The organism is Acinetobacter sp. AR2-3 (genome assembly GCF_001878775.1).
GTDB lineage: Bacteria > Pseudomonadota > Gammaproteobacteria > Pseudomonadales > Moraxellaceae > Acinetobacter > Acinetobacter lwoffii_D.
The window spans coordinates 1-57,671 of the sequence record NZ_MJIQ01000037.1 but is presented as its reverse complement, the minus strand read 5'-3'; the positions used below and the strand labels follow the sequence as shown (position 1 = coordinate 57,671).

58 protein-coding genes, 6 tRNA genes, 1 other RNA gene and 1 pseudogene (1 of these 66 running past the window's edge) are annotated in these 57,671 nt (G+C 43.4%); 28 read left to right on the top strand and 38 right to left on the bottom strand.

The features are described from left to right. The 4 genes from BFN00_RS05905 to rpoD form a co-directional block, all read right to left on the bottom strand. Positions 1-518: the 5' portion of a hypothetical protein gene (locus BFN00_RS05905; protein WP_005097759.1), read on the bottom strand. The gene continues 16 nt to the left of window position 1, outside the view; 518 of the gene's 534 nt are visible here — the first part of the coding sequence; its start codon is at positions 516-518; the stop codon falls past the left edge of the window. Between the two features lie 74 nt (positions 519-592). Next, the gene (gene lipB / locus BFN00_RS05900; RefSeq protein WP_005252587.1) at positions 593-1,252 is read right to left on the bottom strand and encodes a lipoyl(octanoyl) transferase LipB; all 660 of its coding nucleotides are present in this window, start codon (positions 1,250-1,252) and stop codon (positions 593-595) included. A gap of 151 nt (positions 1,253-1,403) precedes the next feature. Next, positions 1,404-1,691, bottom strand: a complete 288-nt coding sequence (locus tag BFN00_RS05895; protein ID WP_004280625.1) for a YbeD family protein — start codon at positions 1,689-1,691, stop codon at positions 1,404-1,406. Between the two features lie 113 nt (positions 1,692-1,804). Continuing rightward, positions 1,805-3,739 (bottom strand): RNA polymerase sigma factor RpoD, encoded by a 1,935-nt coding sequence (rpoD, locus tag BFN00_RS05890; RefSeq protein WP_224215688.1) that lies wholly within the window; start codon positions 3,737-3,739, stop codon positions 1,805-1,807. Between the two features lie 350 nt (positions 3,740-4,089). On the opposite strand from rpoD, the gene BFN00_RS05885 reads away from it, so the two are divergent. Next, positions 4,090-4,296, top strand: coding sequence for a PA3496 family putative envelope integrity protein (locus BFN00_RS05885; RefSeq protein WP_004280622.1), 207 nt, complete (start codon positions 4,090-4,092; stop codon positions 4,294-4,296). Positions 4,297-4,367: 71 nt separating this feature from the next. Further along, entirely contained in the window at positions 4,368-4,892 is a 525-nt protein-coding gene (locus tag BFN00_RS05880; protein ID WP_004280621.1) for a YecA/YgfB family protein, read from the top strand. 70 nt (positions 4,893-4,962) lie between these two features. Here BFN00_RS05880 and BFN00_RS05875 read toward each other — a convergent pair whose 3' ends face one another. The 4 genes from BFN00_RS05875 to trhO all read right to left on the bottom strand — a co-directional run bounded on the left by BFN00_RS05875 (position 4,963) and on the right by trhO (position 7,539). Then, positions 4,963-5,388, bottom strand: coding sequence for an ABZJ_00895 family protein (locus BFN00_RS05875; RefSeq protein WP_071850747.1), 426 nt, complete (start codon positions 5,386-5,388; stop codon positions 4,963-4,965). Between the two features lie 28 nt (positions 5,389-5,416). Continuing rightward, the gene (locus BFN00_RS05870) at positions 5,417-6,034 is read right to left on the bottom strand and encodes a DedA family protein (protein WP_004731893.1); all 618 of its coding nucleotides are present in this window, start codon (positions 6,032-6,034) and stop codon (positions 5,417-5,419) included. Positions 6,035-6,121: 87 nt separating this feature from the next. After that, positions 6,122-6,400 carry a hypothetical protein gene (locus BFN00_RS05865; RefSeq protein WP_005103989.1) on the bottom strand — a complete coding sequence of 93 codons (279 nt, stop codon included), beginning with the start codon at positions 6,398-6,400 and terminating at the stop codon, positions 6,122-6,124. A gap of 206 nt (positions 6,401-6,606) precedes the next feature. After that, entirely contained in the window at positions 6,607-7,539 is a 933-nt protein-coding gene (gene trhO / locus BFN00_RS05860) for an oxygen-dependent tRNA uridine(34) hydroxylase TrhO (protein ID WP_071850746.1), read from the bottom strand. 189 nt (positions 7,540-7,728) lie between these two features. Between trhO and BFN00_RS05855 the strand changes: the two genes are divergently transcribed. The 4 genes from BFN00_RS05855 to BFN00_RS05840 all read left to right on the top strand — a co-directional run bounded on the left by BFN00_RS05855 (position 7,729) and on the right by BFN00_RS05840 (position 11,339). Next, entirely contained in the window at positions 7,729-8,214 is a 486-nt protein-coding gene (locus BFN00_RS05855) for a DUF1289 domain-containing protein (protein ID WP_005252584.1), read from the top strand. A 45-nt stretch (positions 8,215-8,259) separates the two neighbouring features. After that, the gene (locus BFN00_RS05850; RefSeq protein ID WP_071850745.1) at positions 8,260-8,871 is read left to right on the top strand and encodes a LysE family translocator; all 612 of its coding nucleotides are present in this window, start codon (positions 8,260-8,262) and stop codon (positions 8,869-8,871) included. 90 nt (positions 8,872-8,961) lie between these two features. After that, on the top strand, positions 8,962-10,767 hold the full coding sequence (locus BFN00_RS05845; RefSeq protein WP_071850744.1) for a DUF2157 domain-containing protein: 1,806 nt from the start codon (positions 8,962-8,964) through the stop codon (positions 10,765-10,767). Then, positions 10,767-11,339 (top strand): GDYXXLXY domain-containing protein, encoded by a 573-nt coding sequence (locus BFN00_RS05840; protein ID WP_071850818.1) that lies wholly within the window; start codon positions 10,767-10,769, stop codon positions 11,337-11,339. Before BFN00_RS05845 ends, BFN00_RS05840 begins: the two co-directional genes overlap by 1 nt. 69 nt (positions 11,340-11,408) lie before the next feature. On the opposite strand, the gene panD is transcribed toward BFN00_RS05840, so the two are convergent. The 11 genes from panD to BFN00_RS05785 form a co-directional block, all read right to left on the bottom strand. Further along, on the bottom strand, positions 11,409-11,789 hold the full coding sequence (gene panD / locus BFN00_RS05835; RefSeq protein ID WP_005097743.1) for an aspartate 1-decarboxylase: 381 nt from the start codon (positions 11,787-11,789) through the stop codon (positions 11,409-11,411). A 144-nt stretch (positions 11,790-11,933) separates the two neighbouring features. After that, positions 11,934-12,515 carry an aminoacyl-tRNA hydrolase gene (pth, locus tag BFN00_RS05830; protein ID WP_071850743.1) on the bottom strand — a complete coding sequence of 194 codons (582 nt, stop codon included), beginning with the start codon at positions 12,513-12,515 and terminating at the stop codon, positions 11,934-11,936. Positions 12,516-12,533: 18 nt separating this feature from the next. Next, complete coding sequence (gene rplY / locus BFN00_RS05825; protein WP_004645781.1) at positions 12,534-12,830, bottom strand: 50S ribosomal protein L25; 297 nt, start codon at positions 12,828-12,830, stop codon at positions 12,534-12,536. A 98-nt stretch (positions 12,831-12,928) separates the two neighbouring features. Beyond that, on the bottom strand, positions 12,929-13,882 hold the full coding sequence (locus BFN00_RS05820; protein ID WP_004280601.1) for a ribose-phosphate pyrophosphokinase: 954 nt from the start codon (positions 13,880-13,882) through the stop codon (positions 12,929-12,931). Positions 13,883-13,918: 36 nt separating this feature from the next. After that, positions 13,919-13,993, bottom strand: a tRNA-Gln gene (locus tag BFN00_RS05815). A 92-nt stretch (positions 13,994-14,085) separates the two neighbouring features. Next, positions 14,086-14,160, bottom strand: a tRNA-Gln gene (locus BFN00_RS05810). Between the two features lie 18 nt (positions 14,161-14,178). Continuing rightward, positions 14,179-14,253 (bottom strand) — tRNA-Gln (locus BFN00_RS05805). 26 nt (positions 14,254-14,279) lie between these two features. Beyond that, positions 14,280-14,354, bottom strand: a tRNA-Gln gene (locus BFN00_RS05800). Between the two features lie 2 nt (positions 14,355-14,356). After that, complete coding sequence (ispE, locus tag BFN00_RS05795; RefSeq protein WP_071850817.1) at positions 14,357-15,184, bottom strand: 4-(cytidine 5'-diphospho)-2-C-methyl-D-erythritol kinase; 828 nt, start codon at positions 15,182-15,184, stop codon at positions 14,357-14,359. Positions 15,185-15,205: 21 nt separating this feature from the next. After that, positions 15,206-15,784, bottom strand: a complete 579-nt coding sequence (gene lolB / locus BFN00_RS05790; RefSeq protein WP_004645779.1) for a lipoprotein insertase outer membrane protein LolB — start codon at positions 15,782-15,784, stop codon at positions 15,206-15,208. A gap of 7 nt (positions 15,785-15,791) precedes the next feature. Continuing rightward, positions 15,792-17,504, bottom strand: coding sequence for a tetratricopeptide repeat protein (locus BFN00_RS05785; protein WP_071850815.1), 1,713 nt, complete (start codon positions 17,502-17,504; stop codon positions 15,792-15,794). Positions 17,505-17,583: 79 nt separating this feature from the next. On the opposite strand from BFN00_RS05785, the gene hemA reads away from it, so the two are divergent. Further along, on the top strand, positions 17,584-18,873 hold the full coding sequence (gene hemA / locus BFN00_RS05780) for a glutamyl-tRNA reductase (protein ID WP_071850742.1): 1,290 nt from the start codon (positions 17,584-17,586) through the stop codon (positions 18,871-18,873). Between the two features lie 139 nt (positions 18,874-19,012). Here the strand turns inward: hemA and BFN00_RS05775 are convergent, their stop codons facing one another. Both BFN00_RS05775 and BFN00_RS05770 read right to left on the bottom strand, forming a co-directional pair. Continuing rightward, the gene (locus BFN00_RS05775; RefSeq protein ID WP_005252568.1) at positions 19,013-20,935 is read right to left on the bottom strand and encodes a DNA primase; all 1,923 of its coding nucleotides are present in this window, start codon (positions 20,933-20,935) and stop codon (positions 19,013-19,015) included. A gap of 225 nt (positions 20,936-21,160) precedes the next feature. Continuing rightward, the gene (locus BFN00_RS05770) at positions 21,161-22,126 is read right to left on the bottom strand and encodes an outer membrane protein assembly factor BamD (protein ID WP_071850741.1); all 966 of its coding nucleotides are present in this window, start codon (positions 22,124-22,126) and stop codon (positions 21,161-21,163) included. 71 nt (positions 22,127-22,197) lie between these two features. On the opposite strand from BFN00_RS05770, the gene rluD reads away from it, so the two are divergent. From rluD to BFN00_RS05755, 3 genes are read left to right on the top strand one after another with little or no spacing between them, the layout of a single operon-like run. After that, a complete protein-coding gene (rluD, locus tag BFN00_RS05765; RefSeq protein ID WP_071850740.1) occupies positions 22,198-23,250 on the top strand; it encodes a 23S rRNA pseudouridine(1911/1915/1917) synthase RluD in 1,053 nt (350 codons plus the stop codon). Between the two features lie 37 nt (positions 23,251-23,287). Then, entirely contained in the window at positions 23,288-24,028 is a 741-nt protein-coding gene (pgeF, locus tag BFN00_RS05760) for a peptidoglycan editing factor PgeF (RefSeq protein WP_071850739.1), read from the top strand. A gap of 40 nt (positions 24,029-24,068) precedes the next feature. Then, positions 24,069-24,629 carry a flavodoxin family protein gene (locus BFN00_RS05755; protein ID WP_071850738.1) on the top strand — a complete coding sequence of 187 codons (561 nt, stop codon included), beginning with the start codon at positions 24,069-24,071 and terminating at the stop codon, positions 24,627-24,629. 54 nt (positions 24,630-24,683) lie between these two features. On the opposite strand, the gene smpB is transcribed toward BFN00_RS05755, so the two are convergent. Beyond that, positions 24,684-25,163, bottom strand: coding sequence for an SsrA-binding protein SmpB (gene smpB / locus BFN00_RS05750; RefSeq protein WP_004280586.1), 480 nt, complete (start codon positions 25,161-25,163; stop codon positions 24,684-24,686). 139 nt (positions 25,164-25,302) lie between these two features. On the opposite strand from smpB, the gene coaD reads away from it, so the two are divergent. From coaD to BFN00_RS05730, 4 genes are all read left to right on the top strand, one after another. Further along, complete coding sequence (coaD, locus tag BFN00_RS05745; RefSeq protein WP_004280585.1) at positions 25,303-25,794, top strand: pantetheine-phosphate adenylyltransferase; 492 nt, start codon at positions 25,303-25,305, stop codon at positions 25,792-25,794. 1 nt (position 25,795) lies between these two features. Next, complete coding sequence (locus tag BFN00_RS05740; RefSeq protein ID WP_004280584.1) at positions 25,796-26,059, top strand: YfhL family 4Fe-4S dicluster ferredoxin; 264 nt, start codon at positions 25,796-25,798, stop codon at positions 26,057-26,059. A gap of 26 nt (positions 26,060-26,085) precedes the next feature. Beyond that, positions 26,086-26,463, top strand: an RNA gene (gene rnpB, locus BFN00_RS05735) — RNase P RNA component class A. 72 nt (positions 26,464-26,535) lie between these two features. Next, positions 26,536-26,612: transfer RNA gene (locus tag BFN00_RS05730), tRNA-Met, on the top strand. Between the two features lie 53 nt (positions 26,613-26,665). On the opposite strand, the gene BFN00_RS05725 is transcribed toward BFN00_RS05730, so the two are convergent. The 3 genes from BFN00_RS05725 to BFN00_RS05715 form a co-directional block, all read right to left on the bottom strand. After that, entirely contained in the window at positions 26,666-27,364 is a 699-nt protein-coding gene (locus BFN00_RS05725) for a hypothetical protein (RefSeq protein WP_071850737.1), read from the bottom strand. Between the two features lie 38 nt (positions 27,365-27,402). Beyond that, positions 27,403-28,023, bottom strand: a complete 621-nt coding sequence (locus tag BFN00_RS05720) for a CatB-related O-acetyltransferase (protein ID WP_071850736.1) — start codon at positions 28,021-28,023, stop codon at positions 27,403-27,405. A 106-nt stretch (positions 28,024-28,129) separates the two neighbouring features. After that, a complete protein-coding gene (locus tag BFN00_RS05715; protein ID WP_071850735.1) occupies positions 28,130-28,534 on the bottom strand; it encodes a RidA family protein in 405 nt (134 codons plus the stop codon). Between the two features lie 137 nt (positions 28,535-28,671). On the opposite strand from BFN00_RS05715, the gene BFN00_RS05710 reads away from it, so the two are divergent. Beyond that, positions 28,672-29,265 carry a TetR/AcrR family transcriptional regulator gene (locus tag BFN00_RS05710; RefSeq protein WP_071850734.1) on the top strand — a complete coding sequence of 198 codons (594 nt, stop codon included), beginning with the start codon at positions 28,672-28,674 and terminating at the stop codon, positions 29,263-29,265. 72 nt (positions 29,266-29,337) lie between these two features. On the opposite strand, the gene greA is transcribed toward BFN00_RS05710, so the two are convergent. The 3 genes from greA to carA form a co-directional block, all read right to left on the bottom strand. Further along, positions 29,338-29,814, bottom strand: a complete 477-nt coding sequence (greA, locus tag BFN00_RS05705) for a transcription elongation factor GreA (protein WP_071850733.1) — start codon at positions 29,812-29,814, stop codon at positions 29,338-29,340. A gap of 91 nt (positions 29,815-29,905) precedes the next feature. Then, positions 29,906-33,136 (bottom strand): carbamoyl-phosphate synthase large subunit, encoded by a 3,231-nt coding sequence (gene carB, locus BFN00_RS05700; RefSeq protein WP_071850732.1) that lies wholly within the window; start codon positions 33,134-33,136, stop codon positions 29,906-29,908. Positions 33,137-33,149: 13 nt separating this feature from the next. Further along, a complete protein-coding gene (carA, locus tag BFN00_RS05695) occupies positions 33,150-34,289 on the bottom strand; it encodes a glutamine-hydrolyzing carbamoyl-phosphate synthase small subunit (RefSeq protein WP_004280574.1) in 1,140 nt (379 codons plus the stop codon). Between the two features lie 308 nt (positions 34,290-34,597). Between carA and BFN00_RS05690 the strand changes: the two genes are divergently transcribed. Continuing rightward, the gene (locus tag BFN00_RS05690) at positions 34,598-35,086 is read left to right on the top strand and encodes a hypothetical protein (protein ID WP_071850731.1); all 489 of its coding nucleotides are present in this window, start codon (positions 34,598-34,600) and stop codon (positions 35,084-35,086) included. A 101-nt stretch (positions 35,087-35,187) separates the two neighbouring features. Further along, positions 35,188-35,409 carry a hypothetical protein gene (locus tag BFN00_RS05685; protein WP_004280572.1) on the top strand — a complete coding sequence of 74 codons (222 nt, stop codon included), beginning with the start codon at positions 35,188-35,190 and terminating at the stop codon, positions 35,407-35,409. A gap of 148 nt (positions 35,410-35,557) precedes the next feature. On the opposite strand, the gene BFN00_RS05680 is transcribed toward BFN00_RS05685, so the two are convergent. After that, positions 35,558-36,097: a DOMON-like domain-containing protein gene (locus tag BFN00_RS05680; protein WP_004645758.1), complete on the bottom strand. Its 540-nt coding sequence runs from the start codon at positions 36,095-36,097 to the stop codon at positions 35,558-35,560. A gap of 11 nt (positions 36,098-36,108) precedes the next feature. Beyond that, complete coding sequence (yhbY, locus tag BFN00_RS05675; protein WP_004645757.1) at positions 36,109-36,432, bottom strand: ribosome assembly RNA-binding protein YhbY; 324 nt, start codon at positions 36,430-36,432, stop codon at positions 36,109-36,111. A 195-nt stretch (positions 36,433-36,627) separates the two neighbouring features. On the opposite strand from yhbY, the gene rlmE reads away from it, so the two are divergent. From rlmE to BFN00_RS05650, 5 genes are all read left to right on the top strand, one after another. Further along, on the top strand, positions 36,628-37,278 hold the full coding sequence (gene rlmE / locus BFN00_RS05670; protein ID WP_004645756.1) for a 23S rRNA (uridine(2552)-2'-O)-methyltransferase RlmE: 651 nt from the start codon (positions 36,628-36,630) through the stop codon (positions 37,276-37,278). Between the two features lie 132 nt (positions 37,279-37,410). Beyond that, complete coding sequence (ftsH, locus tag BFN00_RS05665; protein ID WP_004280565.1) at positions 37,411-39,300, top strand: ATP-dependent zinc metalloprotease FtsH; 1,890 nt, start codon at positions 37,411-37,413, stop codon at positions 39,298-39,300. A gap of 106 nt (positions 39,301-39,406) precedes the next feature. Further along, positions 39,407-40,021: a GNAT family N-acetyltransferase gene (locus BFN00_RS05660; protein ID WP_071850730.1), complete on the top strand. Its 615-nt coding sequence runs from the start codon at positions 39,407-39,409 to the stop codon at positions 40,019-40,021. A 78-nt stretch (positions 40,022-40,099) separates the two neighbouring features. Beyond that, positions 40,100-40,951 carry a dihydropteroate synthase gene (folP, locus tag BFN00_RS05655; protein WP_071850729.1) on the top strand — a complete coding sequence of 284 codons (852 nt, stop codon included), beginning with the start codon at positions 40,100-40,102 and terminating at the stop codon, positions 40,949-40,951. 108 nt (positions 40,952-41,059) lie between these two features. Beyond that, on the top strand, positions 41,060-41,374 hold the full coding sequence (locus BFN00_RS05650; RefSeq protein WP_071850728.1) for a DUF5713 family protein: 315 nt from the start codon (positions 41,060-41,062) through the stop codon (positions 41,372-41,374). 30 nt (positions 41,375-41,404) lie between these two features. Here BFN00_RS05650 and BFN00_RS05645 read toward each other — a convergent pair whose 3' ends face one another. From BFN00_RS05645 to BFN00_RS05635, 3 genes are all read right to left on the bottom strand, one after another. Then, complete coding sequence (locus BFN00_RS05645) at positions 41,405-42,091, bottom strand: hypothetical protein (RefSeq protein ID WP_071850727.1); 687 nt, start codon at positions 42,089-42,091, stop codon at positions 41,405-41,407. A gap of 91 nt (positions 42,092-42,182) precedes the next feature. Beyond that, positions 42,183-42,268, bottom strand: a tRNA-Leu gene (locus BFN00_RS05640). Positions 42,269-42,436: 168 nt separating this feature from the next. Beyond that, the gene (locus BFN00_RS05635) at positions 42,437-43,168 is read right to left on the bottom strand and encodes a hypothetical protein (RefSeq protein WP_071850726.1); all 732 of its coding nucleotides are present in this window, start codon (positions 43,166-43,168) and stop codon (positions 42,437-42,439) included. A 171-nt stretch (positions 43,169-43,339) separates the two neighbouring features. Between BFN00_RS05635 and BFN00_RS05630 the strand changes: the two genes are divergently transcribed. Then, positions 43,340-43,846 (top strand): hypothetical protein, encoded by a 507-nt coding sequence (locus tag BFN00_RS05630; protein WP_004280554.1) that lies wholly within the window; start codon positions 43,340-43,342, stop codon positions 43,844-43,846. Between the two features lie 42 nt (positions 43,847-43,888). Here the strand turns inward: BFN00_RS05630 and BFN00_RS05625 are convergent, their stop codons facing one another. From BFN00_RS05625 to BFN00_RS05615, 3 genes are all read right to left on the bottom strand, one after another. After that, positions 43,889-44,167: a hypothetical protein gene (locus tag BFN00_RS05625; RefSeq protein ID WP_071850725.1), complete on the bottom strand. Its 279-nt coding sequence runs from the start codon at positions 44,165-44,167 to the stop codon at positions 43,889-43,891. A 62-nt stretch (positions 44,168-44,229) separates the two neighbouring features. Continuing rightward, positions 44,230-45,552: a polyamine export protein PaeA gene (gene paeA, locus BFN00_RS05620; RefSeq protein ID WP_005265856.1), complete on the bottom strand. Its 1,323-nt coding sequence runs from the start codon at positions 45,550-45,552 to the stop codon at positions 44,230-44,232. 127 nt (positions 45,553-45,679) lie between these two features. Next, the gene (locus BFN00_RS05615) at positions 45,680-46,669 is read right to left on the bottom strand and encodes a LysR family transcriptional regulator (RefSeq protein ID WP_071850724.1); all 990 of its coding nucleotides are present in this window, start codon (positions 46,667-46,669) and stop codon (positions 45,680-45,682) included. Positions 46,670-47,330: 661 nt separating this feature from the next. On the opposite strand from BFN00_RS05615, the gene BFN00_RS05610 reads away from it, so the two are divergent. From BFN00_RS05610 to BFN00_RS05595, 4 genes are all read left to right on the top strand, one after another. Then, entirely contained in the window at positions 47,331-48,932 is a 1,602-nt protein-coding gene (locus BFN00_RS05610; protein ID WP_004280550.1) for an isocitrate lyase, read from the top strand. Positions 48,933-49,189: 257 nt separating this feature from the next. Then, entirely contained in the window at positions 49,190-52,288 is a 3,099-nt protein-coding gene (locus tag BFN00_RS05605; RefSeq protein WP_071850723.1) for a multidrug efflux RND transporter permease subunit, read from the top strand. Positions 52,289-52,476: 188 nt separating this feature from the next. Beyond that, positions 52,477-53,817 carry a magnesium transporter gene (gene mgtE, locus BFN00_RS05600; RefSeq protein ID WP_005103935.1) on the top strand — a complete coding sequence of 447 codons (1,341 nt, stop codon included), beginning with the start codon at positions 52,477-52,479 and terminating at the stop codon, positions 53,815-53,817. Positions 53,818-53,891: 74 nt separating this feature from the next. Then, positions 53,892-54,473 carry a DUF4112 domain-containing protein gene (locus tag BFN00_RS05595; RefSeq protein WP_004280542.1) on the top strand — a complete coding sequence of 194 codons (582 nt, stop codon included), beginning with the start codon at positions 53,892-53,894 and terminating at the stop codon, positions 54,471-54,473. Positions 54,474-54,554: 81 nt separating this feature from the next. On the opposite strand, the gene htpX is transcribed toward BFN00_RS05595, so the two are convergent. Together htpX and BFN00_RS05585 are read right to left on the bottom strand one after the other, a co-directional pair. Continuing rightward, a complete protein-coding gene (gene htpX / locus BFN00_RS05590) occupies positions 54,555-55,460 on the bottom strand; it encodes a protease HtpX (protein ID WP_004280540.1) in 906 nt (301 codons plus the stop codon). 176 nt (positions 55,461-55,636) lie between these two features. Then, positions 55,637-56,509, bottom strand: a complete 873-nt coding sequence (locus BFN00_RS05585; protein ID WP_071850722.1) for a lytic transglycosylase domain-containing protein — start codon at positions 56,507-56,509, stop codon at positions 55,637-55,639. A 434-nt stretch (positions 56,510-56,943) separates the two neighbouring features. Here BFN00_RS05585 and BFN00_RS15925 point away from each other — a divergent pair. After that, positions 56,944-57,671, top strand: a pseudogene (locus BFN00_RS15925) (IS5 family transposase); the annotation flags it as partial.

Sequence of the window (57,671 nt, the reverse complement as noted above, 5' to 3'; positions counted from 1 at the left end):
AAATAGGATTGAGCAATTTTTAGATAAATACTGCTCGCTTCGCTTAGTTTTTCTTTGAGGCTGAGATTGCTTGGATATTCTTTGACAGCCAGTTGCGCCACCAGTTTAGGCAAAATCAGTGCTTCCATTTTATTTAGACAACGCACCAGACGAATGGCATTGGAAATATCGCCATCGGCAATCATGCGGTCATTGGCAAAGGCTTGAGAGGTGCTTTCCTGAAAGGAAAAAACTAAAAAAGCATGGTGCAGATGTTTAAAGGTAATAGTCAGATCAGGTGCTTTTTCCAGATTTTTCACCAGTTCCAATTGCTTGTCCTCAGTGACCCGCGCCACAAAGGCTGGGCCATGCGGAAAGACTTTCATGGAAAGAGTGAAATGGACTGGAAATTGGGCAACTTCCTGTTTGATTTCTTCATCCACCTGACTTGCCATGACCAGACCGCGGCCAATCACATCCATCATGAGTTTGACATAGGCAAGCTGCAAAGCGGGTTTTACGGATTTAGTTGCAATCACGTGATGATCCCTATCTCAATATTATTGGTTTAGAGTAAATACTCTAATTTATTTGGGGGTGAAATGCAAAGGCTTTATCTTTGCTCGACAGTGACTTGATTAAAGTAACCGCTGTGGCGCAAAGTTTCAATAATTTCACGACATAACTGGTTGAATTGTGGCTGTTGTTCCAGTAGGTCGCTCATGCGTACCATTTCCAGTCCTGCATAGCCACAAGGATTGATGGTGTTGAATCCGCTCAGATCACAATCCAGATTTAGGGACAGACCATGGTAGCTACGGCCTTTGCGAATTTTAAAACCGAGTGAGCCGATTTTACGTTCAGCCACATATACACCAGGTGCATCCGGTTTGGCATAGGCATCAATGCCATATTTTTTTAGCAAATCAATCATCAGGTTTTCAGCATAAGACACCAGGGTGCGCACATTCCAGCCCAGACGATTCAAGTCAAACATGAAGTAAGCCACCAATTGACCGGGACCATGCCAGGTCACCTGACCACCACGATCGGTCTGAATCACCGGAATATTGCTCGGCATTAGAATATGTTCCGGTTTGCCTGCCTGACCTTGAGTCAGTACATCCTGATGTTGCAAAATCCACAATTGATCCGGGCTATGTTCATCACGGGTTTCCGTAAATGTTTTCATTTCCAGAAAACGATCTTCATAAGGTGTGAGGTCGTGATATTGACGAATGATCAGCTCGGGCTTTTGCAGCACATCAGTCACAGGAAGTGTCCTTGGTAATTATAAAAAACTGGTCATAATTATAATGATTTCGGCATGAAATAGGGGTGAGATCAGCAATATTTCATGGGTATCTTAGCGCTGTATAGGCATAAAAAAAACACGCCCGGAAGCGTGTCTTTTGTATTTTCGATTACAGTGCTGTTTTAATTAGCGGGCAAGCGGCCAAATCTGCATATACTGCATGAACCTGTTCCAGTTCCAAAAAGCGCAGTTGTGCGGTAATGGAATGGTATTTTCCAGTACGTGATGGCGTAATACTGACGCTATCACCTTCAAAATCTGGAAAATGTTTCAGAAAAATGTCGATGACAGCATGACGCAATTCATCGCCCGCAAGGCCAATCAGTTTAATCGGATAATCCATAGGGAAAACCCAAAGATGTTCTTGAAGTTCACGAGATGGTGTACGGTCTAACATGGTAGTCCCCCTGATTTGAAACGCCTGCAATCATGCAGGCGTTTGGGTTTGTCTTGGCTACTTAAATGGAGACTGATGATCAAATTTCAAGTCCCCAGAATAAGCATCAAATCTTAATCATTCTCAAGGAATGAACGTAAGTGTTCTGAACGCGATGGATGGCGAAGTTTACGCAGCGCTTTCGCTTCAATCTGACGAATACGTTCACGTGTTACGTCAAACTGTTTGCCCACCTCTTCCAAAGTATGGTCGGTCGGCATATCGATACCAAAACGCATTTTTAGGACTTTGGCTTCACGTTCAGTCAGGTTTTCCAGAACTTCACGTGTCGCTTCTTTCAGGCCTTCAGACGTTGCCGCATCAATTGGTGAAGTGATGTTGCTGTCTTCAATGAAGTCACCCAGATGTGAATCTTCATCATCACCGATCGGTGTTTCCATCGAAATTGGTTCTTTGGCGATTTTCAGTACTTTACGTACTTTAACTTCGTCCATTTCCAGACGTTCGCCCAGTTCTTCAGGCGTCGGTTCACGACCCATTTCCTGTAGAAGCTGACGAGATACACGGTTGATCTTGTTGATCGTTTCAATCATGTGTACCGGAATACGAATGGTACGTGCCTGATCCGCGATCGAACGGGTAATCGCCTGACGAATCCACCAGGTCGCATAAGTCGAGAATTTATAACCACGACGGTATTCAAACTTGTCTACGGCTTTCATCAGACCGATGTTACCTTCCTGAATCAGATCCAGGAATTGCAAGCCACGGTTGGTATATTTCTTCGCAATCGAAATGACCAGACGCAAGTTCGCTTCAACCATTTCTTTCTTGGCACGACGTGCTTTGGCTTCACCGACGGCCATACGTTTGGCAATGTCTTTAATGCCTTTTACATCAAGGCCAAGCTCTTTCTCGATATCGGCAATTTTTTGCTGGAAGGCCAATACGTCTGGACGTACTTTTTCCAGATAAGCTTTCTGGTCTGCAGGTGTTTTTGCGATCTGCTCATCTAACCAGGCTGGATTCGATTCTTGGCCCGGGAAGCTGGTACGGAACTGGGTGCGATCCATACGGCCACGACGTACTGCATAACGCATCACTTCACGTTCTGCACCACGAATTTGATCATGGGTACCACGAATCATTTCAGAAATGATATCAAATAGACGCGGAGTAAATTTGAACATCATGAATACAGTTGCAAGTGCCTGCAAAGCTTCTTCAGCCTGTTTGCTGTCACGACCATGTTTTTCAATAGTTGCTTTGGTATTCAGCCACGCATTTTCCAGTTCAGTAAAACGCGCTTTAGCAATTTCAGGATCTGGACCAGAATCTGCTTCTGATTCATCATCAGAATCTGCTTCTTCTTCCTCTTCATCATCGTCCAGTTTTACATCTTTGGTCGATTTTTTCGAGTCAGTCTCATCTTCAGCAAGAACCGCTTCTTCTTCTAGAACTTCAGGAATTTCTTCATCTGATTCAGGATCTAAATAACCTGATAAAAGGTCAGCAAGACGGCGTTCACCCGCTTCATAATCTTTGTATTCTTGCAGTACCACTTCTACCGCATTCGGCCAGTAAGCAATCGAGTGCAAAACATCACGAATACCTTCTTCGATGCGTTTTGCGATGCTGATTTCGCCTTCACGAGTCAGAAGTTCTACTGTACCCATCTCACGCATATACATACGTACAGGGTCAGTGGTACGACCTGGCTCGTTTTCTACCGAGGCAAGTACGGCTGCAGCTTCTTCTTCTGCAACTTCATCCGCCGCTTCTGCAGTATCTTCGAACATCGTATCATCAGATTCAGGCGCGCGATCATGTACCGGAATACCAACGTCATTCAGCATCTGAATGATGTCTTCAATCTGCTCGCTTTCTGTGATGGAGTCCGGCAGATGATCGTTAACCTCAGCGAAGGTTAAATAACCTTGTTCTTTGCCTCGGCTAATCAGAGCCGCTACTTGAGAAGTAGGGGAAGTCATATCGCTCATCTTTTGCTTACTCTTCGTTGAATCTGTGGCAGTAAAAAACCGTACAATGCTGCACGATTTAAGCTCGTTAAATTTAGTGAATAGCCTACATATTTCATCAGAGAATTCAGCATGAAAGCTGTCTGATAAAATATTTAAAATGAAATTCAGTAATTTAAGATGGGGGTGAATTTGTTGTTTTCAAGTTCATCCCATGCGTGTCTGTTTATGACTCAAAAAGGAGAATCAAAAAACATAAGGACGCAGGGTGGATTATATCATGGCACACAATTGAGACAGAAAAAACCCCTAATTACAAATTAAAAATACGAAAATCCAAATAAAACTTGACTTGTTATTTTAGGCACGATAAATAGCGCTTAAATCCTTTTACATTTTTCACTCATGAGGAAGTTTTAGTGTCTTCTACAGATTTTGAACTAGATGATAACTTCGGTGAAGATGATGTTAATTTCGATGAGGCTTCTAGCAAGCTCAGTGCTAAAGAGTCGTTGGAAAAACGTCGTCTGATCGATGATCTGCTGACCCAACGTCGTTTAGAGCGCGAACTCAAAGATTTTGACTATGACTTCGACGATGATGACGATTTTGACGACGAAGATTAACGAATTCGGATTTAGCATAGCCTGAATAAATGCTATGCTAAACCTTTCGGTTTTCTAAGTTTGGATGTTAGATGAGTGCTTTAGATTTAGACCTGTTGAGTGAATATCTAGATGGTGACCAAAATGAACATGGTCTAGATTTCGCGGCAACCCATGGTTTCTTATGTGCTATTGCAGTAGGCCCAAAATTCGACAAATGGTTAGACGAACTTTTTGATAGTAATCAAAAGAAAGTGCCTGCAGAAATCATCACTCAGGTGCAAGCATGGTTAGAGTCTATTCGTCAAAGCTTAGCCAATGAAGAAGGGATTACGTTCCCGTTTGAAATTGAAGAAGCAGATACTGAATCAAGCTTGGGTGACTGGAGTGTGGGCTTTGTAGACGCCATGTTCCTAAACGAAGACGCTTGGTTTACTGAAGAATTTGAAGAACAACTGGTGGATTTAACCCTGCCAATCATGGTCTTCAGCGGCATTGATGATGAAGATCCACAAATGGAAACTTTCCGTCGCAATGGCCAGTTAATGGATGAACTTGCAGAAGAAATTCCAGAAAACTTAAATGAATTGTATCTGATGTATCACACTCCAGAATAATTCATAAAAAAGCACCGCAGGGTGCTTTTTTTAGCTTTGGCCTTTTTGCATCTTTGAGAGCTGCTCGATCCTATTTTCTTTCCAAGCCTGTACGCTTGGCCAGACTATAGCGTGCATAAGCATTGTAGGCGATATGGAACAGTAAGGCATGTAAGGCAATACTTGCAGCCACCAAGAATGAATTTGTTCCTCTTCCTGTATAGGTGATGGTTCTATAAATCTCATCTGTCTGCGGGTTCATCCAGATGACCACTACTAAAAAGATAAACCCGAATGTCATAGCAATGATAGTAGAGCCCCAGACCAGTTTGCTTTTCTCTTGCTGAGTCGGCAAACGAAGTTCTTTCTTAACAAAGTATCGGGCACTGAGAAAGGCAGAAGCAATCAGGGCAGGAATCAGCAGAATGGCGCCCAGATTGAATACATAGATGAGTATGCCTACCAATAGAACCAAGGTCAGATAAACGGTGGCAAAATATTTTAGATAATGCGACATCGTTTTAATCTCCTTAAGGCATCTTCCCTCAGGATGGACGATTTTTACGCTGCTGTCTACGGTAGAAAATCCAGATAATAATTACCACAACAATGGCAATAATCACATAACTGACTTTACTGAAAATTTGCTGCATCAAATGCTGGTTTTCGCCAAAATAAAATCCGACACACGCCAAAAATGTGGTCCAGATGATGGTTCCAAGTGCGCTATAAAACATAAATTTCCAGAAGGGCATATGACTCATGCCAGCAGGAATGCTGATCAGCGAGCGAACCGCAGGAATCATGCGGCCAAAGAACACAATCCGGTGACCATAATGCTCAAACCAACTCAATGATTTTTTTACATCTTCTGATTTAATAAATAAATATTTGCCATAACGATCGACAAATTTAAAAATAGAATCATGGTTAAATTTATAGCCAATCCAGTACAGCAAGGCGGCTGCCAGCAGGGAGCCGATACAGCCGGACATGATTACCCCGACGAGTATTAACTCGCCCTGAGAGGCTGAATAGCCCGCGGAAGGCATAATAATTTCGGAAGGGATTGGCGGGAAGACATTATCCAAGAACATGAGCAGGGCAATGCCCCAGTAGCCCAGTTGCTCCATGACGGAAATAATCCATTCAGTCAGATTCATATGATTGGCAAAATAAAAAATACTGCCTATATCCTAAGCAGTATTTTTTGTGTGGTAAAGTCTTGGAATATAAATGATCAGACAGAATCAGCTATGTGTCAGGGTATAAATATAAACTTTACGTAAGAAATAGGCCAAGCAGATCGGCAAAATACTCAACAGGATAAAATGCATGATGCTGGTATTGATATGGTAACCAATGAACAGCGCCAAGATTGCGCCAATAATGGTTCCCAAGATAACTACGAACAGATGTGACTGCTGTTCAAGCTCTTCAGAAATTTGATGAAGTCGTTGCAGCTTTATATTTTCTTTTGGTTGAAATTGAACCAGATTGTCTGAATCTCGAGCAAGTGAGCCTGCCATTTTATATTCCTTTTCAAGTAAAAATTTCAGTTAATAATGAAAGACTTAGCTTGTAAATCACCGTATCATTAGACTAACAATCTTGTTTGGAAAAAAATGAGGTTCTTGGTAAGGAATTGGTAAGAGTTTTATTACTGTTGTGATTTTTATGTAAACAAAAAACCCTCCGAAGAGGGTTTTTATATATTTCATTACAAAAGGCCAAATTAGAGGCGTTTGCGTTTTGCTGCTAAAATTTGTGATTGTCGCATACGGAAACCTTCTTTTTGTTTCTCCGAGGTTTTGTCAATACAGTACACACAAGAGACACCATGTTCATAACTTGGGAGGGCAACTTCTTCTGGAAGTAAAGGCCAGCCACACGCATGACACTTGGTGTTTTGGCCTTCTTCAACACCGTGCGTTACGGCAGTACGACCATCAAACACGAAGCATTCACCTTCCCACATGCTTTCTTCAGCCGGGGTTTCTTCCAGGTATTTCAAAATACCGCCTTTCAGGTGATAAACTTCAGTGAAGCCTTCTTGAAGAAGTAAAGAGGTTGATTTTTCACAACGAATACCACCTGTACAGAACATCGCAATCTTCTTGTCTTTGTGCTGTTCCAGATTATTTTTCACGTATTCAGGGAATTCGCGGAAGCTTTCAGTTTTCGGGTCAATTGCGCCTTTGAAAGTGCCGGCTTTGTATTCGTAATCGTTACGTGTATCGACCAGAATCACGTCATCACGTGCAATCAGTTCGTTCCATTCTTTTGGATCAAGATAGTGACCGACTAAATCACGCGGTTTTACTTCCACGCCTAAAGTCACGATTTCTTTTTTTAATTTAATTTTCATCTTACGGAATGGCTTTTCAGAACTGTCAGATTCTTTGTATTCCATTTCGTTAAAACCTTCATTTAGAAGGAACTGATGAATTTGATCAATCGATGCACGGTCGCCTGCAACCGTACCGTTAATGCCTTCACTTGCCACAATTAGAGTACCGCAAAGGTTGATGGATTTTACCAGGTCCAAAAGACGTTGCTGAAGATCGGCAGGATCTTGAACTTCTTTGAATTGATAAAGTGCGGCAACAACCCAACCAGTCGTCGCTTGCTGTTCTACAGGTGCAAGCTGTTCTACAGTAGCGTTCATGGAATACTCCAACGTAGCATGATAATTTGAAAGGCGCATATTTTAGCTTGATTCGAGTGAATAAGCGAGTAAAACGCAAGTCTTTTAACAGGCTTCAATTCATGGGGGAGAGCGTGTATAGTCATGCCCGGCCCAAGATTTTGTGCAGTGATGCAGATACTGAAAATTGCAGTATCTTTGGAGTATGTTTTGAGTTCAGATCGTCGTATTGCGTCTTTAACCCCATGTGCAGGGCGTTGCTCGACCGTATTTGGTGATGCGGTATGTCGTGGTTGCCGCCGTTTTAATCATGAAGTGATCCACTGGAATACGTATAGTGCTGAGCAGCATCGAGCTGTGTGGCAACGACTGGATGCGCAGCTGGATCAGATTCTGGTGCCGCTATTGCCGCATGCTGATCTTGTCAAAGTGCAGGCCTTTGTGCTGTCGAAACGGGTGCGCCTGCGTGATGATGCTTCCAAAGGGCGCAAGCTGTATCATGCTTTAAAGCTCTGTGAAAAAAATCGGCATTTTACCGACGATAGTGGTTTGGGCATTCATTATAAGCAGGTGCGTCCCTTGTGGGATGAGTTTGAGCGCCGTATCTTGGCTTTGGCTACCGCCAGTTATGATCTGGCTTTTCTGCGGGCAGATGGCATCAGTCAGCATCTGATTCATATACAAGAGGAGGACTAAGTCCTCTTTTTTATGCAGAAAAATAATAACAGCTGAGGGAAGGGCGTGAATATTAGTGAATATTTTTTATATTGTCTGGCTGTTGTGGTGATGATCGCTACACCTGGCCCAGTGATGTTGCTGGTGGCCAGCGCAGGATTAAAAGGTGGTTATGCGGCGGCCTTGAGAACCATTTTCGGCACTAATTTCGCCTCTCTGGTTTTGATTGCCTTATCGGTATTGAGTCTAAAAGGTTTACTGGTTATCAATGCGCAATGGCTGGATGCGATCAAGTTGCTGGGCTGTCTATATATTACCTATCTGGGCTGGCAGATTTTCCGTGAAGTTATTTTTAAGCAGCAGGATCAAGCTCAGGAGAATCTAGTTTCTGTGCGTGGCGGTTTTCGACAAGGTTTTCTGGTTGGGATTTCTAATCCGAAGGACATTATTTTCTTTGCGGCTTTTTTCCCGCAGTTTATCGAGATTACCCCTGATCTTGATTTAAGTTTAAGCATTTTGACTTTGAGCTGGATCATTCTGGACTTTCTGACGTTGTCTGTGGTGTATTTGGGTTTCAACCACTTATCCCATTCTCGACTCTATCCACATTTGCTGGCATTGTGCGGCATGATTCTGCTCATGATTGCAGGGTACGGAATTTATCAAATCCTGATTTAAAAATGTACAGCATACTTGGACTGTTCCTGCCTGGCATATCCTGCAAAAATCATGCTAAGGTGAAATCAAATAAAAATTGAACAGATTAGCATGTCCAGAACAGTACCATCGCCAGATCGTCCATTTTCCCCGCTGTTATTTATTCAACCTGCTGTGATTCAAATTCTTCAAATCATTGGGCTGGCGCTGATCGCTGTCAGTATCGTGTATCTGCTGGCAGCAAACTGGTGGATGTTGCCCAAATTTGTCCAGCTGTTTATTCCTCAAATTTTATTGCTGGGTTCAGCATTGCTGAGTGTGCGTTTCACTGCGCGGGAAAAGTTAAGACAAAGTCTGGATACTGTATCGGGTCTAATGCTGGGCTTAAGTCTGGCCGTGATTGGACAGATTTATCAGACTGGTGCTGACAGTTATCAGTTATTTCTGCTTTGGGCTTTGCTGTTGCTGCCTTGGCTGTATCGGCCGAATATTGGGATCTTTGCATTATTTTGTGTGGTCAGCCAGTTAGCACTCTATTTTTATTTTAAACAAAGCTTTTGGCTGGTGCGTGCTGAAACTCTTTATCTGCTCGGTCTGAATCTGTTGACCGGGCTAAGTATGATCTATGCCTTACGTTATTATCCGGTTTTGCGCTATCTGTTTATCGCTGTCGTGGTGCTTATTTCAGTAGTAAGTATGTTCCGGTTTATCGACTCGGATTCGATCTCGTATTTGGCTTCGGTGCTGGTTCTGCCGATTTTATTCAGTGCTTATTTCTATACCCGAAAGCAACAGCTTGAAACCAGTTTGCTTGTTGCAGGACTGGCTCTGAGTTTTAGTATTTTCATTTTTGATCTCACTAAACAATATTTACAGGATTCTGCCGCTGGCTTATTGGTATTAGCTTTGCTGATATTCAGCTGGTTTGCATCTATTACAGGTCTGCTGATCAAGCTATTGCCCAAGAGCCGGTTTTCGGTCATTCCACTGGCTCTGGGCGCATGGATTGCTGGTGTGATACTGGCCATGCTGTTGCTGACTTATTGGGAAAGTTTTTCGATTCTGATGGGAATCATTTTTATCGCGGTCGCCTGGTGGTTGATTCGTAGTAAACCCTCAGTTTTTCTGCGGCAATTGGCTTATTGTTTGTGGGTGTGCGGTCAGGCCGCGGTATTGATTCATACCGAATTACTCACAGAGAGCCTATTGCTGATTTGGCTGATACAAGTCGGCATTATGCTGTTGACTATCATGAGTCGTACGCATTGGCTGGTGGTGCTGTTGCAGTTGTTACTTGCACATATACTGGGAATTGCAGTTCTGGTCGAGCAACATGCATTTTTTCAGGATCAGCGCTTGCTGACGTGGATCATGCTGCTGAATTACAGCATTCTGACTGTGACTTTGATTACTGCGAGACATTGGCTCGCTTCACCTTATGCCAAAAGCGTGAATTTATGGATGATCGGTATTTTAGCGGCAATAGCCATTTTTCAATGCCTGCTGCAATTTGGTGTGGCTCAGCAATTGCAGCCACACGGTATAGATGAAGCGATTATTTTCTATATTTTGCCAGCGCTCTGGCTATTGAGTTTTGTTGGGATTCATCTCAAGCAGTTTTCAGAGATTCAACTCTGGCTGATTCCTGCCGCGGGAATTCTGCTGATTGCATTGGGTTACTTTGAAATTTTTATCATTCTGGTATTTATGGCTTGGGCTGTGGTGAATCAACAACGATTGATGCATGCTTTGAGCATTTTGCTGCTGATCTTCTGGTTATGGCTGCTGTATTACAATCTAGGGCTGAGTTTTTTATTTAAAAGTGTCAGTATTTTTGCTTCAGGTGTGCTGGTGTTGCTCTTGGCTTATGTGTTGAGTTCACCGAAGTTTCAGTTGAAAGCAGGAGTAGCCTCATGATAAAAAAGTTTATAGCGCTGCACCTGAGTATTTTTAGCATTGCCTTATTTGTGGGTTTAATCATCCAGCGTGAATGGCATTTAAGAAATAGTCAGAGTATTTTTGTTAAGTTGGCGCCCGTCGATCCGCGTTCGATTTTGCAGGGCGATTATATGGCGCTGAACTATCAGTTGCATTTTGCTGGTCTGGATGCTGATGAAACTGCCCTGAATCAAACAGGTTCGGATATCACTATTCAGGATTTTAAAGATCGGTCTCAGATCGTGAGCTATGTACGCTTGGATGCACAACGACGAGTGATACGAAGCAGTTTTGATCCGCGTCTGTTACAAGTTCATCCGGCATCTTCCGCAAAACTGCTGTTAAAGAATCCACGCAATAGTTTTGAAGCTTTATATCCGGCAGCCAATAGTTTTTTCTTCGCCGAAGGCCTAGAGCCGTGTTATCGCAATGCCAAATTTGCCGAACTTAAGCTTAAGGAAAATGGAAAGGCTTTACTGGTTAATCTTGTTGACTCCCATTTAAAGCCCCTAAATTGTGAAAGTTCTAAAAGCTGGCGGCAGGGCAATTAATTATATTTAGTCATTCTGGCCATAAAAAAGCCCGCGAGGTGCGAGCTTTGGGAATCTGGTCGCATCGACTTAAGCGACTTGTACCGGAATACAGTTGGCAGTATGGCTGACGGTATTGTTTGGATTTGCATAGACCAAGCGTGGCTGATGTGCATTTGCTTCAGCTTCAGTGAAATCACCAAAAGTTGCAATAATGATGATATCGCCTACATCGGCTTGATGTGCAGCGCCACCATTGACTGAAATGATGCCTGAATTATCTTCGCCACGAATGGCATAAGTTGCAAAACGTTTACCATTGGTCACGTTCCACACATGAATTTCTTCGTATTCGCGAATGCCAGCTAAATCCATCAAAACGCCATCAATTGCACATGAACCTTCATAGTGTAGTTCTGCATGTGTAACGTGAGCGCGGTGAATTTTGCATTTTAATAAACGAGATAGCATGGCTAGCGTCCCCTGAGTTGACCTAAGAGTTTGATCATTTGGTTAAATCAATCTTGCTTGCTGTATGGTGAACAATCGAGCAAACGCATTTTGCGCTTAAATAAACTTTCTGGCAAGCGGAATTGTCCAGCAATTTTTGAATGTTTAGTTCGGCTTATATGCGTTGATTTGATTCATGGCTTGCTGTACTTCACCGTTCACTAGCATTTTTGTGCGAGCGAGGGCATGGGAAATCGCATCATCCATTAAGTTCTGTTCGCTGCTAGGTGCTTTACTGAGCACATGACCGGAAACACGGTCTTTGGCACCAGGATGACCAATTCCAATACGCAGGCGATGGAAGTTTGAACCAATATGCGGAACGATATCGCGTAGACCATTATGACCACCGTGACCACCGCCAGTTTTCAGGCGAATGACACCAGGATTCATGTTCAGTTCATCATGGGCAATCAGGATCGATTCAGGTGCGATATTGTAAAATTTGGCGAAAGGAACAACACTTTTACCGGAAAGGTTCATAAAGGTTGTCGGTAGAAGAAGACGGACGTCTTGACCTTCGATATTGCCACGACCGCTAAATCCATTGAATTTCGGGTCTTTTTTGAGGACAATGCCATATTGGTCTGCAAGGCGTTCTACGAACCAGAAGCCTGCATTATGGCGGGTTTGGGCATACTCAGAACCTGGGTTACCCAAACCAACAATCAGTGAAATATTTGACACTAATTACACCATTAACACTTATGCGCGTTTGAAGTCAGCGTGCATAGGTGTGTTTTTAGCTGGGTGACGTTGTAACGCTTGGATTTTAACGCTTTCAACTTTACCGTCTACATCAATTTCGATAACTTCTTCAAAGAATGAATTGTTTTCTAAGAATTTAACAAGCTGACGAAGCTCAACAGTAATTGCTACAGGAGCAGCTTCACCACCGTAGATGATTGCAGGAACTTTAGCTTGAAGACGAAGGCGGCGGCTCGCACCTTTCCCTTGAACTGCTTCTTCACGTGCTGCTGCGTTTAATACGAAGTTTGCCATGATAGACATCCTATTTAAGTTAAATGAACCAGACTTGCGACCAGTCTGGTGAGTAAAAGCCCTACCAAATGGCAGGGCTTTGAAAATTCAGCGCTCTATTATAGATAAGAATCAAACATTGCGCTAATAGATTCTTCGTTGTTAATACGACGAATCGTTTCGGCAACCATGCTGGCTACTGAAACCTGGCGAATCTTGCCCAGTGCTAAAGCTTCATCAGAAAGAGGAATGGTATCAGTCACAACCAGTTCATCAATCACAGAATTCTTTAAGTTTTCAATCGCTTTACCAGAAAGTACTGGATGCGTTGCATATGCAACAACCTTGCGAGCACCGAAAGTTTTCAATGCATCAGCAGCTTTGCATAGCGTACCAGCAGTATCTACCATGTCATCAACGATGACACAATCACGATCTTTTACATCGCCAATCAAATGCATCACTTGTGATTCATTCGCTTTTTGACGACGCTTATCGATGATTGCAAGATCGATATCGCCCATTTGTTTCGCAACAGCACGTGCACGAACGACACCACCGACGTCAGGTGAAACCACCATCAGGTTGTGATGCGATTGTTGACGCAAGTCAGCAAGTAGCGCTGGTGTACCGTAGATGTTGTCTACAGGGATATCGAAGAAGCCTTGGATCTGGTCAGCGTGCAAGTCGATCATCACAACACGGTCAACGCCTACAGTAGTGAGCATGTCTGCTACAACTTTTGCAGTAATTGGAACACGTGCTGAACGTGGACGACGGTCTTGACGAGCATAACCAAAATAAGGAATCACGGCAGTAATACGACCCGCACTTGCACGACGCAAAGCATCAGCCATCACCAAGATTTCCATCAGGTTATCATTAGTTGGGGCACAAGTAGGTTGTACGATAAATACGTCTTTACCACGAACGTTTTCAGTAATCTCGACAGCAATTTCACCGTCAGAGAACTGACCTACAGAGGCAGCGCCTAGAGGAATATGTAAGTGACTTACGACTTTTTGAGCGAATTGTGGATGCGCAGATCCACTAAAAACGACAAGATTGGGCATGAAGCACCCTTGGCGGTTGGGATATATGGGAATAGATGGCAGGGGTAGCTGGATTCGAACCAACGGATGCCGAGATCAAAACCCGGTGCCTTACCACTTGGCGATACCCCTAATGCGGCAGAACTTTAATATTTTTGCGGTAAAGTGTCAAGGTAAATTAACAGTCTTACAGCAAATGAGTGTTCTGTCTTTTTTCGAGAAAATGGCAGGGGCGGCTGGATTCGAACCAACGGATGCCGAGATCAAAACCCGGTGCCTTACCACTTGGCGACGCCCCTAATTTGATGACTGTAAGATGGCAGGGGTAGCTGGATTCGAACCAACGGATGCCGAGATCAAAACCCGGTGCCTTACCACTTGGCGATACCCCTAATACAGTACATCTACAGGTGAAAAATGGCAGGGGTAGCTGGATTCGAACCAACGGATGCCGAGATCAAAACCCGGTGCCTTACCACTTGGCGATACCCCTATCTACACTTTAAACCGAACTAAAGGTGATTCTTGTAAACTGTTGACCAGGTAAGCTTTACATGGTGCATTTGCAAGAATATCTTCGATATTCAGATTGTCAGTGACTTCAATAAACACACAAGCACCTGTACCTGTAAGTTTTGCAATACCGAACTGGTCGAGATATTGCATCGCTTCATCGACTTCAGGATATAAGGATCGAGCCAGTGGCTCAAAGTTATTTCCAAAATCAGATGGCGTTTGCTGATAGGCGCAAAATTTAGTGCTCTTCGTGTCTCTTGTCAATGCTTTTTGCGAAAAAAGCAGTTGAGTGCTGATAAAACAATCAGGTTTTAACACAATGAATTTTTTTTGATCTAAGTCTATGAATGTTAAGTGTTCACCAATGCCTTCAGCCCAGGCATTTTTACCATGCACAAATATCGGCACATCTGCACCCAGTTTAACCCCGAGATCTGCCAGTTGCTCAACATTTAAACCGCACTGCCAGAGCTGGTTTATCACAATCAGGGTCGTCGCTGCATTGGAAGACCCACCGCCAAGACCTGCACCCATCGGGATATTTTTTTCCAGACGAATTTTTAGTCCGCACGGCGTTTGGGCATAAGGCTTCAACAACTGTATCGCCCGATAGATTAGATTCTGTTGCAGATCGACGGAGGCCAGACCTTCAATCTGAATCGCATCATCGGCGCTTGGTTCAAACTCCAGCCAGTCATACAGGTCAATCAGCTGAAAAATACTTTGCAGCTCATGATAACCATTTTCACGGCGACCGGTGATATGTAAAAACAAATTCAGTTTAGCAGGCGAGGGAACACGAATCATCATGGGCTGGAATCAGGTCAATTAACGGTTTTCAATGATCATTGTAATACGGTTTTCTGCACCATTTCCAAGTGACTGCTTTAAAATCAAACGGTTTGGCATTTTGGCCTGCGCATTATAATTGAGATCGACCGTCCAGCCCTGTTCGATAATCTGGTTAATTCGCTGTGTATCGTCTTTTTGTAATTTGGCAGTCGTGGTAGCAGGGCGGGCTTGTACCCAATCGACTAAATAACTGATCGGCGCTTGCCAGCCGGTTGCACGTTGCAGTAATTCTTCGGCACTGGCTGCCTGAATCACACCGGTTTTTGCGCTGTTTAAGGTCACTTGTCCCGGTGTGCCAGAAATCTGGGTTTTACCGACGCCTAAGATACCGCTGAGCTCAATATCGAATTCTTCCTGCTGTTGTACCCAGGTAAAGAATGCGCTGCCAGTCTGTTGAGGGGTACGAACGCCAATTTTACCTTGCAGCTGAAATTGATTCTCTGCCTGTACAGACGGGGTGGCAGGCGCTTGAGGCTTGATCATCTGCTGACAGCCAGTTAAAAATAAAGCAGTGGCTGCAAAGGCACAGCAGCCCAATTGGCTCAAATTGCGCATAAATTAATTAACTCGTTTTGGTTTGTGGTGCTAACAATAGCGAATTAAGTTGTTTCAATTCTGGGTCATTTGGATGGTTTTGTTGTAATTGTTGTAACACTTGGTGGAATTGTTGTAGATCACCTTTCATGTACAAGGAACGGGCATAACGCACGCCAATCTTCACATTCGGATTCAACTGATAAGCTTTGTATAACACGTCCGCAGCTGTGGCGAAGTCATTCTGTAAATAACAGATATAACCATAGGTATCCAGAATGGATGCCTGTTCCGGTGCATATTCCAGTGCCTGTTCGACATAGCGGCGTGCTTCTTCGAGACGACGGTTCTGCATCGCCAGGGTATAGGCATAGGCATTCAGATAGGTCGGACTGTTCGGTTCAATTTTAAGTAAAGTGCTAAGTAGTTCATCCAGCTTGATGCGATCCTGATGGGGGTTCAGCAACAGGACTTGCGAATAAACCAGTTCAGGGTCATCGGGCAGGTTTTTGCTGGCTTCTTCCAACAGGCGGATCGCGGCTTTTTTATTCTGCATGCGCGTCAAAATATCCGCTTGGGCTAGATAGAGGAAGCTGGCATGTTGTGGATAATTCACTCTTTCCTGTGTTAAGAAACGCAGCGCATCATGCAGCTTATCCTGCTGGGCGAAAATCGAGATCATGTTGCGACGTGAGACGGTGTAAAGACTGCCATCGACCAGACGATAATAAGCTTTAGCCGTTTCATAATGCTGTTTGCGTTCTGCATTCACTGCCAGATAATAATAGGCTTCATTTTGATACTGCGCAGAATAACGCAGTTCGACCAGATATTTTTCGGCTTTCTCGTATTCTTCCAGGTCGATACTGGTTAGTCCGGCAATAAACAGGGCTTCTTCGGCAGTCGGCCATTTTTTTAGAATGTCTTGCAGTTTTTTTAGCGCCAAAGTCGCTTCGTTCAGCTTGACCAGATATTTGACTTCGGCCAGACGCACATCCAGATTATTGCGGTGTTTACGGCTGGATTTTTCATACCATTGCAGTGTCGCCTGAGTATCGCCGAGTGCATTGAGCAGATTGGCTTTCATCAGGATATATCCAGTCGCATTCGGGCGTTTTTTTAAGGCACGGTTAACTGTATTTAGAGCCTGTTCGAGCTGACCATTTTGCGCTTCCAGACCGGCCACCAGCACCAGAATAGACGGGTTGTCCTTGGCTTTGGTGGTACTTAAGGCCTGAATCAGATAAGTACGGTCTTCTGTACCTTCTGGTGAAATCCCTGCGAGAATTTCTTCCAGATCGGCGCTGTCATCAATTTGCAGGATTTTTTCTAAGGTCTCAGCGGCCAGCTCATATTCATGTGCTTTCAGGGCAATATGTGATAAATAAAATAAAGCGGGGACATCTTGCGGCTCTTGTACCACCCAGTGCGTGGAGATATCTAGTGCTGCCTGAAGATCATCATGTTCCAGCGCGACATTCAGCGCACGTTGCTTGACTGAAGTGGAATTGCTCTTGATCGCTAGCACCGTATAGTTGTGCAAAGCGGTCGGAATGTCATGTGCAGCGATGGCAAACTCAGCCATCATACTTTGTTTTATCGCATCATAATTTTGATTTGCATGGTAAACTGCTTCCGCTGCATAGAGATGTGCAGTCGAAGCCATGCTACCCACCAGTAGGAATGTGGTAGAATATTGCTTAATTGTAGGGCCGTTGATACGGCTAATTGTTTGACGCAATTTTTTCTTGATCCAAGTAATGCTTTTTATGACACCGATGTTGCACAATAGCATAAATTTAGTGAAATGATGACCTGATATGTCTTTCTTTGCATTGGGTGTCAACCATCAAACTGCCTCTGTAGAACTGCGCGAACAGGTAGCTTTTAACCCTGAAAAGTTAAGTGCCATTCTTGCCGAGCAAAGCCAACACCCTGAACTGAATGACATGGTGGTGGTGTCTACATGTAACCGGACCGAAGTTTACGCGATGTCTGAAAATGCTGACATGGTGCTAAACTGGCTCGCCCAGAAAAATGGGGTAGATGTCAAACAACTGCAACATCATGTCTATCGTTATGAAAATGCTCAAGCGGTGACGCATCTGATGCGTGTCGCCAGTGGTCTGGATTCACTGATGCTGGGCGAACCACAAATTCTGGGGCAGGTCAAAACCGCACTTTCTCTGGCCAAAGACTCCCATACGGTGTCGCGCAATCTCAACCGGATTTTTGAATATGCCTTTTATGCCGCTAAACGCGTGCGTTCGGAAACGGCTGTCGGCAGTCATGCGGTCTCAATGGGCTATGCGGTGGCGCAACTGGCCTTGCAAGTATTTAGTCATCCGGACAAGCTGACCATTATGATAGTGGCAGCCGGGGAGATGAACAGTCTGGTGGCCAAACACCTTGCAGAGATGGGGGTGGGCAAGATCATTATCTGTAACCGTACCCGCGAGCGTGCGGATATCCTGGCACAGGAAATTGCACATCGGGTTGAGGTCGAAATTATAGGTTTTGATCAGCTTGCAGAAAATCTGCATCGTGCCGATGTCATTTCCAGTTGTACCGGCAGTTTGCATCAAGTGATCCATTTTACCGATGTAAAGGCTGCACTGAAAAAACGTCGTTACCAGCAGATGCTACTGGTAGATCTGGCCGTGCCACGTGATATTGATGCCAAAGTAGAAAGCTTGGATGGGGTTTATCTATATGGGGTCGATGACCTGCAAAGCGTGATTGAGGAAAATCTGGCACAGCGCCGTCAAGCGGCTGTTGAAGCCGAGATCATGGTCAATCAGTTGGCTACAGAACTGATGACCCAGCAAAAGGTCAAACAGGCCGGGGCGACCATTCATGCCTACCGTGACCACGGGGAAACATTACGTCAGGAAGAATTGTCACTGGCAATGCAGCGAATTGCCAAGGGTGAAAAGGCAGACATTGTACTGGCCGAGTTTTCGCATCGCTTAACTCAAAAACTGTTGCATCCAACCTCTATTGTGCTGCGTGAGGCGGCCAAAGCAGAAGATCCTGCCTATTTTGAGCTGTTGCAGGAAGAACTGGGCAATGTAGTCGCGAAACGTCGTAAATCCAGGCATTCGTTTTAATCAGCATGATGAGAAGCTTGGTTCTTTGCTGATTTGTACTTCAACATAAAACCCAGCCTGATTATTTGAGAAAATTATAAATAATAATGTGAGCTAGCAGTGACTTCATTGGATTCAAAAGAATCAATAATTTGAAAAATTAATCTTCTAACAGGGTCATTGAGCGTTTGCGGTCAATCTCATAAATCTGCATTTTCAGGTTTTTCATTTCTGCAATACTGTTAAATTTCTTGGATTTAATCTTGTTTTTTAAACACTGATATTGCAGCTTGGTTGAAAAATCAGCCGCGAGCTTATCGGCCTGTTCCGGCGATGAGGTGTAATCGCTGACATTGGCATGCTGCAGAATATGCTGCAGTTCATGATGATGGGCTGCGCAGGCACCGAGCACATAATAGATCGACAGTTCAGGATCATCCGGCAAGTCATCAAAAATCACATTCAGAATATTCAAAATCTTAAACAGCAACTGATCTTCCGCTACTAGCGCGCGCAGTGGTTCAAAATGAATATACAGATAAGGATGATTCATCAAGATCGCAATCACATATTCTTCAGCATCAATTTTGGTACTAAAGCTTAAAGATGCATCTGTATTGACCTTAGGTTGCCATTTACGATTAAAGCCCAGTTTTTCACGGAAAAATTGCTGCAGCAGATAACGGAAGGAGCCGTGTTTGGGCAGTAATTCGGTCAGATTTTTTAGTTCACCCATAACCTGACTCTTGCCTTCTGGGGTGGTGATATCCTGATTTTGGGTCAGATGGGCAAACACGAAGTCCGACATCAACGGTGCCTGATCCAGCAAGCGTCTGAAGTTTTCTATCCCTTCACGGCGGATCAATGAATCTGGGTCATGGTCAGCGGGCAAAACAAAGAACTTCAGCTCTCGGCCATCATTCAGCAGGGGCAGGGCAATGTCTAAGGTACGGCGCGCTGCTTTTTGACCGGCAGCATCCCCATCAAAGGCAATGGTCAGCCGGTTGCTCTGCTTGAACAGAATATTCAGGTGGTCGGTATTACTCGCTGTACCTAAAGTTGCTACTGCGCCATGAATGCCATATTGCTGAAGCGCAATCACATCCATATAGCCTTCGACCATCAGCCATTCTTGGGCTTTCTGTTTGCGGCCCTCATAGAGGCCATACAGCAACTGGTTTTTATGGAAGACCTCAGAATCTGGCGAGTTAATATATTTAGGCTTAATCTCGTCATTCAGGGCACGGCCGCCAAAACCAACTACACGACCCTTGGTATCACGGATCGGGAAAATCACCCGTTCACGCAGCAGATCAAAATCACGGCCACTGTCGCTGGTACGAATCAGACCTAAAAGTTTTAAGCCTTCAATATCCTGAGGAAAGGCTTTTTCCAGATGTTGCCAGTCTTCGGGCGCATAGCCTAAGCGCCAATAGGCAATGGTTTCTGCAGTCAGACCACGCTGTTTAAAGTATTGCTGGGCACTCGGGCTGTTGGGTAACTGGCGTTCATAGAACTGTGCAATATTTTCCAGCAGGTCGTAGAGATTACCGTCTTGCTGAACTTCTGCCATGGGCAGGTGTTCAAAAGAAGCAAAAGGGTCACCATAAAAATCCTGTTCGACTGCCTGAAACTCTGCAAATGGGTCAAAACTCGCCGTAGATGCAGCACTATTATTTTCTGTTACTGCATTATTTTGTTGCGGCTGAGCTTGTGGTGCCGCTTGAGCAGGCGCAATTTTGAGCTTGGCTGCTTCACGTTTATATTTTAATTTATTGGAATCGGTGTTGTCTTTAGGCAGTTCGATACCGGTCTGACTGGACAGGTCTTTCATCACTTCGACGAAATTACGGCTGCCAATATCCATTAAAAAACGGATGGCATTACCGTTGGCCTGACAGCCAAAACAGTGAAAATACTGTTTGTCACGATAGACGTGGAAAGATGGTGATTTTTCCTGATGAAAAGGGCAGCAGCCTGAATAGGTACGGCCTGTTTTTTTCAGTTTTACGAATTGACCAATCACATCGACAATATCGGTGCGATCGAGAATCTGATCAATCGTATGTTGAGGAATGGCCATGGTCTGCTGAGCTTCTCGTGCTGGTATCTAAGGTCTAAATCACTGAAAAAATGAAAATAGTCTGGCTGAACATTGAATATTTCAAGTTCCTTTGTATACCTTTTGCACGTTTTGTTCAAGCCTTGGCCAGACAACGCAAAAGGGCAAGTATAATACCTTGCCCTTGAGGAAAATGCACCTGTAAAGCGCTGTCTTATTTGCTGATACTGCCGGACTTATTTAGCTTTATTCAGCCGTTTTAGGACGATCCAGCAAACCAAATGAAATGCGATTGGTGATGCTGCGCTTTTCAGTTTCTGGCGTATCCGATTGTGCATCGGTGTCGGTTACAGTTTTGGCTTCTTTACCAAAAATACCCAGTGTCGCGCGGTTAAAGAAACTGCTTTCGCTCCGCGCTGCACGCAGATTCACCGTACCATCTGATTTCACCAGATTCGGATAATTCAGCTTTAAAACATCCACATATTGCTGAGAAGTCGCTTTATCACCTAGCTGATCATAGCCATAAGCAACTGTTGCGAGTGCTTCCGGAATCTGCGCAGTTTGAGGATAATGCTCAATCACCCACAAGCCACGTTCAACTGCTGCCAGATACGCCTTACGCTTGATGTTAAAACGTGCTGCATTCATTTCATGCTCAGCCAGTTCCTGACCGATAAACTGCATACGCTGTGCGGCATCGACTGCATAGGTACTCGACGGATAGCGGCGAATGAAATCAACAAAATTCTGGTAAGCTACTTTCAGGTAGCTGACATCACGATGCGATTGTTTCAGTGAGGTATAACGCAGCAGGCCGTTATAGTTCTGTTCCATATTGGCGACACCGCGTACATAGTAAGCATAATCGACATTTGGATGTTGCGGGTTCAGACGGATAAAACGCTCTGCCAGTGCAACCGCACCTTCATAATCTTTTTGCTGGAATTTTACATACAACAGTTCAAGCTGCGCCTGAGGGGCATACTGACTGGTCGGGAAATAAGTTTCCAGCGCTTCTAACTGTTTTGCTGCATCGGTATATTGATTACGATCTAGCGCTTTCTGTGCTTTTTGAATATAAACCTGTTCGCTAGATTCCGGACCTTTATCCACGACTTCTTTTTTTGGATTACTGCTACAGCCTACCATTGCCGATGCAATGCCTAATGTCACAGCAAGCATTGTCATTTTATAATGTGGTAGCGACATAAAAATTCCTCTGTTAATACGGGCAATGAGCTACAATTGCACTATTAAACCACTTTTGTCTGAATGAGCAAATGAGTCAAGCACAATCTTCCAATTCTAATATCCCTGATACTGATTTCAATTTACTTGAAGATTCTGAGGATGCAGATAACCATACTTCAGAAGCAACTGCAACACGTTTATCGTTGCAATTTCAACTGGATGAAACTTATATCGGGCAACGGATCGACCAGATTGCCGCAATGGTCTGGAGCGATTTTTCTCGAGAAAAATTAAAGCAATGGATTAAAGATGGCAATTTATTGGTGAATGGTCAACCGGTTAAGCCGAAATTTAAAAGTGATGGTTTTGAAACCCTGACTTTAAATGTTGAGCTTGAAGCGCAAACGCGCAGTCTGCCGGAAGATATTCCACTGGACATCATCTATGAAGATGATGACATTATGGTCATCAACAAACCAGTCGGTATGGTGGTACATCCGGGCGCTGGCAATAGTTCTGGCACCTTGGTCAATGCTTTATTGCATCACTATCCGAAATCAGCTGAACTGGCGCGTGCAGGTCTGGTACATCGTATCGATAAAGACACCAGCGGTCTGTTAGTCGTCGCCAAAAATCTGGAAGCACAATTTGCCTTAAGCAAACAGCTTGAGAAAAAATCAGTATATCGCCTGTATGACTTGGTGGTTTACGGCAATATTATTGCTGGCGGTACCATTGATGAACCAATCAAACGCCATCCGGTGGATCGTGTGAAAATGACCATACTTCCAGGTGGTAAAGACGCGGTGACGCATTACAATGTCAAAGAGCGTTTCCAGCATTTTACCCGTGTTCAAGCCCGTCTGGAAACTGGACGTACCCATCAGATCCGTGTGCATTTTAGCTATATCGGCTTTGGCTTGGTGGGCGATCAGGTGTATATGCCACGTGTCCGTATGCCTGCAGGTGCATCGCAATTATTAGATGATACTTTACGTGGCTTTAAACGCCAGGCCTTACATGCAGCGAAACTTGGTCTGACCCATCCGCGTACCAAAGAAGAAATGACCTTTGAAGCGCCGTGGCCGGAAGACTTTGCCAATCTGGTTGAAGTACTGCGTACCGAAAACAAAGCCTATTAATCTTTTTATTTAGCTCGCGTCAAAGCAAGGAATCGAGATGCAATTTGTACCAGGACTTCCACAAGGTGTGTATGTCGGCCAGACTCGCGTTCACCATGCGAAAGTACAGCCATCCGCACAGCCTGAGCTTGCAGGTTTTAATCTGGCCTTGCATGTGCAGGATGATGCGCAACGGGTACAACAGCATCGCATGGCTTTATTGCAGGATTTCGCTGCCTTTGGCGTAGATAAGATTACCTGGATGACCCAGACACATAGCACCATTTGCCATACTATTAATGAGCAGATGCCATTTACCGCACTGGTCGGAGATGGTCTGGTGACTCAGCGTAAGGCGCATGCCTTAATGATGATGACGGCAGACTGCTTGCCTGTGGTACTGGGGAATGCGGATGGCACGGAAGTTGCCAATTTGCATGCTGGCTGGCGTGGTCTGGCGGGTGGGATTGTCGAAAATACCATTGCCGCTATGCAAACTCCACCGACCTGGGCCTGGCTCGGGGCAGCAATCAGTCAGCCATGTTTCGAGATTGGCGCTGAAGTAAAAGCGGCTTTTTGTAGTAAATATCCTGAACTGGACAGTGCATTTCAGGCCGGTGAACAGGCAGGTAAATATTATGCCGACCTGTATGCGATTGCGCGTTATATCTTGCAGCAAGACGGGGTAAATACTGTTCTAGGTGGAGATCAGTGTTCTTATCGCCAGCCAGAGGAATATTTCTCTTATCGCCGCGAAGCTAAAACAGGGCGTATGGCGACATTCGTGTTTATGACATGAAAATGTTAAACTTAACTGAATTTTTTGGCTTTTGAGCGTTATGTCCCTATCTTCCAAATCTGTTGCGATTGTTTATCACAGTCCTTATGGACACACGGCTAAAGTGGCAAATTTTATTGCCGATGGTGCGCTAGAAACTGGTGTTCAGGTGCATATGATGAATGTCGAACATATAGACTGGGATGTGCTGGACGCCGCCGATGCAATTATCTTTGGTTGTCCGACCTATATGGGTAGCCTGACCTCTGCCATGAAGCTGTTTATGGAGCAATCCTCTAAACGCTGGCTGGCACGTAGCTGGCAGGGTAAACTGGCCGCAGCCTTTACCAATGGTGGCGGACTCAGTGGCGACAAACTGGCAGTCTTGCAGCAAATCAACCTGTTTGCCATGCAGCACGGTATGTTGTGGAGTGGATTGCCATTAATGCCGACAGGACGTGCCGTCACGGATCTGAATCGGATGTCGAGCTTCTTGGGGCTTATGACCCAGTCAGATAACGCGCCGGTTGAAGTCACTCCACCTGAGGGCGATTTAAAAACCGCGTTCTGGTTTGGGGAATATATTGCCCTGACTCTGGCAAGACTGGGCGGTAAAGCTTAAAGTTATAAAAAAACCTCCGAATGCGGAGGTTTTTTATATTGAATTTTTAATCCATTATTTATGGAAAATTCGTGCTTTATCACGTTGCCAGTCACGGTCTTTTTCGGTGGCACGTTTGTCATGGAGCTGCTTACCTTTCACCAAGGCAATTTCCAGCTTGGCATGTGGACCTTTCCAGTAACACGCCAGTGGTACGCAGGAATAACCTTTCTGGTTAATTGCACCCATCAACTTTTCAATTTCACGGCGATTCAGCAATAGCTTGCGGGTACGGGTTGCTTCAGGCACTACATGGGTCGAGGCGCTTAACAAAGGTTGAACCTGAGCACCAAACAAGAACGCTTCACCATTTTTAAAGGTAATATAACTTTCTACGATAGTCATACGCCCAGCGCGCATTGATTTGACTTCCCAGCCTTTTAATGAAAGCCCCGCTTCAAATTTCTCTTCAATAAAATAATCGTGGCGGGCACGTTTATTCAGTGCAATGGTACCGCCATTATTTTTTTTTACTACAATAGATGCTTTCGCCATAATCTGATACTTCCAAACGTGCTGCTATTGTACCGCAACTAGAAATAAGGTGAAGTTTTTTAAATTAATGAGGATTATTCACCAAAAAAACAAGTTTTTGCTAAAATAAGATTCTACATAACAAACAGAGTACAAATGGATGTCTAAAACTCGTGTGATTTATCCGGGGACTTTTGATCCAATTACCAATGGACATATTGATTTGGTAACCCGCGCAGCGCGAATGTTTGATGAAGTCGTGGTAGCCATTGCTATCGGTCATCATAAAAATCCGGTATTTAGTCTGGAAGAGCGTGTCGCATTGGCGAAAGAGTCATTGAGTCATTTGGACAATGTTGAATTTGTAGGTTTTGATGGTTTGCTCGTCAATTTTTTCCGTGAGCAAAAGGCGACTGCTGTATTGCGTGGTTTGCGTGCAGTGTCTGATTTTGAGTACGAATTTCAGCTGGCAAATATGAACCGTCAGCTGGACTCCCACTTTGAAGCGGTATTTTTAACTCCTTCAGAACAATATTCTTTTATTTCATCCACTTTGGTGCGTGAAATTGCTCGATTAAGAGGTGATGTAACCAAGTTTGTACCACCAAACGTGGTTGCTGCCTTCGAGCGTAAACTTCAACAAGGTTGGTAGCGTGTCTTTATATATCACCGATGAATGTATTAACTGTGATGTCTGTGAACCTGTATGCCCGAATGAGGCCATCTATATGGGTGAACTCATTTATGAGATTCATCCAGATTTATGTACAGAGTGCGTCGGACATCATGATCAACCGCAGTGCCAGTTGTTCTGTCCGGTGGATTGTATTCCACTGGATCCGAATCATGTCGAAACGCAGGAACAGCTGCAAGCCAAGTATGAAAAACTGACTGCTCAAAAAACATCAAGCAATTAGTCTCGATATTTGATACTATGCCGCTCGAAGTGAGCCAGACGATCGCTGCTGTGGAAATCTCCGTGATTGAAGCAGGGGAGGAAAGTCCGGGCTTCATAGGGCAAGGTGCCAGGTAACGCCTGGGCGGTGCAAACCGACGGCAAGTGCAGCAGAGAGAAGACCGCCTTCATTATGTTTTCGAGCAATCGGAATCGGAGGTAAGGGTGAAAGGGTGCGGTAAGAGCGCACCGCATGGCTGGTAACAGTTCATGGCGAGGTAAACCCCACCGGAAGCAAGACCAAATAGGAATCCATTAGGCATGGCCCATGCTGGATTCGGGTAGGTCGCTTGAGCGCATGAGTGATTGTGCGCCTAGAGGAATGATCGTTCACGACAGAACCCGGCTTATCGGCTCACTTCAACAAATTTTGATCAAACAGCACAATATGGGGTTGACGTGATTTACAGAAAATCCCATAATGCGCGCACAGTTTAAGGCTATGTAGCTCAGTTGGTTAGAGCACCGCACTCATAATGCGGGGGTCACAAGTTCAAGTCTCGTCATAGCCACCATATTCTAAAAAAACCCACTCCGATTGAGTGGGTTTTTTTATGTTTTCTAAAAATTATGAAAATAAATCTGATCTTAGTAGATTTTCAATATTATCCATATCTGTTTTTAATTTATCTGAAATAGGTTGAATATCGGCTGTAAATTTTTTAGTTATTTCATTTTGTGCTGATTCGTCAAAAAATAAGTTAGAAATATTGCTGACATACTGATTAGTCATTTTGAAAATTTGTTCATAACTTATGGTTATTTCTTTTAATTTTATCCGAATCTCTTCAGGGGCAAAAAATTTCAAACGATTACATTCATTTTGTAGGGTATTAAGTTCATCAAACAAATTTGCAAAAAAGCTTTGAAGATTTTGATGATATTCGCCAGTTGCTTTAGCCATTGCATCTGTATCATTTATTTCTGAAGCTGTAACAAAGTCAATCAAAAAGTTATGCATATAAAGGTTTATTGATTTTTGTGAATCAATTTGAGCTTTTGATTGAAATTTATCTAAATTGTTAAAAAACTCCCCATAAACTTCTTGTTTTATACCGAAATTTTTCTTTTTCCTTTCAAGTTCTAATCCGAAATTATGTTTTAAGCCTTCTAATTCTTTATCTTTTTCAGCTTTGTAGTCAATTAGAGCTTTATCATTTTTATGTTTTTGGTAAAAAGAGAAGATCAACCATAAGATATTCGTAAGAGTGAATAATACGGTAAAGAAAATAGGATTTTCACTTACAAAACTCAGAATACTTTGCATGCTTAATCTTTTGAAATTTTAATGATTTAATGATAGTTTTAATTGCTTAAAAATTCTACTAGATAACTAATATCATCCGTCTGCAACTGCTCACGCATTTTTAGAAACTGCTTTTCATCAATGTCGTACATTTTGAGGGAAAGCAATTTTTTAATATCTTCCTGTGGAAAGCGGTATTTAATAATTTTTGCAGGAACACCACCGACAACCGCATACGGTGGTACATCTTTGGTTACGACAGCACCTGTGGCAACCACAGCACCTTCACCTAGTGTCACCCCTTGCATAATCATGGCACGAGAACCAATCCAGCAACCATCACCAATCATGGTATCACCCGTAGGCACAAAACTGCGTGTATCGAATGGAAACGCTGAAATCCAGTCGGTACGGTGCAGCTGGTTTCCACCCATCATGATCACGCATTCAGCGCCGAAACAGACGAAATTGCCAATATAAAGCTGATCAATCGGTTTGTCTGGGGTAGATGGCTTATCATGTAAATAACGCACTACACAACGCTCAAAACCCTGATCCCAGTAGGCTGAGTAGTAAGAATAGTTCCCCTTGATATGAATATTCGGATTCTTCACCGTTTTTGAGATGAACTCAAATTCACACCAGTGATTTACAGGAGAATTAATTAACTTTTCAGACATAAGGGAGATACAAAAAATAGTGAATAAGAAATTATACCTAATCGGCGTTTAAACTTGCTGAATAATATCTACAAGACGCTCAAGCGACTGTGAATAACGCAAATGATTAGACTGGTGTCGATGCTGTAGGAATACGGGCAATGACTTTAATCTCAAAATCAAAACCTGCCAGCCAGGTCACGCCCACAGCTGTCCAATTAGGATAAGGCTTTTGTGTAAACACCTGATTTTTCACCTTCATGATGCTTTCGAACTGCCGTTCCGGATCAGTATGAAAGGTGGTGACATCGACAATATCATCGAAGCTACAACCAGCTGCTGCCAATGTCGCAGCTAAATTTTCAAAAGCCCGTTCTACCTGTTTCTCGAAATCTGGTTCAGGGGAACCATCCTCACGGCTACCGACCTGACCCGATACAAAAAGTAAGTCTTCCGATTTGATTGCAGCAGAATAACCATGCTGTTCATACAGGGCATGGCGGTCTTGGGGAAATATTGCGGTTCTAGTCATGTCTATTCTCATTCAATATCTAATTTATCAGTGAGTGAAAGCAGCTTAACCTTCATATACGCCTCGTATGTAAACATAATTGACATACGTACCGTATGTCAATTAAAATTTTTATAAAGATGATGTGATGAAAATAAATGTCTGTTCGTGAATTAAAAATGGCCGAAACCCGTAAAAAACTGATTCAAGTAGCACGCCGTGCATTTGGGGAATATGGCTATGCTGGCACTTCAATGGATAAGCTCACGGCAGAAGCAGGGCTGACTCGTGGTGCGCTGTATCATCATTTTGGTGATAAAAAAGGCTTATTTGCTGCAGTGGTCGATCAAATCGATTCGGAAATGGCTTCATCTGCGCAGCAACATCTGGAGCAGCCTGATGATCTTTGGGAAGGATTGATGCTGGAAGGGCGGACCTATATTCACAATGCCTTAAATCCGGAATTCCAGCGCATTGTGCTGCGAGACGGGCCGGCTGTGCTGGGCGATCCTGCACATTGGCCAAGTCAAAACAGATGTTTGCAGTCCACGCGTGAATGTGTTGAACAATTATTGGTAGCAGACCGAATTAAAACAGTTGATCCGGAAGCTGCTGCGGTATTTTTAAATGGTGCTGCAATGAATGCAGCACTCTGGGTGGCTTCTAGTGAACATCCTGAGCAGGTACTGCCTGAGGCTTTACATGCATTTAACTTATTTGCATCGGGGTTTTTAAAAGAAGCACAGAGTTAATCCGTTTGTAGGAAGCGGATAAAGGTAAAAAACCCCTCAATCGAGGGGCTTTAAATTAAATAGCTTTAAATTTTAAAGATATTCAACTTTCACAATTTCGTATTCAACTTCACCGTTTGGTGTATTGATTTTCACATCGTCGCCTTCGTTTTTACCTAAAAGACCACGTGCGATCGGCGAGTTTACAGAGATCTTGTTAATCTTAAAGTCTGCTTCGTCATCGCCTACAATTTTATAGGTTTTCTGCTCTTCAGTATCTAGGTTTTCAATCGTGACAGTCACACCAAAAACTACACGACCATTCTGTTCAAGTTCTTTGACATCAATCACTTGAACTGCACCCAGTTTGCCTTCGATGTCCTGAATACGGCCTTCACAGAAGCCTTGCTGTTCACGTGCTGCATGGTATTCTGCATTTTCTTTTAAGTCACCATGTTCACGCGCTTCCGCAATCGAAGCGGTGATACGTGGGCGATCCACTGTTTTCAATTGGTGTAATTCTTTCTCTAAGGCAATTTTGCCTTCAGGTGTCATAGGATAACGTTGCATGTTGTCCCTCAAAAGTCAGTTGAAAGATATAAAATCTATAAATAAAAAAAAGCCCGCCACCAAGAAGGTAGCGGGACTTCTTGGAAGCGAATTAACCTTTAGTTAGGTCTTGCAAACGATATACATCCATTGGCAATTTAATTGCTAAAGCTTGGCATACTGCATCCGCACCATTCAATGTAGTTGTGTTATACACTTTACCTTGAAGTGCTGAACGACGGATCGAGAATGAGTCTTCTTGTGCCTTTTTGCCTTCAGTCGTGTTAATCACAAGGTGGATTTCGCCGTTTTTGATACGGTCCACAATGTTAGGACGACCTTCAGTCACTTTATTGACACGTTCACATTCAAGACCAGCATCGCTAATCACTTTAAATGTACCATCAGTTGCAAGAATCTTGAAGCCTAGGTCAATCAATTGTTTTGCGATACCTGCCGCACGTGGTTTATCTGAGTCACGTACAGAGATAAATGCGTGTTTCACTTCGCCTTCAGTTGGAAGACCTGGTAAACGCTCATTTGCACCTAAAACAGCTTTATAGAACGCTTCACCAAATGTTTTACCAACGCCCATTACTTCGCCGGTCGATTTCATCTCAGGGCCAAGGATCGGGTCAACACCAGGGAATTTGTTGAATGGGAACACCGCTTCTTTGACAGAGAAGTGCTCAGGAATAATCTCTGATGTAAAGCCTTGCGACTCAAGAGATTGACCCGCCATACAGCGTGCAGCAACTTTCGCTAAAGATTCGCCGATACACTTAGAAACGAATGGCACAGTACGAGATGCACGTGGGTTCACTTCCAGGATGTAAACGTCTTCGCCTTTAACCGCAAACTGAACGTTCATTAGACCAATTACGCCAAGTTCTTTTGCCATCGCAACGGTTTGACGACGCATTTCGTCCTGAATCTCTTTAGACAGAGAGTAAGGAGGAATTGAACATGCCGAGTCACCTGAGTGAATACCCGCTTGTTCAATGTGCTGCATGATGCCGCCGATCACCACGTCTTTACCGTCAGATACGCAGTCTACGTCAACTTCGATCGCGTCATCAAGGAAGCGGTCAAGAAGTACAGGCGCTTCGTTAGATGCTTGAACCGCATCACGTAAGTAGCGTTTTAATTCTTCGTCGTTGTACACGATTTCCATCGCACGACCACCAAGCACGTAAGAAGGACGTACTACAAGCGGGTAGCCGACTTTAGATGCTTCAGCCATACCTTCTTCAGCAGATTTTACAATGCTGTTGTTTGGTTGACGAAGTTGCAGACGTTGAATCATTTGTTGGAAACGTTCACGGTCTTCTGCACGGTCAATCGCATCAGGCGATGTACCGATAATTGGTGCACCAGCTTCTTCTAAAGCACGTGCCAATTTAAGCGGAGTTTGACCACCGTACTGAACGATAATGCCTTTAGGCTTCTCGATACGCACGATTTCAAGTACATCTTCAAGCGTGATCGGTTCGAAGTACAAACGATCTGATGTATCGTAATCCGTAGAAACCGTTTCAGGGTTACAGTTCACCATAATGGTTTCGTAACCATCTTCACGCATTGCAAGCGCCGCGTGTACACAGCAGTAATCGAACTCGATACCTTGACCAATACGGTTAGGACCACCACCGATCACCATGATCTTGTCTTTCGCAGACGGATTGGCTTCACACTCTTCATCGTAAGTTGAGTACATGTAGGCTGTATCAGATTCGAATTCTGCAGCACATGTATCGACACGTTTGTAAACTGGCGTTACGCCCAGGTTCCAACGATGTTTACGGAATTGTTTTTGTGAAATGCCCATCAAGTCCGCAATGCGAAGATCTGATAAACCTTTACGTTTGAACCCACGGATGTTGTCCGCATTCAAGTCGCCAAAACCTAAAGTCTTGATTTGGTTTTCAGTTTTGATGATGTCTTCGATTTGAATCAAGAACCAGCGGTCAATGTTCGTTGCAGCGAATACTTCGTCTAGAGTAAAGCCGTGACGGAATGCATCGCCCACATACCAGATACGCTCTGGACCTGGCACTTTAAGTTCTTGCAAGATTTTGTCGCGTGCGCCTTCAGCACCCACTTCAACTTTTTCGTCAAAACCAGAAGCACCCACTTCAAGACCACGAAGGGCTTTTTGTACAGATTCCTGGAAGTTACGGCCAATCGCCATCACTTCACCGACAGATTTCATCTGAGTTGTAAGCGTTGCGTCAGCTTGTGGGAATTTCTCGAAGTTGAAACGAGGAATCTTGGTTACAACGTAGTCGATTGCAGGTTCGAACGATGCAGGCGTTGTACCGCCAGTGATGTCGTTTTTCAACTCATCAAGCGTATAACCCACAGCCAATTTCGCTGCGATTTTTGCAATTGGGAAACCAGTTGCTTTCGATGCCAGTGCAGATGAACGTGATACACGTGGGTTCATCTCGATCACCACCATACGGCCAGTATTTGGGCAAATACCGAACTGTACGTTAGAACCACCTGTTTCTACGCCAATTTCACGTAATACAGCTAAAGATGCGTTACGTAGTAACTGGAATTCTTTATCTGTCAATGTTTGCGCAGGGGCAACAGTGATTGAATCACCTGTATGCACGCCCATTGGGTCAAAGTTTTCAATGGTACATACGATGATACAGTTGTCGTTTTTGTCACGAACAACTTCCATCTCGTATTCTTTCCAGCCAATTAAAGATTCATCAATCAATAACTGTTTGGTTGGAGAAAGATCGAAACCGCGTTCACAAATTTCGATGAATTCTTCTTTGTTGTACGCGATACCGCCACCTGAACCACCCATCGTGAATGATGGACGGATAATCACTGGGAAGCCGAAACGTGCTTGAATTTCTAAAGCATGTTCCATTGACTCAGCAACGTCAGCTTTTGGACATTCAAGACCAATTTTACGCATTGCCTGGTCGAACAGTTTACGGTCTTCAGCTTTTTCAATCGCTTCTTTGGTCGCACCGATTAATTCAACATTGTATTTTTCTAAAATGCCGTGCTCATCAAGGGCAAGGGCACAGTTCAATGCCGTTTGACCACCCATGGTTGGAAGAACAGCATCTGGACGTTCTTTCTCAATGATCGCTGCAACAGTTTGCCAAGTAATTGGCTCAATGTAAGTTGCATCCGCCATGGTTGGGTCGGTCATGATGGTCGCTGGATTAGAGTTGACCAAAATAACGCGGTAACCTTCTTCACGAAGGGCTTTACATGCTTGAGCACCTGAGTAGTCAAACTCACATGCTTGACCGATGACAATCGGACCAGCACCAATAATCAAGATGCTTTTAATGTCAGTACGTTTAGCCATGATGCTTCCTTAATTACTTCTTAGATGCTTCGATAAGTTCGATGAAATGATCGAACAATGGTGCGCAGTCATGTGGACCCGGGCTTGCTTCAGGGTGACCCTGGAAGCTGAACGCAGGTTTGTCTGTACGATGAATACCTTGGTTGGTGCCATCAAACAGTGAGCGATGCGTTACACGCAACACATCAGGCAGATTGCTTTCATCGACTGCGAAGCCATGGTTCTGAGAAGTAATCATCACTGTACCATTATCTAGATTTTGTACAGGATGGTTAGCACCGTGGTGGCCGTGAGGCATTTTTAAGGTTTTAGCACCACTTGCAAGCGCAAGAATCTGGTGACCCAGACAGATACCAAATACTGGAATTTCAGTGGTTTCTACAATTGTTTTTACAGCTTCAATTGCGTAGTCACATGCAGCTGGATCGCCAGGACCGTTCGATAAGAACACGCCATCTGGATTCAGTGCAAGTACATCAGCAGCAGGAGTTTGCGCCGGCACAACAGTCAGTTTACAACCGCGGTCTGCGAGCATACGTAAGATGTTGGTTTTGACACCGTAATCGTATGCAACAACATGGAATTTAGCTTCTGGTTGAGAGAAACCTTTGCCTAATGTCCAAGAGCCCTCAGTCCATTCAAAACCTTCAGGGTCACAACATTCTTTTGCCAGGTCTAAACCGTTTAAACCACCAAATGCACGTGCTTTTTCAAGCGCTTCAGCTTCAGTGATATTTTCGCCAGCAAGGATACACCCATTTTGCGCACCTTTGTCACGTAGGATACGTGTCAGTTTACGCGTGTCGATATCCGCAATTGCCACAACATTGTGTTGTACCAAATATTCAGCTAATGATTGGGTTGAACGGAAGTTACTGTGCAGTAAAGGCAGGTCGCGAATGATCAATCCGTTCGCCCAAACCTTATGAATACGACCTGATTCAGCGTCTTCTTCATTGCAGCCTGTGTTACCGATATGTGGGTAAGTCAGTGTCACAAGTTGCTGTGCATAACTCGGGTCAGTCAAAATTTCTTGATAGCCAGTCATGGCAGTGTTGAAAACGACTTCACCAGTCGTACTACCCGATGCGCCAATCGAAGTACCTTTAAAGATAGTTCCGTCGGCAAGGGCTAAAATTGCTGGGGTGCTCAAACCAAAGCTCCTGAAATTTAGGCTGTAAAAAAGCGAGAAGACGAAAAAAAAGGAAGGCTATTTTTTAAACCTACCCTCCTATGTCTGCTCGCTTGAACTTAACACGGCATTATACGCAGAATGACCCCCAAAGTCCAACGGCTTTGCAGCGAAAGTATGAGATAAATGGCTTGCTTTTTGCATGGAAGTCTGTTTTGTAAGCAATGTGAAAAAATGTAAGCAATTAATAATTGTCAGACAAATCAAATCTTAATTTTTATCATATCTACTAATATAGCTTAGTCGATATAACAATAGGAACAAGACACATGGCTACAGCACCTAGATCTACTACATCTAAAAAAATCACTCCGAGCGTGGTGACTGAAACTGCCGAGAAGCTTGAAAAAGTAGCAGTCGAAGCTAAAGATCAGGCAATTGAAACCATCGAGGAAAGTAAGGAAAAGCTTGAAGTTGAAGCCAAACAGTTAAGCGATACTGTGCAGGAACAGTTGCGTCAATTTAAGCAGGAGGTGTTACAGCGTATTGATACTTTGAAGGAGCAGATTTTCGGTTCACAGAAAGAATTAACCGAATTAAAAAGCTTTATCAAGACAGAATTCAACGCTGTCGTCGAAGACTTATCCAATCTGGGTAAAGAACTGAAAGAAGATGTCAGTCAGATTTCGACCAAGCATAAGGAACATCTGACCGATACTTTTAAACGTTCTAAGGACAGTACCATTGAAGTACTGAAAAAAGTCAAACCCGTGGTGAAAACAGAGAGCTCAGACAAAAGTCCTGAGCTGAAAAGTTAGGCTGCGCTGAAAGGCCGCTATTTAAAAAGGAGAACAATCAATGTTCTCCTTTGTCTTTATGCAGCAAAACGGACTCACAATAACAATTAAAGGGGGTCACGATGCAACAGCATTTTGTAGGTGTACTTATTTTACTGATATTGATCATGCTACTGAATCTGGAAAGCGGATTGGGGCGCATACTTTATCTGGGTGTAATCGTATTATGTTTGGGAGTGCTGGGACTGGTGTTTGGGACCATTCTTCTGATGATCATTACTTTTGCTTTTATTCTTTATGCTGCTGTGAAATCTATTCAGGAGCAGCATCATCTACATCATTAAAATATGAACGTTGAAAACAATAAAAAATCTAAAATAATTATACAGAGGATCAATCATTGTTGAGCAATAAACAAAAACGTGAGACTTTAAGTCTCACGTTTTATTCGCCTGTTACACTTTAAATAGCTGATGCACAGCGTCAATCTATTTAAAATACATGCAACCAGTCACGTTTATTATGAAAATCTGCCTGAGGACTACTATGCTGCATGGCATAGTATTGATCACCTTGTGAGGTTTTTAAAACAGCAGATAAACCCAGGAACAAGTTTTCCCATTTCAGTTTATGTGTTGCCATAAAATCAGTCAGATCCACACTGACATTGAGACCATAATGCGTACGTTTGAGCTGGTTCAGCTCAATATCATCCGCAGCTTGCGGTGGCATCTCTTCAGGATAACGGTATTCTTCGAATTGATAAGCCTGCCAGGCTTGAGAAGGGGAAAGATTAATCTCACGATAAAAATCTTCGCCCTGAACCCCAATAAAAATTTCAAAGCAGGTCTGTTCCCACAGGAAATCCTGACGGGGATGTGCCGTCACCATGTCGGGCCACAAGATGTACTGATTGGGATCACGGATCCAGAAGCCCACATTTAAATTGCATGGGCCTTGCTGTTCGATGGCGGCAACCAGAGAGATGGCCTGAAAACGGCGATCAAATGCGCTAAGTTCGTAACTTGCCATAAGTCCTGTACTTAGTTAGACAAATGAGCGAAGCGGACAAGGTTGGACAATTTTTGGTTTTGTTTCGCAGCTTTCTTGTAAAGCAGCGCAATTTTACCAATAGTCTGAACTACTTCAGCACCAGTCGCTTCTGAAATTTCAACAATCAGTGCTGCACGCGCTTCGCGATCTTCAGCTACGATTTTCACTTTAATCAGTTCGTGATCGTTTAAAGCACGCGCCAATTCTTCGATGACATTTTCAGTCAGGCCTTTGTCACCCAGCATAACGACCGGGTTTAAAGCATGTCCGATTTGACGTAAACGCTTACGTTCCTGAATAGATAAAGACGCCATGAGAGATAACCTGAATTTTAAAACGGCTTAGTATAGCAAAAGCAAAAAACAAACGCTTTAAATTATCAGGAAATAATCATTTCCAATATCTCTTCATAACGAGCAAAACTCCTAGATTTAGATACACATGTATACTGCAAAATATGTCTTTTTCACGTACAATTAATAATTGGACGTTTTTTTATTTAGAGAGTTATGGCTACACGCATTACCAACCAAAAGTTATCTAAAAGTAGTCGTGATTGGATGAGAGAGCATTTAGACGATCCTTATGTGAAAAAGGCACAAAAGGACGGCTATCGTGCGCGTGCAGCATATAAGCTCTTAGAGATGCAAGAAAAGTACAAAATCATCAAACCCGGCATGACCGTGGTCGACTTGGGTGCAGCTCCCGGGAGTTGGTCACAAATCGCAGGTAAGTTGGTCGGCGACAAAGGTTTATTGATTGCATCTGACATTTTACCAATGGATGCATTACCCGATGTAACGTTCTTGCAAGGCGACTTTCGCGAAGAAGAAGTCTTCCAGCAATTGTTAGAAATTTTAGATGGTCGTACTGTAGACGTTGTAATTTCAGATATGGCCCCCAATACATCAGGTAATAAGGCTGTAGATCAACCGCGTCAGATTTACTTGTGTGAACTTGCACTGGATTTTGCCAATAAGGTGCTAGGCCCTAAAGGTCAATTTGTGGTAAAAGTTTTCCAAGGCTCAGGTTTTGACGAATTCCGTAAGCAAGTGGTTGATAGTTTTGATGTTCTGAAAACATCTAAACCTCTGGCATCACGTGCTCGCTCCAAGGAAGTTTTCCTGATCGGGCAGGGACGCAAGAAGGCTTTAAAATAAGTCTACTTGCCAAGTCGTTAAAAATTGTGCATTTTGTACGTTTTCAGATAATTGCAAGTTGATTTGCAGCTTAAGTATTAAGGTCACCCTGAACAGGGCATGATCAAATTAGATTGGAATGGGAATAAAGCTTTGAGCGATCTTTTTAAGAATGCCGTATTGTGGCTCGTGATACTGGGTGTGCTGGTGTTAATCTTCAGCAACGTCAGTGACCGCAATCAACCGACTACAATGAACTACTCAGAGTTTGTTGCCGCGGTCAATGCTGGCCAAATTAAACAAGTTGTGATTGACGGCGAAAGAATCCGTGGCGAAAAATCAAACGGTTCAGAGTTTGAAAGTATCCGTCCGGCAGTTCAGGATCCTGAACTGATGCCAAGCCTGATTAAAAATAATGTTGTGGTCGAAGGTGAAGCACCACAGCGTCAAGGCTTGCTCATGCAGTTGCTTATTGCAAGTTTCCCTGTACTTTTAATCATTTTGTTATTCATGTTCTTTATGCGCAACATGGGTGGCGGTGCAGGTGGTAAAAACGGCCCAATGAGTTTTGGTAAATCTAAAGCCAAAATGCTGTCTGAAGACCAGATTAAAGTCACTTTCACCGATGTTGCCGGTTGTGACGAAGCCAAGCAAGAAGTCGTTGAAATCGTAGATTTCCTGAAGGATCCAACCAAATTTAAACGTCTGGGTGCGAGTATTCCACGTGGTGTGTTAATGGTAGGTCCTCCAGGTACGGGGAAAACCCTACTTGCCAAAGCCATTGCCGGTGAAGCGAAAGTTCCATTCTTTAGTATTTCAGGTTCTGACTTCGTTGAGATGTTTGTCGGTGTCGGTGCATCCCGTGTTCGCGACATGTTTGAACAGGCGAAACGTCATGCGCCATGTATCATCTTTATTGATGAGATTGATGCAGTCGGTCGTCACCGTGGTTCAGGTACCGGTGGTGGTCACGATGAACGTGAACAGACATTGAACCAGATGCTGGTTGAAATGGATGGCTTTGAAGGTAATGAAGGCATTATCGTGATTGCTGCAACCAACCGTGCAGATGTATTGGATAAAGCACTTCTTCGTCCAGGTCGTTTTGACCGTCAAGTTGTGGTTGGCTTGCCAGACATCAAGGGTCGTGAACAAATCCTGAATGTACATTTGAAAAAATTGCCTTCAGTGACAGGTGTGGATGTTAAGGTTCTTGCACGTGGTACACCGGGCTTCTCGGGTGCGCAATTGGCAAATCTGGTGAATGAAGCTGCACTCTTTGCTGCACGCCGTAACAAGAACACCGTCGATATGCATGACTTTGAAGATGCAAAAGACAAGCTGTATATGGGTCCTGAGCGTAAATCAATGGTACTTCGTGATGAAGAGCGTCGCGCGACGGCTTATCATGAAGCAGGTCATGCGATTGTTGCTGAAAGCTTGCCAGGCACAGATCCTGTGCATAAGGTGACGATCATGCCGCGTGGCTGGGCTTTAGGTGTCACCTGGCAGTTGCCTGAATTTGACCAGACCAGCCATTATAAAGACAAAATGTTGAATGAACTTTCGATTTTGTTTGGTGGTCGTATTGCTGAAGAAGTCTTCATTAACCAGATGTCGACTGGTGCTTCAAATGACTTCGAACGTGCAACTAAAATGGCACGTGCGATGGTGACCAAATACGGTATGTCGGACAAACTCGGTGTGATGGTCTATGAAGAAGATGCGCAGCAATCTTTCATGGGCAGTATTGGTAGTCGCAGTATTTCGGAAACCACACAACTAGAAGTTGATCGTGAAATTCGTCGCATTCTGGATGAACAATATAAAATCGCACGCGATATCTTGGAAAGCAAAAAAGATATTGCCCATGCGATGGTGAAAGCCTTGATGGAATGGGAAACCATTGATCGTGATCAAATTCGTGACATCATGGAAGGTCGTGAGCCTCAGCCACCGAAAGTCTATGTTGCAGATAATCCTGTGATTGATGTAACCCCAGATGATGGTCCGTTGACTCCTCCGCCATTGCCAGCGAACTAAGCTCAATAAAAAAACCACCTTCGGGTGGTTTTTTTATGCTTGTCATTTTTGTCATATCTTTTTGAGTGTTATATTGAGCGATTAAAAATGAATAAGAAAAACAAAAATGAATATGCCTGTTCTGGAATCCAGTGTTTACCAGCTTCGTCTTGAACCGTTGAGCTGGGAACATTTTTCTGATTTAGCCATCGCATGCGCTGCAGAAAATTTAGGCGAGATTTTATATAACTCAGTGCCTTATCTGCATAACTTAAAAAAATATTTTACTCAGGCTTTTGAACAGCAAGCTCAAGGTGAAAGGATGGCTTTTGCTGTGATCGATTTAAACTCCCGCCAAGCAATTGGGACCACCAGTTATCATGATATTAAGACGGAAATTCCACGTTTTGAAATTGGTTTTACGTGGTATGCCAAGCGCTATCACAGAACCTATGTAAATCGCGTCTGTAAATATCTTTTGTTAAGACATGCTTTTGAAAATTTAAATGCTCAGGTCGTCGGCTTTCGGACTGATCATCTTAATGTCACGAGCCAGAAAGCGATTGAAGGAATAGGTGCCAAGCGAGATGGCATCATTAGGTGTCATATGCTGCGTAAAGATGGACAGACTATTCGAGATAGCTACATCTATAGTATTTTAGAAAGTGAATGGGCAGATGTGAAAACATTATTACAAATCAAGATAATGCAATATTCTAAAAAAAATTACTTCGAAATCTAGGTCCTGGCCTTATTCAGCTTTGCTTTATTTAATTATCCATAAGACAATATTGGGGTTATTGTGAATGAGTATTGAATCATGCAGCTGATGCCTTTGTTACCACATGTATGGACATTTGGTGATTTAAAATTGGACTTATCCCAGCCGCATGTAATGGGGATTCTCAATGTCACCCCGGACTCTTTTAGTGATGGTGGTCGGCATAATCAAAAAAAAGATGCGGTTGCCCGCGCACTGGAAATGATGGCTGAAGGTGCCACGGTAATTGATATTGGCGGTGAGTCGACCCGTCCAGGTGCCGCAGTGGTAGAAGTGGAAGAAGAAATTCGCCGCGTCGTGCCTGTGGTGGAAGAACTAGCTAAACATAAGGTCATTCTTTCGATTGATACGTCGCAACCTGAAGTCATACGCGCAGCGATTCGGGCCGGAGCGCATATCTGGAATGATGTTCGTGCATTAACAAAGCCGAATGCATTGCAGACTGCAGCAGAGCTGAATATTCCAGTGATCATCATGCATATGCGTGGTGAACCAACCACCATGAATAATCTGGATCAATATGAAGATGTCACTGCTGATGTGATTCGCGAGTTATCCCAACGCGTTCAGGATGCTTTGGATGAGGGAGTAAAAGCAGAAAATATCATGATCGATCCGGGTTTTGGTTTCGCTAAAAATGCCCAGCAAAATTTAAAGCTGTTGCAAGAGTTTTATAAATTTACAGAAATGGGATATCCGATTTTATCTGCTTTATCTCGTAAACGCTTTATCGGAGCAGTTCTGGATGGTGCTGAACCGCAAGCGCGTGCAGTCGGTTCGGCAACAGCACATTTATTGAGTATTCAGCAAGGTGCGTGTATGGTACGGGCACATGATGTTAAGGCTACAGCCGATGCGATTAAAATCTGGCAGGCTATGCAAACAGCTTAGAACTTCAGGGTTGAAAATTAGCATCTTGGCAATGTTGTTTGGCTTTTAAGCAACAATATGCTATATAGGCACGCTTAGATTAGATAGTCATCCTTTAGAGTGCCTGTAATGTTTGCAGATTTACTTCTCCCCATGTTCGATGATGAATATTATCCCGATATTCTGGTTGCTGAAATCAAGCAGCACATCGAACGTTTTGCCCAAAAAGTCGCTAAATCAGGTTTGTCAGATCAAGAAATTTATCAGCTTGCCAATCTGACTGTGGCTGATATTAATGTCATGAAACCTCAGTTTGAAGATCTGGATTCATCTCTGGATGATACTGCCGCTGATTATATTGCTGAAGCCATGATGATGGTGGTGCAAGAGCACGGCCTGTTCGAGATTGAAATGGAAGAGTTGATTACCAACCGTGAATGGTGATTTAAGAAAACCCTGCAGCTGCAGGGTTTTTTAATGTCTGTTGAAATAATCTTTAAAGTTATTAAAGCGAATCGAGCCTAATAATAGTTGCTCTTCATTCATACATTGCTGATAGAGATTCTGGTAATAAGCTTGCAGATTTGAGTGGCCCTGAACCTGTTGTGGTGTTTTTGATCTGGATTGTTGATAAGCCCAAAAAGCCAGTTGCCGGAGTTTCTGCAATTTGATCTGATCAATTGCGCTACAGGAACTTTTAAATAGAGGTTCCAAGATCACAGCGCCAAAAGAGGATAGCGCTAAAATGATCATGCTAATGATGACCAGCACATCCGAATGAACCAGATAAAGGTTAAGCAGCAAACATAGAAAAATTGGAATTTGCAGATAGAGACAATTTTGCAAACGCTGACTATAAGCTTTGGAGCTGAATTGCGCCTGATATTGTGCATGCCAGATATAGGGATACAGTAGTGCCAGCAGCACAATTAAGGTGACATTAAACGCAATCGTGGCATTTTTAAAAAAATAATATTCCAGAAATACTGAGCTGATACTACAGGCTATACAGACCAGAAGGGAGAGTAAATTAATCGCGATAACAAACTGGATATTTTGCAGGGCATTAAATTTGAAGCGGCTATAACGCAGCTTAAGGAAAAAAGCGTCTGGATGACGTAATTGTAATGTAGCGAGATCGAAGTGTTTTAATTCTGACATGGGGATTTCGCACTAAAAGAATAAAATGCAGGCACAAAAAAACCAGCCTAATGCTGGATTTTTTATTGCACCATTTTAATAAAGATTAAAATGGTGCCCGAGGCCAGACTCGAACTGGCACGCTTTGTGGGCGGGGGATTTTAAATCCCCTGTGTCTACCGATTTCACCACTCGGGCATGTGCGCAATAATAGAGGACGAAATAAAGCTTGGCAAGCAAATTTCTAAATGATTGCTTTCTTTTCAAGCAATTCCGTGGCTTCTATTCTAAAAACCAGCAAATCAACGTTTTTTTAAAGTCAATATTTGCAGATCTTCAAGACGGCCAATGGAAAATGATAAAGAACTATGAATTTTCATCCAGATAGCTGTCGACATCCAGATGCTTGATCGTTTTACAATATTGATGCTCATATTTCAGTAGCCGCGTATATAACCCGGCATAGTGATTTAATTGCTGTTTTAGTTCGGCATGCCGAGGATCATGGCTTGAATAAAAACGTAATTTTAGTCGGATCAGGCAGGTTTGTTTATAAGCCCAAAAACAGATTTTACGTAATTGTTGTAGCTGATAGTGCTCAGTATTTTTACTATTTTCCTTGAATAAATTTTCCCGATAAAAGCGCACAAAGCCAAAGCTCACGCCAAAGAAGAATAAGCTCCACATCAGCAAACTGCTTTGCATAAAGACCAGATTTAAGGCTTGTAGCAGAATCACAATAGCCATCTTGATCGGAGTATGACGCAATAACTGATACAGCGAATAAGAAGAATGCTGAATCTGGTACAGAATCAAGGTGAGACTCAACATCAGGAACAACAGAATGGCCAAAATGGCATAACTTTGCGCCTGAAATTCGCTGATTTGCACAAAAGATTGCTGTACTAGATCTCGTAACATCAAACTGATGGGAACAAAAATCATGGCGGCCAAGGCCCAAGGAATTAAGAGCTTGGCTTTATCCCAGATTCCACGGATTTTAATCTGACTGTAAAACAGGTGATTTCCTTTAAATGCAGTCGGATATTGGCGCTTAAGTTGCTGCAGCAACAAAGTCACTTGCGTAGTGGGTATCATCCAGAGATTAATTTAATATATAGATGAAGCACTATAGTCGATTTTGCGCAAAATCGCAGAAGAAATGCAGTTTCAGGTCGTAGCGCTGTTTTAATCATGAAGATTTTAGTTTTTTAGCGACGAATTATGCGAAAATAGCCGATTCAAGATTTATTTTTTTAAGGACAGTTTATGACTGATCAATCTCCTCAGGCGTTAAGCGACATCGAAATTTTAGACATCCTGCAAAGTATGAAAAAGGATGAGCTAAATACTGAGGCGCAAGCAGCAATTCGTCAGGGTGGTAAAGCTGGTCGTCAGGAAGCGCATAAAGCAGCCTTAGTAGCATTGAATCAGTCATTTGAAGACAAGTTTGTCGAAGCCGTATCTTTGGCTTTGGGTCTAAATGCAGCACAAATCAAAAAAATCCGTTATAAAAAAGACCGGATCCGTATTTTAAAAGCGCGCGGTATTGATTATATGGCAATTGATGGTGCTGAAACTGCACAGGTACTGTCACAAATTGCCCAAGCAATTGTGCGTGAAGATGCAATTGTCACCCATGACCTGCATAATATTTTCCCATTCTGGAAAGAAGGCTGGCCTATGGTGCAATTCGATAATGCCTACAAAATTTTAGAAGATGATATCCAGATTCACTATCAAGCCGTTCTTGAGGCTTTATTAGCAAAAATCTAAGCTGTAACTAGATATAAACAAAAGCATCTTCGGGTGCTTTTTTTAATCACGATACATCAGTGCAATCAGCCAACTGATGGGCAAAATAAATAAACGCCACCAGGTAATCAAGGGCCAATAAAAATACTCTCCAAATCTCAAGGTCGAGTCGAAACCTTGACGGCGACGTTCATGCGGGTAGGGAATAATGAAAACCGTTAAAGCCATCAGAATGATGGCTGCCAGTAAAAGCAGGGGATTCTGCTGTTTGGCAAAAAAGAAGTAAAACAAATACAGGGCTGAATAAAAAAACAGACATGCCAATAATGCAGAATTATTCATCACTCACCTTATGATTTTTTTATTAGAATAATTTTTACTATTTCTTAGAAGGAAGAACCAGACTAATCTGATTCTTCTTGAATAACTGAATTGGTTTCGATCAAGCGGGTCACCAGTAACTGGTCAATTTTAAAATGATCGACGTCAACCACTTCAAACTTATAAGCACCAAATATCACTGCATCTGCAGGACGTGGAATCTTGCGTAATTTATACATCATGAAGCCAGCGATGGTTTCATAATTTTCATCATCAGGCATTTCATCAATTTCAAGCGCATGCTTGATATCTTCAATCGGTGTACTGCCTTCAATCAACCAGGAATTATTGTCACGTTTAATAATTTGCTGATCTGCTTCAATAGGCGTCACCCAGTCACCCATCACGGTAATCATAATATCGGAAAGGGTAATCACTCCGACTACCAGCGCATATTCATTAATGACGACGGCAAACTTTTCCTTGGTGGAGCGGAAACGATCCAGAACTTCCGATAAAGTCAAAGTATCAGGAATGGTCAAGACATTACGGATGGTATTTTCATTGAGCTGCAGCAGCGACTGGTTATTCAAAATACGCACCAGAATATCTTTGGCATCGACATAGCCAATCACACTGTCGATGTCATTACTACACACCAGAAACTTGGAATAGGGATATTCCGCCAGCTTTTGCCGAATACTTACTTCCGGTTCATTTAAGGTAAAGAACACCACATTTTCACGGGTAGTCATACTCGAAGGAACGTTACGCTCTTCAAGCTCGAATACATTTTCAATGAAATGATGTTCCTGTTTTTGTAGTACACCGGCCTGTGCACCCGCATCCATCACTGCGGAAATATCATCAAAAGTAATATTGTCATCACGGATGGTATTCACTTTAAACAGACGGAACAGCATGTTAGCAATGGCATTGATAAACCAGGCCAAAGGTTTGCAGACTTTAATGAAAATCTGAATTGGCTCGATGACTGAGACTGCGATCTTTTCTGGCGCAATCATGGCCAGACGCTTCGGCATTAAATCTGCAAATAAAATAAATAAAGAAGTAACGACAGTAAAAGAAAGCACAAAGCTGATATTTTCAGTCCAAGGACCTTGGTAAAAGCGGGAAACAAAATTAAAAATATAAGGACGGAAAGCGCCTTCACCTAAAATACCGCCGAGAATAGCGACTGCATTTAAACCGATTTGAGAGGCTGCGAAGAAGTCAGCAGAATTTTCTTGTAGATCTAAAACTTTTTGAGCGCGATGTTCACCCGATTCAGCCAGAATTTTGAGTTTGACTTTACGGGCACCTGCGAGGGCGATTTCTGTTAAAGATAAAAAACCGGCCCCCGCGATGAGTATTAAGATAATCACGATATTTTGTAAGAGGCTCACAAATCCACCTGTGGATGAATAGTATCTTGGGATATTTTTAACACAAAAAAAGACTTGAGGTGTAAAAACTACCTCTCAAGTCTTCAAAGTATAATCTTAAAAAATAAGAATTTAGAAGAATTTGAGTTTAATAGGGTGAAAATTGAGAATTATTGTTCAGGAATTCACGATTTTCTTCTTCAATCATTTGACGGGCGACATACAGAATCAGCTGACGTAACCAGCGATGTGCAGGATGATGATGCAATAAAGGACACCATGCCATTTTTAATTCAAATTCAGGAATATAAAACGGAGGGTCTTTGAGAATTAAATTGTGATTCTTGGCTTGCAGACGTGCGATGCGTGAAGGCAGTGTTGCGATCAGATCTACATTGGCAGCCAATAATCCCGGCATTTGATAGTGACGGGTAAAGACGGAGATTTTACGTTTCTGGCCAATACGTTCTAAAGCCTGATCGATCCAGCCTAAACCGGCCTGTTTTTCAGGATTTACCCCGAAGCCAACACCCATACCGGTTTTAGAAACCCAGATATGCTGTGCATCCAAATAGCTTTTTAAGTTCAGGTTGCTTGCGGCAGGATGCTTGTTATTTAAAAGACAAGAAAAGCTGTCGCGCCAGACCAAAACCTGATGAAAACTTTGCGGGATTTCATTAAAACGGTTAATCGCCAGATCGACCTTGCCCTGTTCCATATCACGGTAAGACACATCACTTGGGGTCAGGAAATCTAACACCACATTCGGTGCTTCTGAACGTAAGGCTTTGACTAAGCGTGGAACTAAAGTGGCTTCGGCATAATCCGAGGTCATGATCCGGAACACACGATTTGAGGTATAAGGACGGAACTCGGTACGTGGTTCCAGAATCATGGACAGATCAGCGAGCGCATCTCGAATACGTGGCTGTAACTCTAAAGCACGTTCGGTCGGGGTCATGCCTTCAGAAGAACGAATCAGGAGGGGATCATTAAATAAATTGCGTAATCGGCGTAAGATGTTACTCATGGCAGGCTGGGTAACGCCCAATTGTTCTGCTGCACGGGTGACATTTTTTTCGCGAAGAAGTACATCAAGATAAATTAATAGATTGAGATCGACTCGCTCCAGATTCATAAAAGAAATACCGAGAATAAATACAAGAAATTATGATGATTATGCCATAATTGCCGGGCCTTGTGTAAAGCGCCGATGAAAAAAAGCCATGTGCTCACTAATAAAGTTTACAGAATTAACACAGGCTTAAGCCCCATTATTCAAAGTGTACATAAGAGAAAAGATGCACTTTAAATGGAATATCATTTAGTCTTTTTGTAGAGGGAAATGAAAGCCATCTTTTCGCTTTAAAAGAACATAAGAAAGGCTGGTCTTGCATTCAAGATTTGAGTGAAAAGTAAACTAACCCAAGAATTTCTTAAGTTGAATAAATCATCAAAGATCAGCATTTTTTAAAAATAAAAGGACATAAAACCCATAGCCAGACTTAAGTCTAATGAATTATTTTTAGGCAACATGCGGAAATTTTATCCATTTTTATTTTTAAATAAATTTATATAAAACAATAATTTAATATAATTTATCAAGATTGTACTAAGACTTTGATCTACTCATTTTTTAAATAAATACTGAAGATTCTTGCAGACTATTGGATTAATTTTCATAAGCCCACTAATCTTTAGCTATCCCAACGGATCGTCGAAAATCTGAACAAGTCATTGAGGGTGTGATTTGAGCGTTTCGTTGCAGAAAAATCCTAATATTATTACAGGAATATATCATGACTACATACCAAACAGCGATTGATGCAATCCGCGAATTAAAAGCGAAATTCGGTAACACTTGGGCAGACATCAGTCCTGAAGATGCTGCGCGTATGCAACTTCAAAACCGTTTCAAAACTGGTTTAGACATTGCGAAATATACAGCGGCAATTATGCGTCGTGATATGGCTGCTTATGATGCAGACTCTAGCAAATACACTCAATCACTAGGTTGCTGGCACGGTTTCATCGCGCAACAAAAAATGATTGCGAACAAAAAATACTTCGGTACAACTGAACGTCGCTACATCTACCTTTCTGGTTGGATGGTTGCAGCGCTTCGTTCAGAATTCGGTCCACTTCCTGACCAATCTATGCACGAAAAAACGTCTGTTCCTGCATTGATCGAAGAAATCTACACGTTCTTACGTCAAGCTGACGCGAAAGAATTAAACGACTTGTTCCGTGCACTTAAAAAAGCACAAGAAGCGGGCGACACTGCTAAAGCAGCCGAAATCACTTCACAAATCGACAACTTCCAAACTCACGTTGTGCCAATTATTGCGGACATCGACGCTGGTTTCGGTAACGAAGAAGCGACTTACTTACTTGCTAAGAAAATGATCGAAGCGGGTGCTTGTGCACTACAAATCGAAAACCAGGTTTCTGACGCGAAACAATGTGGTCACCAAGCTGGTAAAGTAACAGTTCCACACGAAGACTTCATCGCGAAAATCCACGCTCTTCGCTATGCATTCTTAGAAATGGGTCTTGATGACGGTATCATCGTTGCACGTACTGACTCTGAAGGCGCTGACTTGACTCAAAAAATCCCAGTGGTTAAAGAGCCAGGCGACATCGCTTCTCAATACATCAGCTACTTAGACACAACTGAAATCGACATTTCAGAAGCGCAAGAAGACGAAATCCTGATTAAGCGTGATGGTAAACTTCACCGTCCTAAACGTCTTGCTTCTGGTCTATACCAGTTCCGTGAAGGCACGCAAATCGACCGCGTTGTACTTGACTGTGTAACTAGCTTACAAAACGGTGCTGACCTTCTTTGGATCGAAACTGCAACGCCAAACGTTGCTGAAATCGCTCACATGGTTAACCGTGTACGTGAAACAGTTCCAAATGCGAAACTTGTTTATAACAACTCGCCTTCGTTCAACTGGACTTTAAACTTCCGTCAACAAGCGTATGACCGTTGGGTTGCTGAAGGTAAAGACGTTTCTGCTTACGACCGTGCTAAGTTAATGAGCGCTGAGTACGATGCAACTGAACTGGCTGCTGAAGCTGACGAAAAAGTTCGTACCTTCCAGGCTGATGCTGCTCGTGAAGCGGGTGTGTTCCATCACTTGATCACACTTCCGACTTACCACACAGCTGCGCTTTCTACGCATGAGCTTGCTCAAGGTTACTTCGGTACTGAAGGTATGTTGGCTTATGTTGCTGGCGTACAACGTAAAGAAATCCGCGGCGGTATCGCATGTGTTAAACACCAAGCAATGGCTGGTTCTGACATCGGTGATGACCACAAAGAAATCTTCGCTGGTGACAATGCATTGAAAGCTGGTGATGATTCTAAAAACACAATGAACCAGTTCAGCGCTTAATCCGCTCAATTGATTCACTAAAAAACCCTGCATCTGCAGGGTTTTTTGTTTAGAAAAATGCTATTAATAAATAGGGAAGAGCAATCTCAAGAACGTGCTCAAGAGGGATTATCCATAATTTTTCCATGATTGGTTTTTATCGCAGCTTTTATGTGTTTAATTCTTGCATTCTAGTGCTATGTCACTGAATATTTGGATATAGCATGCTTATGTTCTGCATCAATTTACCCCTATTTAATTAAAAGTGACCCGGACTTATGCTGTCTAAATTTTTTATCCACCGCCCGATCTTTGCTGGGGTACTGGCGATTGTTGTCATGGCAATCGGCCTGTTCGCAGTGATGAACCTGCCAGTGGAACGTTATCCGGACATTGCCCCGCCAAGGATAACGGTGGCAGCAACTTATAGCGGTGCTTCTGCGGAAACTGTGGAAGAAAGCGTGACTCAAGTGCTGGAACAGCAAATCAAAGGCATTGATCATCTGCTGTATTTCAGTTCGAGTAGTGATTCTTCAGGACGCAGCCGGGTCAGCATTAGCTTTGAGAATGGTACCGATCCGGATACTGCACAGGTGCAGGTACAAAATGCGATTAATGGGGTACTAAACCGATTACCGGAAGATGTACAACGCCAAGGTGTCAATGTCTTTAAATCGCTCGGTGATACCCATATGGTAATTAGCCTGTATGATGAGTCGGGGCGCAGCAACAATATTGAACTTTCCGACTATCTGATAACCCATCTGGAACAGGACATTTCCCGGATTGAAGGCATTGGTGAGGTGGATGTTTTTGGTTCACAATATGCGATGCGGATCTGGCTGAATCCGGCAAAATTAAAACAATACAACCTGATGCCAAGCGATGTGCGTGCTGCGATTGAAGCCCAAAATACTCAGGTCGCTGCTGGTGCGATTGGTGATCTTCCCGCCATAGACGAGCAATACCTGAATGCCAAAGTTACTTCGGGTTCACGGCTAAAAACTGTAGAAGAATTCCAGAATATTATTGTCAAATCGGATCGTGCCGGCAGCTTTATTTATTTGAAAGATATTGCCCGGGTAGAACTGGGTGCTGAAAATTATCAGTCTTATAGTACCAATAATGGTTATCCATCGGCAGGTCTGGGTATTTCACTGGCGTCAGGTGCCAATGCCATTGCCACCTCTAATCTGATTAAAGCCGAAATTGCCCGTATTTCCCAGCAATTGCCTGAAGGCTATAAAATTGCTTATCCACGTGACAATACGCCTTTTGTTCAAGAATCAATTAAAGAGGTAGTCAAAACCCTGATCGAAGCCGTGATTTTGGTCATCATTGTGATGTTCATTTTCTTGCAGAACTGGCGTGCAACTTTGATTCCTACCGTGACTGTTCCAGTGGTGATTTTGGGTACGATGGCGGTGCTGTATGCACTGGGTATGAGTATCAACACCTTAACCTTATTTGCGCTGGTTCTGGCGATCGGCCTGTTAGTGGATGATGCCATTGTTGTGGTAGAAAACGTCGAACGGCTGATGCATGAAAAGCAACTGTCCGCCAAGGATGCTGCCCTGGAATCCATGCAGGAAATTAGTGGAGCACTGATCGGGATTACACTGGTCTTAACCGCAGTCTTTATTCCCATGGCTTTTTTTGGCGGATCGACTGGCGTAATTTACCGGCAGTTCTCCATCACCTTGGTCGCGGCAATGTCCTTATCCTTAATGGTGGCATTGATTCTAACGCCAGCATTGTGTGCGCTTATTCTAAAACCGAATCCTAAGCCGGCAAAATGGGCGTCCTGGTTTAACCAGAAACTGGATCATTTAAAACATCGTTATCTGAATTTGTCTAAACTCACGATTCAGCGTCAGGCGATTTGTCTACTATTGTTTGCTGGATTGATCGGTGTGTTTGCGCTGTTCTATCGTGCTTTGCCGACCAGTTTCTTGCCGAGTGAGGATCAGGGGATCTTAAGCTTGCAAATCAAATTGCAGGAAGGCGCTCCGATGAAAAATACCATTCAGATCGGTGAAGAAGTCCATAAGTATTTTCTGGATCAGGAACAAGCTAATGTCAATCTGGTGATGATCCGTTATGGGCGAAATTTCTCTGGAACTGGTCAGAACCTCGCGACCGGTTTTGTAGCGTTGAAACATTGGGATGAGCGTTCCGGTCAGGACAATACTGCACAAGCGATTCGTGAACGGGCCTTGAAGCATTTTCAAAGTAATCGCAATGCACAAATTAACGTGTCCATGCCAGCTTCAGTCAATGGTCTGGGACAAACCGATGGTCTGGATTTCTGGATTCGAGATATCAATGGCAATGGCCGGCAATATCTGGAACAGCAATTTAAAGCGCTGGAAGCTCGGGCGGGCAACTATACGAGCTTTGAAAATCTGGGCAAACGTTCTAATCCTGACAAAGCAGAACTACGTGTCAATATTGACCAGAAACAGGCCATGGCCAATGGCCTGACCCAATCGGCGATTAACAGTACCTTATCCAGTGCCTGGGGCGGCAGTTATATTAATGACTTTATTGATCGCGGCCGGATTAAACGGGTGATCATGCAGGGTGATGCAGAATTCCGTTCCAAGCCGGAAGATCTGGCGCAGTGGCATGTGCGAAATGACCAGAATCAGATGGTGCCTTTCAGCAACTTCTCGCAAGTGGGCTGGAGTGGTGGCCCTGAAGTGGTCAACCGCTTTATGGGGTATACCGCATTGCAAATGGAAGCGGATCGGGCTAAAGACAGCAGTTCCGGTCAGGCCATGCAGGATGTGGAAGCTTTGATTGCTGAACAGGAGGGAGTCGATGTGGTCTGGAGCGGTCTTTCCTTTGAGGAAAAACAGTCCAATAATCAGGCGATCTGGCTGTATCTGATTTCAATTGGTTTTATTTTTCTGTGTCTGGCGGCTTTATATGAAAGCTGGAGCATTCCAACCGCCGTGATGTCGGCAATTCCACTGGGGATTGGCGGCAATATTATTTTTAGTTATCTGGCTGGTTTCCCGAATGATATCTATTTCCAGATTGCCTTGCTGACCACCATCGGTCTGTCCTGTAAGAATGCTATTTTGATTGTAGAATTTGCTTCATTAGCGCAGCAACAAGGCAAATCGGTAGTAGAAGCGGCACTAGAAGGTGCCTCTTTACGCCTACGTCCAATTTTGATGACTTCTTTGGCCTTTGGCGCAGGGATTTTACCGTTGGTCTTTGCTACAGGGGCAGGTGCGGTGAGTCGTCAGGAAATTGGGGTGAGTGTATTTGGTGGTGTTATTTTTGGAACTGTGCTGGTGCTGATTTTTATTCCATTTATGTATGTTTTGATTCGTCGCTTGATAAAGAAAAAACCAATTATTGAATAAATTTATGGTTTTTTTATAAAAAGCCTGACTCAGTCAGGCTTTTTTCTGGCTAAATATCGAGGATTTGATTAATACAAAAAATATCGTCATATTGCAGCATGATCATTAAAATTATTCACATGAAAAATTAGGATACAGGGATCAGGACAAACATCTCTTGAATGCCAGACTTTTATAATGAGCTGCTTATGCCGACAATTTCAGAAAAAATCCAGCATATCCAACAACAATTACATTCTGAAAATCACGCCAGCACTGTAAGTTTACTCAGTCAGCTGAATGTCGCCGATCAGGCGCGCATTTTAAGCCGTTTAGATGCTCGGCAACAGGCCCGAATTTTAAGGCAACTGAATGAACCGAGCTTGGTCTATGCTTTTATGCCCCTAGGGCAGCAGTTAAACGTGGCACAGCACTTATCTATTTCAGAACTTGTTCCCATTCTGGACGCAATGCCTTCTGATGATTTTGTCGATATTTATAAGCAGTTTTCGCCGCCGCTACAGCTGCAATTGATGGGCGCATTATCTGAAGAATCCCAGCAGACACTCAAAGATCTGGCCATCTATCCGGAAGGTACAGCGGGTGCCATGATGAGCTCACGTTTTGTGACGCTATCACCCGATTTAACCATGGATGAAGCGATACAGGCTTTACGTGTAGTGGCCGCGGGGCAGGAAACCCTGTATCTGATATATATTGTCGATGCAGAAAAACGGCTGATCGGTGTGATTTCCTTAAGGCAGATCATACAGGCCTTACCTGAGCTGAGCATTGCCGAGGTGATGCAACGTGACGTCATTTCTGCTCAGGTAACAGATGATCAGGAAATTGTAGCTCGAGCCTTGGCCTATTATGATTTTATTGCTCTGCCTGTAGTTGATGCACAGCAAAAACTCTTAGGAATTGTTACTTATGACGATGCTATGGACATTGTCGAAGCCGAAACTACGGAAGATATTTTAAAGTCGGGTGCAGTAACGCCGTTGACTGAATTGAGCCTTAAAACTGCCCCGATTTTGACCCTGTATCAGAAGCGGGTCTTTTGGCTGGTTATTCTGGTTTTTGGCAGTCTGCTCTCTGGAATCGGAATTGCACACTTTGAAGAGATCATTGCCGCACATATCGTGCTGGTATTTTTCTTACCGCTTTTGGTGGGGAGTGGCGGGAATGCCGGTTCGCAATCAGCCACCTTGATGGTGCGTGCTTTGGCCACAGGCGATGTCGAGTTCAAGGACTGGTTTAACCTGCTCAGTCGTGAATCGCTGGTGGCGCTATGTTTAGGTGGCACCATGGCGATTGCGGTATCCATTCTGGGTTATATTCGGGGAGATATCATGGTCGCTGTGGTGCTGGCCATCAGTATGCTCGGGATTGTGTTGATGGGCTGCCTGATCGGCATGAGTCTGCCTTTTATTTTAAATAAACTCAAACTTGATCCTGCCAGTGCTTCGGCGCCATTGGTGACTTCCATCTGCGATGCTACCGGTGTGATTCTGTATTTATTTGTGGCTTCCAAATTATTGTTTTAATTCACAGATTGATACATCAGCGTATAAAAAATACTTTATGCTCAAGAAAATCAGCATTATTTCTGGAATAACCTATGCCTGAGTCTGGACAAAAACCAAAACTAAGCCAACAAGAGGTGATACGTCTGGAACGTGATCTGGCCAAGTTTGCCAATATGATGGATTCCGTGGTGCGTATTCCATTTACCAAGCAAGGGGTGGGGGCAGACGCGGCTTTGAGTACGATTCCGGTTGCTGGAGATATTGCCGGTTTTGTACTGACCTGTTATGCCATTCATAAGGCCAAACAGATTGGGGTGCCGAGTGCCAAACTCAATCCAGTGATGAAAATGGCGGCGATCGATGCGGTAGTAGGATTTATTCCGGTGGCAGGCACGGTCTTTGATATTTTTATTCGGCCCAGTCGCAAAGCGCTCGATGTCGTGCACCTGCATATTCGCGAGGAATATCAGATTAATAGCGATCGACATGTGGTGCATCCATTTTTGCATGAAAGTCTGGAACGCAAACAACAGCAATCAGCATTCTGGCGCAATCCCGTGGTGGCCTGGATCTGGATTCATATCCCCGATATTTTAGGTACTTTATTCCTGATTGTATTTGTCTTCGCGATCGGGTGGGGTGCTATGGCGCTGTATCAATGGTTCAGCCAATGATAGGTCAGCTAAAGAATAATTGAATCCAATAAAAAAAGCCTGCAATTGCAGGCTTTTTTTGAATCAAAAATAAAGTTTTACTTAAGCACAATCAAGTTGTTGCAATGCAGCGACACGTTGTTCGATGCTTGGATGCGTCTGGAACAATGCAGCAAGGCTAAAGCCTTCTTCTTTACCCGCAGAAATCGCAAATGCTTTCATTTCTTTCGGCATGGCATCTGGCATTTCAGATTCTGCCTGTAAGCGCAGTAATGCTGAAATCATGGCTTGTTTACCTGCCAGACGTGCACCTGCTTCATCAGCACGGTATTCACGGTGACGAGAGAACCACATCACAATCGACGATGCCAAGATACCGAACACGATATCCAGCACAATAGTAATCACGAAATAGGCAATACCCGGGGCTTCACCTTCTTCACGACCAAAGACATTGCGGTCAATAAAATCACCTGCGACACGTGCGAAGAACATCACGAAGGCGTTCACAACACCTTGGATTAGTGCCAGAGTGACCATGTCACCATTGGCGACATGACCAATCTCATGCGCTAATACTGCACGAAGTTCGTCTTTGTTCATACGCTCAAGCAAGCCAGTTGATACCGCAACGAGAGCATCATTTTTGTTCCAGCCGGTGGCAAAGGCATTCGACTGGTAAGAGGGGAAAATACCCACTTCCGGCATTTTAATGCCTGCACGCTGAGAAAGTTGTGCAACTTCTTGGAGCAACCAGGCTTCAGCTTGGTTACGAGGTGCATTCGGGTCAATCAGTTCAGTACCCGTGGTCTTTTTCGCCATCCATTTAGACATGAACAGGGAAATCATTGAGCCGACCATACCGAACACAAAACAGATGACCAACAGGTTGCCTAGATTCAAGCCACCTGCGCCATGGTAACTACCGACACCGAAGAGTGACAAGATAATGCCAGCTACAACCAGTACCGCGAGGTTGGTTAGCAAGAACAAACCAATCCGCATCATTGAGAAATCCTCTTATTACAGAAAAATAATCTGATTATTAAATGTAAATCATTGAAATCAATATGCGGTGAAATCGAGAAGAATTCAAGGAAAAAATAGCATTTGGCTACAAAAAACACAGGATATTTTTTGTGCAAATTGAAACATAGGTCTTTAAAAACAAAGCTGTTTAGGAGTTATTCACTTAAATATATTTTTGCAGATGCTGACGCATTCGCGGTGGCATATGAGCCTGCCGGTGCATCGGTGAAACTGCCATCCGCTTGAGCAATGATCTGACGCTGGTATTTTGCAGCCTGAATATTGGAAGCTGTGGTGGTTTCAGTCGAATAATTGTCAGAACTGGCAATCACACGACCATTATCAGAAGATGCTGTATAGACAGAACTAGTATTGCCAATTCCCTGAGCATATAAGTTCTGATAACGGCTGCTGACACGACGGACATAGTCCTGAGTTTCACGAAACGGTGGCACGCCCTTATATTTTGCAACATTACCTTCACCGGCATTATAGCCGGCCAGTGCCAAGGTAGTATTGCCATTAAAACGTTTCAATAACCAGGCCAGATATTTGGCACCTGCCATAATATTCTGCTGCGGGTCATAAGCATTGCTGACATTAAAACGACGGGCAGTCGCGGGCATGAGTTGCATTAAGCCCTGTGCACCGACTGGAGAACGTGCCTGCACATTAAAACCGGATTCGGTATGCATCACGGCTTTAATCAAGCCTTCAGATACACCATAGGTTTGTGCTGCCTGACGGATAATCGAGTCATAGGCATTTTTATTTTTACTATAACTTGGCAATACCGAAGCTTCACTTGAACCCCAGTTGCTATAACTGTGAATATTGCTGTCGGGATAATAAGTTTTCTTTTCTACCTGTAGATGGTTATAGCGACTTTTCTTATTGGTCAATAAAGTACTGCCATTACTGTCACGTAATTGATAGATCGTTTGACCGGCATAAGCAAAATGACAACAGCTTGCCAATAGCAAACCACTGATCCCATAACGCCCCAAAACATACACATTTATTTTCATTGTTTATATTAAGTAAACACAAGCGAGAAAAATTCAATAAAGAGTTTAACAAAAAATTACGGAATGAAAAGACTTGTGCGCTGCATTTATAAACGAGTTTGTAAATGCAAGTCATTTTTTACATTTTAGCAGTAGAAAAAAAAATATGATTTAATTTAAAACCTTAGGCTTGACAGGTTTAACTAATTGATTTTTATAAATAATTAAATTGATCAAAAAATGATCAATTTAAAGAAAAGCCTTATCTTTTGAGCCGGATAAGTTGTCAAGTCTGTTTCAATCCACAAAGTTATCCACAGCTTTTGTGGACAACTGTGGAAAAGTCCAAAAGATAAGCATCTTGACTAAAAAATGAACGCAATCGTTCAATATATCAATCTAGAGCCTGTCATCAATTAGCTTGAGAAAATCTAACCTGTCCTCATTATTTTTTCATGACTAAACGCTATGCATTAAGAGATGATCAGTGGGAGCAGATTAAGGATCTGTTACCTGGACGAGCGAGTACTGTTGGAGTAACTGCCAAAGATAACAGGCTATTTGTTGAAGCAGTATTGTATCGGTATCGTTCAGGTATTCCATGGCGAGACTTACCCGAACGCTTTGGGGATTTTAGAGTTGTGCACACTCGCTTTAGCCGTTGGGCTAAAGCAGGCGTATGGCAGAAAGTTTTTGAAGTGCTATCACATGAAAGTGATAATGAATATGCCATGCTAGACTCAACCATTGTGCGTGCTCATCAACACAGCGCCGGAAAAAAAAGAACAGGCAATCGGACGCAGTAAAGGTGGCTTAAGTACCAAAATTCATGCCCGTACTGATGCTTTAGGCAACCCAACAGGATTTTATCTCACTGCCGGGCAGACTCATGACTTAAATGGTGCTGATGTGCTGCTGGACTTATCGTTAAGTCAGACTTGGCTCATGGATAAAGCCTATAATTCTAAGGATCGGGTGATTGATCCAATCCATAAGATCAAGGGTCAGATCGTGATGCCATCCAAAAGTAACGCGATTGATCAGCGTGATTATGACCAACATCTTTATAAAGCAAGACATCTGATCGAGAACTTCTTCGCCAAGCTCAAGCAGTATCGAGGTATTGCTACGCGCTATGATAAATTGGCTCAAAACTTCCTGTCAGCAATCTACCTTGCTTCAA

Bases quoted from the DNA above. Each gene is read 5' to 3' on its own strand.
- BFN00_RS05895 (WP_004280625.1), bottom strand. From the start codon at position 1,691: ATGTTAGACCGTACACCATCTCGTGAACTTCAAGAACATCTTTGGGTT.
- BFN00_RS05880 (WP_004280621.1), top strand. From the start codon at position 4,368: ATGAGTGCTTTAGATTTAGACCTGTTGAGTGAATATCTAGATGGTGAC.
- BFN00_RS05875 (WP_071850747.1), bottom strand. From the start codon at position 5,388: ATGTCGCATTATCTAAAATATTTTGCCACCGTTTATCTGACCTTGGTT.
- BFN00_RS05870 (WP_004731893.1), bottom strand. From the start codon at position 6,034: ATGAATCTGACTGAATGGATTATTTCCGTCATGGAGCAACTGGGCTAC.
- BFN00_RS05865 (WP_005103989.1), bottom strand. From the start codon at position 6,400: ATGGCAGGCTCACTTGCTCGAGATTCAGACAATCTGGTTCAATTTCAA.
- trhO (WP_071850746.1), bottom strand. From the start codon at position 7,539: ATGAACGCTACTGTAGAACAGCTTGCACCTGTAGAACAGCAAGCGACG.
- BFN00_RS05845 (WP_071850744.1), top strand. From the start codon at position 8,962: ATGTCCAGAACAGTACCATCGCCAGATCGTCCATTTTCCCCGCTGTTA.
- panD (WP_005097743.1), bottom strand. From the start codon at position 11,789: ATGCTATCTCGTTTATTAAAATGCAAAATTCACCGCGCTCACGTTACA.
- rplY (WP_004645781.1), bottom strand. From the start codon at position 12,830: ATGGCAAACTTCGTATTAAACGCAGCAGCACGTGAAGAAGCAGTTCAA.
- BFN00_RS05820 (WP_004280601.1), bottom strand. From the start codon at position 13,882: ATGCCCAATCTTGTCGTTTTTAGTGGATCTGCGCATCCACAATTCGCT.
- ispE (WP_071850817.1), bottom strand. From the start codon at position 15,184: ATGATTCGTGTTCCCTCGCCTGCTAAACTGAATTTGTTTTTACATATC.
- lolB (WP_004645779.1), bottom strand. From the start codon at position 15,784: ATGCGCAATTTGAGCCAATTGGGCTGCTGTGCCTTTGCAGCCACTGCT.
- hemA (WP_071850742.1), top strand. From the start codon at position 17,584: ATGTCTTTCTTTGCATTGGGTGTCAACCATCAAACTGCCTCTGTAGAA.
- BFN00_RS05775 (WP_005252568.1), bottom strand. From the start codon at position 20,935: ATGGCCATTCCTCAACATACGATTGATCAGATTCTCGATCGCACCGAT.
- BFN00_RS05770 (WP_071850741.1), bottom strand. From the start codon at position 22,126: ATGTCGCTACCACATTATAAAATGACAATGCTTGCTGTGACATTAGGC.
- rluD (WP_071850740.1), top strand. From the start codon at position 22,198: ATGAGTCAAGCACAATCTTCCAATTCTAATATCCCTGATACTGATTTC.
- pgeF (WP_071850739.1), top strand. From the start codon at position 23,288: ATGCAATTTGTACCAGGACTTCCACAAGGTGTGTATGTCGGCCAGACT.
- BFN00_RS05755 (WP_071850738.1), top strand. From the start codon at position 24,069: ATGTCCCTATCTTCCAAATCTGTTGCGATTGTTTATCACAGTCCTTAT.
- smpB (WP_004280586.1), bottom strand. From the start codon at position 25,163: ATGGCGAAAGCATCTATTGTAGTAAAAAAAAATAATGGCGGTACCATT.
- coaD (WP_004280585.1), top strand. From the start codon at position 25,303: ATGTCTAAAACTCGTGTGATTTATCCGGGGACTTTTGATCCAATTACC.
- BFN00_RS05725 (WP_071850737.1), bottom strand. From the start codon at position 27,364: ATGCAAAGTATTCTGAGTTTTGTAAGTGAAAATCCTATTTTCTTTACC.
- BFN00_RS05720 (WP_071850736.1), bottom strand. From the start codon at position 28,023: ATGTCTGAAAAGTTAATTAATTCTCCTGTAAATCACTGGTGTGAATTT.
- BFN00_RS05715 (WP_071850735.1), bottom strand. From the start codon at position 28,534: ATGACTAGAACCGCAATATTTCCCCAAGACCGCCATGCCCTGTATGAA.
- BFN00_RS05710 (WP_071850734.1), top strand. From the start codon at position 28,672: ATGTCTGTTCGTGAATTAAAAATGGCCGAAACCCGTAAAAAACTGATT.
- greA (WP_071850733.1), bottom strand. From the start codon at position 29,814: ATGCAACGTTATCCTATGACACCTGAAGGCAAAATTGCCTTAGAGAAA.
- carB (WP_071850732.1), bottom strand. From the start codon at position 33,136: ATGGCTAAACGTACTGACATTAAAAGCATCTTGATTATTGGTGCTGGT.
- BFN00_RS05690 (WP_071850731.1), top strand. From the start codon at position 34,598: ATGGCTACAGCACCTAGATCTACTACATCTAAAAAAATCACTCCGAGC.
- BFN00_RS05685 (WP_004280572.1), top strand. From the start codon at position 35,188: ATGCAACAGCATTTTGTAGGTGTACTTATTTTACTGATATTGATCATG.
- BFN00_RS05680 (WP_004645758.1), bottom strand. From the start codon at position 36,097: ATGGCAAGTTACGAACTTAGCGCATTTGATCGCCGTTTTCAGGCCATC.
- yhbY (WP_004645757.1), bottom strand. From the start codon at position 36,432: ATGGCGTCTTTATCTATTCAGGAACGTAAGCGTTTACGTCAAATCGGA.
- rlmE (WP_004645756.1), top strand. From the start codon at position 36,628: ATGGCTACACGCATTACCAACCAAAAGTTATCTAAAAGTAGTCGTGAT.
- BFN00_RS05660 (WP_071850730.1), top strand. From the start codon at position 39,407: ATGAATATGCCTGTTCTGGAATCCAGTGTTTACCAGCTTCGTCTTGAA.
- folP (WP_071850729.1), top strand. From the start codon at position 40,100: ATGCAGCTGATGCCTTTGTTACCACATGTATGGACATTTGGTGATTTA.
- BFN00_RS05650 (WP_071850728.1), top strand. From the start codon at position 41,060: ATGTTTGCAGATTTACTTCTCCCCATGTTCGATGATGAATATTATCCC.
- BFN00_RS05645 (WP_071850727.1), bottom strand. From the start codon at position 42,091: ATGTCAGAATTAAAACACTTCGATCTCGCTACATTACAATTACGTCAT.
- BFN00_RS05635 (WP_071850726.1), bottom strand. From the start codon at position 43,168: ATGATACCCACTACGCAAGTGACTTTGTTGCTGCAGCAACTTAAGCGC.
- BFN00_RS05630 (WP_004280554.1), top strand. From the start codon at position 43,340: ATGACTGATCAATCTCCTCAGGCGTTAAGCGACATCGAAATTTTAGAC.
- BFN00_RS05625 (WP_071850725.1), bottom strand. From the start codon at position 44,167: ATGAATAATTCTGCATTATTGGCATGTCTGTTTTTTTATTCAGCCCTG.
- BFN00_RS05615 (WP_071850724.1), bottom strand. From the start codon at position 46,669: ATGAATCTGGAGCGAGTCGATCTCAATCTATTAATTTATCTTGATGTA.
- BFN00_RS05610 (WP_004280550.1), top strand. From the start codon at position 47,331: ATGACTACATACCAAACAGCGATTGATGCAATCCGCGAATTAAAAGCG.
- BFN00_RS05605 (WP_071850723.1), top strand. From the start codon at position 49,190: ATGCTGTCTAAATTTTTTATCCACCGCCCGATCTTTGCTGGGGTACTG.
- mgtE (WP_005103935.1), top strand. From the start codon at position 52,477: ATGCCGACAATTTCAGAAAAAATCCAGCATATCCAACAACAATTACAT.
- BFN00_RS05595 (WP_004280542.1), top strand. From the start codon at position 53,892: ATGCCTGAGTCTGGACAAAAACCAAAACTAAGCCAACAAGAGGTGATA.
- htpX (WP_004280540.1), bottom strand. From the start codon at position 55,460: ATGATGCGGATTGGTTTGTTCTTGCTAACCAACCTCGCGGTACTGGTT.
- BFN00_RS05585 (WP_071850722.1), bottom strand. From the start codon at position 56,509: ATGAAAATAAATGTGTATGTTTTGGGGCGTTATGGGATCAGTGGTTTG.